Source organism: Chryseobacterium sp. CS3K3.1 (assembly GCF_059515165.1).
Window position 1 is genome coordinate 1 of the sequence record NZ_JCAKRV010000027.1, and the last position, 57671, is coordinate 57671.

Below are 57671 nucleotides of genomic sequence, written 5' to 3' on the forward strand. Positions count from 1 at the left end.
GATAATTGTATTCGTAGAAAAACTTATCCGGAGCGCTGCTGTTTGCATTTCCGTTCATATCAAGCGTCTGCCTGCTTTCTTCAGACGGATATCCTGCAGTGTTAAACGTTGTAGTATACTTATGAGAAGTAGTTCCGGTGGCTGTTCCTCCTCCGGCTGTAGTTTGGGTAAATTCTCCTTTATAAGTACTTAAGCTGTTCTTATTATTTGAGAATAACATGCTTATGCCATCGCTGCTCTCATTTCCATTAAAGATAATTTTGTCAAAACCTTTTACATTTTTGAAAGGATAATTTTTATCAGTATAGGTATAAGTTTCTTTTTCTGTATAGTTAATGGTATTTCCATTGACAATTCCGGTTCCTGAGCCTGCATTGCTTACCATATTTCCATTATTATAGGTAAATACACTGTTGATAATAGAAGAACCTGCCGCTCCTGAATTCGTTTGTCTTTTTACGCTGATTTCTGTAGTGCTGGTGTAGGTATAAGAAAACGTAACGGTGTTCTCTATGGTTCCGGTTGTAGAATATTCCTTCGTAACCGCTGTAGCCATACGTCCGTTAGTATATCCGTATTCAACAGCACTTTCAAGAACATTATTTTCGTAATGTTTAATACCCGTAATATAATCATCGGTATATGTGAACTCAATTCTTTGCCCGTGATTAATATTGTTAATCATGCTGATGATTTTAGTTCCGTTGTAATTGATTTTCATGACAATCCCATCCATTGTCATCTTTGTAGGAAGAATCACGGTTTGATTAGAAGGATCACTGTTATCAAAAGGGGTATCATCAGAACTGTAGCATGATATTGCAGATAAGGCTACAGATCCAAAAAGTAGAAGTTTTTTCATAGTTATAAGTTAAATCATCCAAATATAATTTAATTTATAATATGATTTTATTTTTTCGGATTGGTTCTTAAAAAGATGAGGCCGCCAATGATAATACCTGCTCCTATAAATTGCAAATAAGTCAGCTTTTCACCATCTATAATTCCCCAGATAATAGCCACAATGGGCATTACCAAAGTTACTGTTGAAGCAAAAAGAGGGCTGGAAACTTTAAGTAAACGATAATTCATCATCATCGCCAGACCTGTTCCGAAAACTGATAACAGGCTGACAAACATAAGCCCCATCAGATTATCTTTCGAAAAAGTGAATTCCGAAAAGAATCCTGTCCCTGTAAGCGCAAGAATGGAAGGCAGCAATAAAACAAAAGAGAATACAAAAGCAGATAAAACCGTAGAAGAGACCTCCATAAGCTTTGATTTTACAGTGGTTGTACTCAGCGCATAGCATAAAGTTGCCAATAACAGCAAGAGAATCGGGATCATTTTCAATTCTGCGCTGTCACCTCCTCCAAATGCCAGAATACAGACTCCTGTGAAGCTTATCAGCGTTCCTATAATCTGTTTTTTCGTGGTTTCGAACTTCCAGACCAAGGCGCCGACAATAATCACAAAAATAGGCATCATTGAGTTGATAATTCCGGCAATGCTGCTGCTTACTTCAGTTTCTGCAATCGGAAATAAAAACATAGGAATGAAATTTCCTGTAAAAGCAGCCAGAACTAGCCACTTCAGATGTTTTCTGGGAAAAAGTTTATAATTGGAAATCGCGACCGGAAGTAAAATAATTCCGGCAATAAGAACTCTTAAAGACCCTACCTGAAACGGATTGAAGTGTTCCAGTGATTTTTTGATCAAAATAAATGATGATCCCCAGATAATACTCAGGACAATCAGAAGAACCCACTTTTCTTTATCTGCGTTCATTATTTTCGTGTAAGATTTTTAGAAATTCTTTTTTGGGAATCATTTTTGCCCCTAAGCTTTCCAGGTGTTCTGTATGGGATTGACAATCAATTAACTCAAGGCTGTTTTTATTGCTTTCCACAAAGTTGATAAAGCCCGCTTTTGAAGCATTACTTACCTTGGCAAACATGCTTTCTCCGCAGAATACATTTCCAATCTGCAACCCGTAAAAACCTCCGACAAGTTCTTCATTCTGCCACACCTCAATGCTTTTGGCCAAACCGTATTGATGTAGCTGGATAAAAGACTCCATCAGTTCATCAGAAAGCCACGTTCCCGACTGCCCCTTTCTTGTAGCCTGCTGGCAATTTCTGATTACCTCCCTGAAGTTCTTATTCTCGGAGAAAGTAAAAACATTCCTGTTGAGTATCTTTCTCATAGATTTTGAAACTTTTAATTCTTCAGGAATAAGCACAAACCTTGGATCGGGACACCACCAAAGGATTTCCTCTCCGGGATTGTACCAGGGAAAAATACCGAGCTGATAGGCAAACCAGATACGCTCTACGGACAGGTCGCCACCAAAAGCAACCACTCCCTCATGGCCATCATACAGCTCCGGGTCGGGAAATGAAATCTCGTTTTCGTCTAATCGGACCATTTTTAGCAAAAAAATCCCACTTCAAAAAGCAGGATTTATAATTGATCTTTTATTCTTTAATTAGAAAGGTAAATCATCATCATCGTCTCCGGCAAAAGGATTCTCATTAGAAACCGGGGATGCAGACTGCTGAGGCATTGCCTGAGTAGGTTCTGAAGCATTATCAAAAACTTTCTCTACTCTCCACCCTGTAATAGAGTTGAAGTATTTAGTTTCACCCTGAGGAGAAACCCATTCTCTACCTCTGATGTTGATTCCTACCTTTACGTTTTCTCCTTCTTTAAGGTTATCTAATAAACTGATTTTATCAGATAAAAATTCTATGTTTATCGGCTGTGGATACTGTTCCTGGGTCAAAATAACCATTTCTCTTTTTTGAAACCCGCTCGCAAATGTTTGAGCATCAAAAAGTTTCTTTACCGTTCCTTGTAATTCCATATCGTAAATATTAACGATGTAAAAGTAAGAAAATGAAATGTAATAAAAGAAGCTGTGAAAAAAAAATGTGGAAATTTTATTTTTTTTTCCTGAAAAGTTTGGTAGTAAAGGAAATTGTCCTATATTTGCACTCACAAAAACGAAGCAAGCTCTTTAAAACTTACAATATAAAAAACCAGCGGATGTGGTGTAATTGGTAGCCACGCCAGACTTAGGATCTGGTGCCGTGAGGCGTGGGGGTTCGAGTCCCTTCATCCGCACTATGCGAAAATAGCTCAGCTGGTAGAGCACAACCTTGCCAAGGTTGGGGTCGCGGGTTCGAATCCCGTTTTTCGCTCCACACCATGCCCTGGTGGTGGAACTGGTAGACACGCAGGACTTAAAATCCTGTGTCCGCAAGGACGTACGGGTTCAAGTCCCGTCTGGGGTACAAGACCCTCTGTAATATCTTACGGAGGGTTTTTTGTTTTAATAGAGAGTGTTCTTTAAATAAAAGTCTTATATTTGTAAGAAATCAGGTTGAATCTGAGTATTCAGATCAGCGAATCAGCGGATGTGGTGTAATTGGTAGCCACGCCAGACTTAGGATCTGGTGCCGTGAGGCGTGGGGGTTCGAGTCCCTTCATCCGCACAATTCGAAAAGGCTCTTTTTAGAGTCGTTAAGAAGGTTGGAACCTCTGGTTCGAATCTTTTTTTTTGCCCACACCATGCCCTGGTGGTGGAACTGGTAGACACGCAGGACTTAAAATCCTGTGTCCGCAAGGACGTACGGGTTCAAGTCCCGTCTGGGGTACAAAGCCCTCTGTAATGTATTACGGAGGGCTTTTTTATTTTTGTAACCTTTAGAGTATCTGACTGTTTTCCGTTTTCTTTTCCAGTCTTTCCAGTCTTTCAAAAATACCAGTGAAGATATTCTTGTTTCCTGTCGAAATGTATCCTACAATCTTATAATATTCCTGATGATTTTTATTTGTACGTTGATTTTCAATTGCATATTGAAGATTTCCACTGATATGAACCAGTAGATTGCTAATGGGATCTGTTGCCAGATTTGTTTTATTCAGAAATAAAATATCACCGGATTGGTACTGGGGAAGCAGTGTTTTTTCAGGAGAAAATTCATAGACCAGATCAACTGATGCTAATATTTTTTGCAATATTGCTGAGTTGCCATTATTTACGGATTGTGTTTTCTGCATTTCCAAATTAATCTCCCCTGTTGATTCAGGGAAAAGTACGGGCTGACTGGCACCAGGAGTACTTGTCAGCTGGTTTGCCTGCACAGGCTCGGTCAGTAATTTGTCAAGACTAAGGTTAAAGTGATTTGCAACTTTCAGTATGGTTTCAATTTTTGGCTCAGCACGTCCTTCCTCATATGAGCTTATTACGCCTCTGTTGAGATCAAACAGATCTGCAAAAGCTTTTTGACTCAATCCTTTCACCTGTCTTATTTTTTTAATATTAGTTCCAAATAAGCTCATCCTGTCCAATATTTTTTGCAAATATAGAAAATGCAAGTAAGTTGTGCTAAATATATTTGCATGAATACTATTCCGGATAGCCCCAGTTTTTAACAAAAGTTGATAAAGCCCATTATATAAAAATCTGTACCCATAATATTCTATAGTTCTGTATCTGTATCCAAAATTAAATACTCCATAATTTTGTTTAGCTAAAGAAGAAAATATGGAAACAATCACTCAACAACAGAAACAGTTTCAATATGCTGAGGCTTATATATCAGATATGTGGATGCTGAAAAATATCTTTCTGGAAACACAGAATCTGAAAATAGCAGATCAGAGTTTCGGACTTCCTTTTCTTTTGGCTAAAAATGGGAAGCAGATTGTTGCTTTTGCCAGTCTTATTGTGAATGAAAAGGATGAAATATCTTTCAGGATCTATGATAAAAATAAGATGTCAGATACCGAAAAGAGAAATTTTTTTTCCCGTGCTGAAAGATATTTTAAAAATACTCACACCCCCAATTTTAAGGATCCGGAACAGTTAAAAAGCAGTATCAGCAGTATGATCAGCTGGCTGAATCCCGAATAAAGACAGGATAAAATTGTACATTTACTTAAAACCCCGGATTCTATGCATAAAGATGTTCTGTACCTTAAAATAGCCAATTCTGTCACAGAGCAGATTAAAAGTGAAACCCTGCAGTTTGGAGACAGGCTTCCTTCATTGCGAAGTGCCCAAAAACTCTATAATGTAAGCCTGAATACCGTAAAGCAGGCTTATATGGAATTGGAAAGCCGTTCTCTCGTAGAATCGCGTCCGAAATATGGCTACTATGTAAGCCAGACTTCCCAGCGAAAACTGGCACTGCCTTCCGTGGCACCAATGAAAGATTCAGAGAAAAAGAATACACCACAGGATCTTATTGATAAAGTATTTGGCGTCATCGGGGGAACAGATATCACCCAGTTTGGATTGGGCATTCCGGGGAAAAGCTTTCTTCCGGTGGCCAAGATGAAGAAATGTATGATTGATGTGATCAAAAGAAAGAGCGACAGCGGAACCAACTATGAACCTGTACAGGGAAGTGAGGTGCTTCGACGGGAAATTGCCAAATGGTCGATGGTAATGGAAGGGAAAATCACAGAAGATGATCTTGTGATTACTTCCGGAGCTATGAACGCCGTTTATAATTGCTTAATGGCTGTTACTCAGCCGGGAGATTCCGTGGCGGTGGAAAGTCCTGTATACTTCGGAATTCTCCAGGCTATCCAGTTATTAGGACTTAAGGCTGTGGAAATTCCTACACATCCCATTACAGGGGTAGATCTGGATGAGTTAAAAAAGGTGATGCCAAAGCTTTCTGCGTGCTGTTTTGTGGTGAATTATAATAATCCGTTGGGATTTCAGATGCCTGATGATAACAAGAAAGAACTGGTAAGGATGCTTACTGAATATAATGTTCCTTTGGTGGAGGATGATGTCTATGGTAACATTTATTTCGGGGCGGGAAGACCCAAGCCGTGTAAATTTTATGATGAAGCAGGAATTGTGATGTGGGTAGGCTCGGTTTCCAAAACATTGGCACCAGGTTTCAGGGTTGGATGGGTAGCTCCCGGAAAATTTAAAGAAAAAATTATCCGTCAGAAACTGGTTCAGACGGTGAGCGGACCTTCTTTGTTTTCAGATGTAATTACAGATTTTCTCGCACACGGGCGTTATGATCACCACCTCAGAATGTTCAGGAAAAAGCTGTATGCAAATTACCTTCAGATTCAAAAGGCGGTGACTGAATATTTTCCGGATAATACCAAAATTTCAGAACCCAAAGGAGGCTTTATGCTTTGGCTGGAGCTGGATAAAAGAATTTGTACGGAAGATCTCTACGATGCGGCTTTTGAGCAGAAAATCAATTTTGCTCCCGGAAGAATGTTTTCACAGCACAATCAGTATCAGAACTGCATGCGTTTGAACTATGCACTGGAATGGACAGACAGGGTGGAAAATGATCTGGAAAAGCTTGGAAAAATGATAAAAAACAGAATTAAATAAACCTTATAGCGATGAATGATAAAAGTAATGAAGTAAAAATCGTAGCCTACGAACCTCAGTATAAAGAAGCTTTCAAAGCTTTGAATGAAGAATGGATCAAAACATACTTTGTCATGGAAGCCGGCGATTATAAACTGCTGGATAATCCTGAAGAGCATATCTTACATAAAGGAGGGCACATTGTTTTTGCTTTGCTGGATGGAGAAGCAGTAGGAACCTGTGCATTAGTAAAAACAGAAGACAGTCCTCTCACTTTTGAATTGTCAAAAATGGCAGTAAGTCCCAAAGCGCAAGGGAAAAAACTAGGCTACCTTTTGGGAAAAACTTTAGTGGAAAAAGCAAAGGAATTAAAAGCTGAAAAAGTATTTTTGGTTACCAATTCTATACTGGTTCCGGCCATCACACTTTATGAAAAGCTGGGCTTTATCCATACTCCCATCAGCAATGCTGAGTATGACCGTGCCGATGTGCAGATGGAGCTGATTTTTAATAAGTAGGCAAAAAAAAATATTAGAACTCGGATAGGAATATCCTTGTTCTAATATCAAAATTTAAATCTAATTGCTTTACTCTTTTATTTCTTGATAAAAGTCCTGGTCAGTGACTTTCTGCTGCCATTGATTTTTATGAAATACACTCCTGAAGGAAGGTTTTCAATATTAATTTTTTCATCATAATATCCTCTTGATGACTGCAAATGCGAAGTTGAAACAACCGATCCTTTATTGTCAATGATTTCTGCTTTAATTTCCTTATCTTCAGATTGATACTGGATTCCAATGAAGGTAGAAACGGGATTCGGATATATTTTAAGATCATCAGCGGTTACCTTTGTCTCTTTTGCTGTCAATACTTCTTTGGAACATGCCGGAATTCTGTTTACTCCGTCAATTCCCCATGAAGACTGCACGGGAATACAAAGCCAGTTCAATACAGTTGGAAAATGATCTGTTTCTCTTGTTGTAGAGGTATAATCATACACTTTAAAATTATTAACAGTATTGGCATTATAGGTTGGAGAACCTGTAACAGTCATATGATTAGCGTTCGGACTTGAATCAGTCAATGTATTTCCTGAAGTCCCATTACACTTCCAGTTGGCCAGTAATTGAGAATAATAAGGGTGCGAAGAGGTAATATCCTGATTGGCCCAATTCACAATAACATCATTGGGAAGAGCAGATTTCCAGATTCTTATGTCTTTATAAGAAGCCGCCAGATTGATTCCATAAACATTGGTTCCATCCTGGTTTAATGTAAGAGGAAGCCCGGAATCAATATTTCCGATGGTATTCATTTTAGCAAAAGTTACCGGAACGCCATCTTCATACAACGTTACAAGACCATCTCTGTCAAAACTTGCAGCAATATGTTTCCATTTGTTGGTTTCCACTTTTCCGCCAACAAGGTCAATCCTGCTAGTGCCATCGCCAATATTCATTTTGAAAGTCTGCCCTGAATAGCCTGAAAAAACAAATCCTTTATTTTTCCCATTAGCCCAGTTTTTATTACTGATCATTACCGGATCACTTGAATAAGAAGCATTAGGTTTTACCCAAAATTCAATGGTAAAATCCTGATTAGCTCCAAAATTAAAAGGAGTCTGATTGGCTGGTTTTGCATAAGTTCCTGCCGGGAAATTCAACTGATTAAAGGTTTTATTGGATTCCAGAATGGTTTTGCTGATCTGTTGTGGAGTAAATCCCGGGTTGGAATATACTGTAAAAATGTTTCTTTCAGAAAGGTTTCCGCCTCCGTGTGAAGAGTCTACAGCTCCATGATCTGTTGTCAATACCACCAACCAATCTTCATTGTTGTATGATGGCCTGTTTTTCATCGCTGCAACAATTTCTCCGATATAAGAATCTGTTGTTTTAATGGAATTTACATACTGTGAAACTGTTGATGAGAATCCATAAGAATGGCCTGCATGGTCTACATCATCAAAATCTATAAAGAGAATATCAGGATTGTCATTCTGTAAAGCCGTAACAGCAGCATTTTTTACGGCAAGATCCGTTGCCAGATTGGTTTTTACATCTGCGGTTTGAATGATTTTGTCGTTGATGGGTGACCAATGAGCGAGAGAAATAGTTCTTAGAGCTGGATTATAAGTCTCTGCTCTTGTTAAAAAATCCGGGTAATTGACATAGTTCGGGCTTGTGAAATTATTGTCCTGAACATTATGCTTGGTGTGCCATACTCCGGTCAGCATGGTGCTCCATCCGTTTCCGCTCCAGGTTGTAGCAGCACAAAGCCCGTCGGTAGAATAGATCGATTGGCTGATAAGATTTTGAATGTTGGGAGTAGGTGTAGACATCATGACATCTGCACGGCATCCGTCAATACCAATAAAAAGGACTTTTTTAGTCTGAGCTCCAAGGAAACAGCTCATTACAACAGCCATTGAGAATAGTTTTGTTTTCATGGGGAAAAAGGGTTTTTAGAATTGTGAAAGTTTACAAATAGTAATTTATTTTTAACTATTGTAAAATTAGTTTACTATTTGTAAACATTTATGAACTGAAAGTTAATTAATTGATAATTAAAAAGTTCACTCGAAAAGTTTAGATTTTAACCACAAAAGTCATAAAAGAAAAATGACTTTGTTTACTTTAAATTTCAGGCTTTGCGAATAGAAGATCAAAAAAGATTGCCGGAAATGTAGGTTATAACAAATACCCTAATGATCCGTACTACATTCCCCTCCTCCGGAGGAGGTGTCAAATTGGAAATTTGACGGGGTGGTAAAAACACAAACATTTCCAATAGAAGAACCATGAAAACGTTTGTGTCAAGAAGTATTTAAAAATAATCTGAAAAGTGTTTAAAGAATACCTTCAGCCTCAGAAATGATATTCAGAATATAATCGGGAGCTGCCTTTTCAAGTTCTGATTTACTTTGAGCTCCGGAAAGTACAGCTACTGTTAATCCACAGCCTGCATTTTTACCCTCTTCAATATCAATAACAGAATCCCCTGCCTTTAAAACTTTATGAGCTTCAGTAATATTGAATTTCTTCATCGCAAGATGAATCATTTCAGGACTTGGACGGCTTTCTGAAACATCATCAGCGGTAATTAAAGCATCAAAATGAATGTTTTCTTTCCAGTTGAGTTTATCTAAAAGCTGATGAGCGATTTCTGAAGTATAGCCTGTATTTAAAACGATTTTCTTGTTTTGAGCTTTCATATTCAATAAAAAATCTTCCGTTCCGTTGATGGGTTTTACATCCAGATTTCGATAAGATTCTTTCAGTCGGTCAGAAAAATTCTCAAAAATAGCAGGAGCATCTTCTTCGTTCCCATTGATTTCTTTTAAAAGACTTGTGATGGCTTCCAGTTTTTCCATTCCGGCACAGCTGGATAATACTTTTTCCAGGCTTACTGCGTAGCCATAATCATTCACGGCACTGGTAAGTGTTTTGTAAACTACATTATCCTCATCAATTGTTGTTCCGGCCATATCCAGAACCAGTAATTCTATATTTTTCATGTAAAAGTTATGCGTAAATTTTTTCAATATTAAACTTAGAGAAGCCACCGCTTCCCGTCATTCCCTTTCCTCCGATACCCGTTACAATATGAATGTTAGCGGATGGGCTGTGCTCAAAAATATCTTTTGTTTTGCACTGGGAATAGATTCCGAACCATCTCCTCTGAATTTCATACGTAGGAAGATCAATAATTTTCTTAGCCTCATGAATCATGAATTCATCAATCTCCATATTAAGATCGTATCCGAGATCATCGGTATTTTTAGCATCAGCATATTCGTGAGAATCTCCGATGATGACAGAACCGTCAAGTGCCTGTTTGAATAAAATATGAATTCCATACCTCTTTTCAAACGAATTAGGATCTTCTAAAGTCTTGATTTTCTGAAAAGAAGGACATTCGCTGAATGATTCATATCTTCTCACAGAAAGCCCTGTAAGGATATTTCCTTGAAGCGAATAAATTCCTTGTGGTTTGGTCTGAAGCATCTGCAGTTTACTCACTTCCAGATCGCTGTCATTGAATACTTTAGGATATAAAGTTTTGAACTCGTGTCCACCGCAGATGATGATTTTAGAAGCACTAAATTCTGTTCCTTCTGCAGTTACCGCTGTACATTTCTGATCATCTTCATGGGTTTCAAGAACCGTTGTATTGTAGAAAATCTGTAATCCCATTTTTTCCTGAAGCAGCTTGTGAAGTTTTACAATCATATCTGCAGAATCTACAGAAAGTTCCTGCGGGAAAAACAAACCTCCTTTGCAATAGTCGGAACGAAGACCGTCAAATTTCTTGATGCAGTCGTTTTTAGATAATAAAACAGATTTATAATCATTATTTCTGTTGATTTCATAAAGTTCTTCAATCAGCTGAAGTTCTTCGTCATTGGAAGCAATATAGATGGAACCGTTTTGTCTGATGGTAAGGTCTGCCTGATCATGAAGTTCATTGTAGATGGCCAGACTTTCCCTCCCGAAGTTCTGCCATTTAAGATCCATTCCGGAGGGTACTACCTGTCCGAAATTTCTTACCGTGGCACCCTGAGGAACAGAATTCCTTTCCAGTAAAGCTACCTTAAGATTTTTCTTCAGCGCATGATAAGCATGGAATGTTCCTAAAATTCCACCTCCTACAACGAGTAAATCAAATTTTGTTGTCATTGTCGTATAGTTTATAAAATTTTCGACGTATCGAAATTGATGAATTGATTAGATTTAGATTTTGGTTTTGACTTTTTTCTGAAAGCCAGAAAAGCAATCACCGAAAGAATGAAAACCGTTATGGTGATGATATAATTTAAGTTAATATAAAAATGTAACCACGAAGTCTGGGCCGAGCCAAAGTTTTTATACAAAAGAATCAGAACACTTCCCAGGTAACCAAAAGAATCTACAATATAAATCAGAAAACCTACATTTCCTTTGATTTCAAAAGCGGCGATCATCCGGTCAAAATAAATTCCATTGAAAGGAATATAGCAGATATACATTCCGAAGCCGGAAATTGTCATCCATAAAAAGGGCGACAGAGAGCCCCGCTGAAACAGATATGTAGAAAGTCCTACCGTAAGAATTCCTACAAAAAGAATGTAATGATAATAGGCAAATGCTTTTTTATTGTTTTTGACTTTTACCATAAAGCTTAAAATCACCAGAACCATTACGGCGATAGGAATTTCCGTTAAAGTGAAAATAGAACTGTCGAAAATAAAGTTCAGTCCGTCCCAGATTTCACGGTTGAAATTATCTCTGAAATCCCTTAGAACCGTTAAGCTGATATATAAAAAGATGATACATACGATGGGAACAAAAAATTGTTGGATCAGGGCTCTTCTTTCTTTACCATTCAACGGCTGTCTCTTGTTTTTAAGCAAAATATCCTCTTCCGAAGGTTTGGGAATTCTTTCAAGAAGCAGCCCGAAAAGAACTAATGGAATTATGAAAACAAGGCCGGCTGAAAATGGCATCCAGAATTCGGAAATGGAAAAATTGTCCATGAGAAATTTTCCTACTGATTTTGTAAACCCTGAAGAAACCACAAAGCTCGAACATAAAAACAATCCGATGATTTCAGTGGCTTTCCGTCCTTCAATATAAGAGAAAACAATTCCCCAGATCATTCCCAGTGGAATACCGTTGATAAACATAAACAGAATATTGTAAGGAGCAGGAACGGCTGCAAATCCTAACAATGCAAGCTCTGCAACAGTAATAAAAATAAAAAGATAAGTAAGTCTTTTCTGGGGTTTCAGCTCAGAAATAAATTTGATCCCGATGAATTTGGAAACAAAGTAGCCTACGGCCTGTGCAATGATAATCAGAATCTTATAATCTACCCCAAAATAAGAAAGTCCTTCGAAGGATGCTACGGTAAAAGGTTTCCTGAAACCGTACATGCAGAAGTAAACGCCGAAAGCAGCAAAAGCAGCCTTCAGTGTTACCAGTGTTTTTTGATTGATGGTTCTGGCCATGGTTCTGGTTTAGAAATTCAGTTTTACTCCAAGATTGAATCGGACTCCATAATATTCCACCTGTTCCGGACGGTCTTCGCTTTTTCCGAAGTGATAGATCAGTGGTTTGTTCAGGATATTGTTCACATCCGCATATAAAGTCAGGTATTTGGTAAACTGATAAGAACCTCCGAAGTCCAGATTACTATACTTGCCATAGTAAGAATCATTGATATCTTCCTCGGCATATTCTACAGCATATTTTCCTTTATAATTGTAAGCCAGCCTTGCATTGAATCCTTTTTTCTCAAAGAAAAGCTGCGCGTTGTACAACTCCTTTGCCTGATAGGGAAGGGCTACTGTTCTTCCACTTGGCTTTTCCATTTCGGAAGTCATGAAGGTCGCATTTAATTGTACCCCGAAGTACTGTAACAATCCCGGGAGGAAATCAAATCTCTTATTAATTCCAAGCTCAATACCTCCCAGCCATGCAGCTTTTCCGTTATTGGGAGCGGTAAACTGTACTCCGTTGTTTCCGTTATAGTTTCCGATAAAAGAGTCCTGGAAAATAGGATCCGTAATGGATTTATAAAAAACGCCACCGCTGAGAATCCCTACGTTGGAAAAATAATATTCACCCATCAGGTCAAAATTCAAAGAATAGGTAGGGTTAAGGTTGGGATTTCCGCCTTTGAACTCGTTATCTGCTTCAATATAAGTTCCTCCCGGAGTCAGATCGCCAAAATTTGGTCTTGAAAAAGTTCTTGTCGCTGCAAAACGAAGATTAGCTTTATCATTTAAAGTATATTTTAAATGAATCATCGGAAGAACAGCCAGATAGTTTTTAGTATTTTCTACCGGAGTCAGTACATCATCATTCACGCTGTATCCTTTTACTTTCGTACTGGTATTTGATAATCTTATTCCTCCCAAAATGACGATTTTATCATTCAGTTTGTACGTTGCCATTCCATAGGCGTCTGCATGTTTTTCAAACACATCAAAGTTTCTTCCTAGTGCCTTATTGTATTCCAGGGCTTCAGAATCTGCAGTATTGATCTTCAGATTACCCTGATGGTCATACCAGAACTGGTTCATTCCTGTGGTAGAAAGTACTGGCCCAAAAGTATTACCGATGTGTGCATTCATTTCACTTAAATATTTTGGTCCGTTGGGCTGTGTTGTGATGTATTGTGAGAAATCAGACAGAAGAGGCGCTGTTCCGCTGCTCCAGTTGTAGAAAATATCAGAGAATCTTGCATTACGTTCTTTATCTCTGTATTTAAAACCATATTTTAAAGTCAGTTTATCAGAAGCATTGATTTCATGGTTGAATGCTGCTACGATTTTATCCTTTTCCTCTACAAAAACCTTATAGAATTCGAGATCTGTAAATTTCATCTGTGAAGCGTCCATTTTAAAGTTCGGATCACTGTAGAAGCCAAACAATGCATCCGGATTTTTATAATCTAATTTTCCACCATCAGCTTTCCAATAAGCTCTGGGGCCATTTCCATGATTGGAAATATAATCAGGATTGATGCCTACACCAGATTGAGTGTACTTGATGACATAATATGAGTTGTTCTGTTTGTCAGGGATATTCCCATACTTGAATTGGTTGTTGTAGTAAGATAAATCCCAGTCGATTTTTCCTCTATTGAATTGATGAACCGCTCCCAAAGAAACAGAAGTAAGCTCCGTTATCAGTAAATTGTGGATATTCTGAAGCTCCACTCTTGCTGTATTATTAGCACTGCTGAACTTATCAAACCGGATCCTGTGTTTATAGTGGGTCTCGTCATCCGATAGGGTACCATACATTCCTTTTAAATAGAAAGTCGTTTTTGGAGACAATACATATTCAAAAGCGGTATTGATTCCGGTTGTCTTTCGAACTCCGTTATAATCGCGAAGTTCCAGCCTGAAAACCCCTTCGTCACCACTTCTTCGTGCTTCAAAATTATCTGTAGACCAGTTTCTTATGAAATGGGCAAAATTGATTAAATACCCGAATTTTTTATCCTTTGTTCTTCCTCCATATAAAAATCCAAGGTTGTAGACACCTTTATCAGATTTTGCGTTATAACCGCTTCCCACAGTGGCTTTGAATTCTGTTTTCATCGGTGGGGTTTTGGTAATAAAATTGACACCGCCGCCAATTCCGTCAGCTTCCATATCTGGGGTAAAAGACTTGTTTACATGTACATAGGAGATCAGTTCTGTAGGAAAGAAATCAAATGCTGTTGCTCTGGAAGTCGTTTCTTCCTCTGCAGTGGGAAGCCGGTTTCCATTGATGGTTGTGGATGCCCAGAATGGCGGAAGTCCTCTCAGGGAAACAAATCTTCCTTCTCCCTGGTCTCTTTCAATAGAAACTCCCTGCACACGCTGCACGGTTTCTGCTGCATTTCTGTCCGGTAGCTTTCCGATTCCGTCTGAGGCAATCACATTGGTAATATTAATGGCATTTTTTTGAAGGTTTAAAGCTCTCGCTTCCGTATTTTTTAACGTTCCTGTAACGACAATTTCATCAATGTTTTTTCTAGGTTGTGAAAGTTTGATAATTCCTAAGTCAACCGTTTGTTCCGGTTTCAGGTCTATATTGATATCTGTAGATTCATAACCGATGTAGCTGATTTGTAAGATGTATTGGCCTTCTTTAATATCGTTGATGGTAAATTTTCCTTCAATATCAGTTGTTATATTTTTAGATAAGCCTTTTATTTTGACTGTGGCCCCGGGGAGAGGCTGGCTGTCGTCAAGCACAGTTCCTATAATTAACTGTTTTTGCGCTGAAACAAAGACAATCAAACAGACAAAAACAAGGGTAAGTATTTTCTCTAATTTTGTTTTCATTTTTACATATATTAAATTTTTTATGCAAATCACGCTAATAATTTTAATATATATAAATATTTTGTATTAAGTATTGTTTAACAAATAATCCAGATTTGTTACGTGTCTTTTACTTTAAACCAATAGAAATTAGCCTTTGAAAATTCAAGAAAACTAGCTTTGAAGTAACTGTTTCAACGTTTTTAGTAAATATTTCCTAACAATAAAAGGAACTGAAATCGGTTGAAAATTGGTCTGTTTTAGTTCATATTTCGTTCATCTTGGAAGAAAACGAAAAAACAAAAGTTGCATATTTGTAAACTTTTATGTGTTTTGGAAATTCAAAATTGAAGAATGATATAAAAATTGGAATATGATGTAAACGCAAAGTTTAATAAATCAAAGGATATATTTTAAGGATGCAAAGATTTCGACGTTGTCGTTGATGAAGCGTCAGTATTATGCATACGCTTAGAAAGAGGCTGTCTCAAAAGTACCCCCTCTCTCGGACTCCTGCCTGACAACTTTTGTCATTTAGGAAATTCTCAGAGCGTTAATTTACCTTTTGAGACAGCCTCCATTCTTTGCTCCCTAGAAATATGAGGTTTAGTAATAAAAGCTTTGCGTTAGAAAAATGCAGTTAAGCCGTATAAAAATAAAGAACAAGCATCACACAGCTTTCATCACTGATGCTTACCGGAACGTGAGGAAATTTCCCGTTGAAATAAAGCGAATCCCCTTCTTTAAGGATGATTTCCTCGTTATCAATTACGTATTTCACTTCTCCCTTCAGAATATATTTGAATTCCCAGGCATCCGTAATGACCTTTTCCCTTTTAGAATTGGGTTCGAGAGTTAGTAGTACAGCTTCAAACCCTAAAGAATGAAGACTCTTGCTGAAGATATGCATATACTTGAATCCTTCAGCTTCCACTTCCTTTTCAATGACTTGCTGGCTTTCCTTCGGAACATAGATGAATTTGGCGTTGGACTTTTTCTCCACCCCTTCAAAAAAATAACTGGCATCAATCTCCAGCGACTGAATCAGATCCAATAACACAGGCAGCGAAGGAATGGTTCTTCCGTTTTCAATTCTGGAAACAAGTCCGTTGCTTACATTCGCTTTGAAGGCCAGCTCATTAATGGTTAAATTATTCTTTTTCCTAATATCCTTTAATCTCTTGCCGATACCTATTAAAAAGTCATTCATACTGTGTGTAATTTAACCTGAATTATTTTTTCATCATTCTATTAAAGCAAAGGTAATATTATTCTATAGAGTTTAGGTACAGGAGGGAATCAATTCATTGAAAATTATTATTTGCTACTTGACTCTCTGGTATTCCTCGCTTTTTCTCCCCCGGAAAATTTCCCTATTTTTGTAAAACTCCTTATTTCATCTATGAAAAAAATTATTCTTATCGAAGACGAAACCAGTGTAGTATCTTTTATAAAAAAGGGACTTCAGGAAAACGGATATGAAATTTCTGTAGCTTTTGACGGCCGTACAGGAGTTCAGCTGGTGCAGGCTAACGATTTTGATCTGGTAATTTTAGACATTATGCTTCCGGAAATGAACGGTCTGGATGTGTGCAAAGAGATAAGAAAAACCAATCAGAGCGTTCCTATTTTATTTCTGACTGCTTTGGGAACTTCTGAAAATATTGTTCTCGGATTGGAAAGCGGAGGAGACGATTATCTGGTGAAGCCTTTTAAATTCATTGAGTTGGTTGCACGTGTAAAATCCCTACTAAGAAGAAGCAATAACAACGGTCCGCAGGAAATTGCTGAACCGGAGCCGGATAATGAACATGTATTCCAGTTTTCGGATCTGATGGTGAATGACTACACCAAAAAAGTAACCCGAGCCGGAGAAGAGATTTCTCTTACCTCCACAGAATATAAACTGCTGCTGTACTTTCTGAATAATCCGGAAAAAGTAATTTCAAGAGCAGAAATTCTCGATGCGGTCTGGGGAGTAAACTACGAACTGGGAACCAACGTGGTAGATGTTTATGTCAATTATTTAAGGAAAAAACTGGACAGCCAGGATGATAATAAACTGATTCATACCGTGATAGGAATGGGTTATGTGTTGAAAAAGACATAATGAATGTTTAACAGAGTCATTACAAATCAAACCAAAACGATGGTACTTTTGATGTTGGTTTTTACCGCCATCATTTTGCTGTTCAGTGGTTTGGTGTACTTTTCAATTGTTAATTTTTCACATCAGAGGTTTTATGAGCTGCTGAAGATAAGGACGGCAACTATTGTTCAGATCGAAAAAAGTAAAGATCATCTCGACCTTCCTGAAAACTATATTCTCAGCAACCTGAATGATGAGGAACTTCCGATGGAAAGAGACTATGTTTTTGCGGTTCCTGCCGATTCCAATTTCAAAAAAATATCTCAGGAAGTTCATATCCCCGATTATTTCTTTAAAAATATTATTAAAGAAGGAGAATCCAATTATAATGATGAAGAATTCTATTATATAGGACAAAGCTTCAGATATGATGATAAAGATTATATTGCCATTGCTTCTGCCAAAAACCATTATGTGGTTTATTATCTGGGCTTTTTAAAAAGAACACTGCTTACCTGTATCGTACTGTCTCTGTTTTTCAGTATGATTTTTTCTTTTTATCTGTCCAAAACCTTATTCAGGCCGATCTTAAAAATTACAGGAAAAGTAAAAGAAATCAGTTCTGAAAACCTTCACTTAAGATTGGAATCACATCCTGATAATAAAGAACTTAATGAGCTGGTAGATACCTTTAATGATATGCTCAACCGCATCGAAACGTCTTTTGAAACCCAGAACCACCTGATCGGCAATGTTTCCCACGAATTAAGGACACCTCTTACATCCATTATGGGGGAAGCCGATGTTGCGCTTTCCATCAGCAGAACGGCTGATGAATACAAGGAAACGCTCGGTATCATTCTGGATGAAGCTGAAAAGCTGGATAAAAAGATTAAAGCCCTCTTAATGATTGCCCAAACCGGATTTGACGGGAAAATCCAGAAAATGGATAAGGTGAGAATTGATCAGCTTCTTTGGGACGTTATTGAAACTTTAAGGCGGATTGATTCCCGGAATAATATCTATCTGGATATCAGCATGCTTCCCGATAATCCCAAGAAATTAAAAGTTCAGGGGAATGAGCAGTTACTGCATCTTGCAGTGGCCAACATCATCAGTAATGGCTGTAAATATTCTAATTTTCAGCAGGTTAAAGTCTCTCTGGGAGCCACCAATACAGATGTCTACATCATTATAAAAGACAACGGGATCGGAATTCCTGAAGTGGAAATGAACAAAATCTACGATCCGTTTTTCAGAGCTTCCAATACCAATAATTATGAAGGCTACGGAATCGGACTTCCATTGGCCAGAAATATTGTCAGAATGCACCACGGTGAACTGATTGTAAGCTCTCACGAAAACCAGGGAACAACGGTACAGATGCGTTTTCCTAATTTCTACAGCACGCAGAAGGGTGAACAAGCCAAAGTGTAAACCAGAATAACAATAGGCAAAATCGCAAATTGACGAAAAAGCGAAATGGCAAAATGCAAAAGAGCTTTTCGTCATATTAACTCCCGTTAACAATTTTCTAATCTCATTTTAATCTCATTAATCACATTTTAATTCCATTCCAAAGATCTTCTAATATGGTCGTTCTAGTTTTGTATCATCAAAAAAGATAACACAATACAAAATAATAAGAACATGACTAAAACAATTTTAATTGCAACAGATTACTCTCTTGAGTCATTGAATATATTGAAAAAAGTACTTAAAGAGAAAGAAGCAGCAGAAGATCAGAATCAGTACAATATCCTTCTTACTTCCGGTTATGATTCCGGAGATTCTATCAGGGATCTTTTGTTCAGTACCAAAACATCGGTATTCAATAAAATAAGACCTGCAGAATTCTGTGATGCTTTGGGAATTATCAGCAATAAATATCCCCATCTGGTCAATAAAATCATCTGCGACATTTTTACAGGAAGTTTTCAGAGAACATTCAACCAATATGTAAAGGCGGAAAATATTGAGGAAGCTTATTATTCTTCATCCATCAAAAGCAGAGGAAACGGAAAATTCGATCTGACTCCTTATATCAGGAAATGCAAAGAACTCAAATCTCATGAAATTACGGTCGAAGTAAGAGAAAAACTTCCGGAAAGAGGAAGGCTGGCAGAGATTTTTGTAGAGGTCTGAAAGTTAAACACAATTTAAAAAAATAAAAAATGTTAAGAAATTATAGTAACAGCAGAACATTGGGAGACAACATCAGGTTGGGAACGCTGACTGCCTTCACAGCAGGTACTATAAACATTGCTTCCCTGTTGATATTCCTCTCTTTTACGTCAAACGTAACAGGACATTACGCTATTTTAGCGGCAGAAATCAGTAAAGGAAACTGGACGCAGGTAGGAGTTGTAGGCGGATGGATCTTTTTGTTCTTCTTCGGAAGCTTCCTGTCCAACTTTATTGTTATCAATTTTAATAAGAAAAGTAAATATTTTGCCCATGCCATGCCGATTGTGCTGGAAATCATATGTTTGCTTTTTGTAGGAATATACGGACAGTTTTATTACCAGAAAACATTGGAAGAAACAGAATATTTAGTGGCATTGATGCTTTTTGCTACCGGACTTCAGAACGGTCTTACCGCAAGTATTTCCAACTTCTCTGTGAAAACAACCCACCTTACCGGAACCACTACCGACCTGGGAATTCTGGTATCCATGTTTACCCAGAAAAAATACAGAAAAAACGGAGAGCTGATTGGCAGGGCAAAACTTCTCATGAGTATTATGCTTGCTTATGTAATGGGCGCTGTATTCTCGGGGTTAACATATTATTATCTGGAATTCAGAGTATTCTATGTAATCAGCATTTGTCTTCTGATTGTCATCGGATATGATGCTTATAAAATTCATATTCGTCATTTCAACACGAAATACAGATACAGCAGGATTTATAAAAAACCGAATCTTTTTGCTTATCTGTATGATAAAATCCATGGAATTCCTAAAAGAGAAAAGAAAAGAAAGCTTGTCTTTGAGGATTAAAATATAAAACACACTATTAATTTTTTGTATAAACTAGCTGTAAGTGCCCTTATTTTATCATAGAATAGGGGCATTTTTCTTAAAAATTAATTTAATTATGTACAAATGACTTGTTTTTGTCCTGTTTTTCACGGTTGTTGAAATAAAGATTTCCGAATTGGAGCAATAAACTTGCTAACGCCCTTCATTACAAACATTAAAAAAACCGGTTGGGGATAAATAGGCAAAAATGTTGATAATTAAATATTAAATCACGATTTTAGTATTTTAATTCCCGTTTTCATTGACTATTTTTGTAAGTTGATTTACGTTTTTATGTCAGATATTATTCAGCTTTTACCGGATCATGTAGCCAACCAAATTGCAGCAGGAGAGGTGGTGCAGAGGCCTGCATCCATCGTGAAAGAACTTTTGGAAAATGCTATTGATGCAGATGCAACGAAAATTGAACTGATCATCAGAGATGCCGGGAAAAACCTTATCCAGGTGGTGGATGACGGAAAAGGAATGTCTGAAACAGATGCCCGTATGGCGTTTGAAAGGCATGCTACCTCCAAAATCAAAGGAACTGAAGATATCTTTAAGATAGCCACTAAAGGATTTCGTGGTGAAGCGCTGGCTTCTATAGCGGCAGTTTCCCAGGTGGAGCTCAGAACAAAACAGAAAGATACTTCCATCGGGACTAATATTTATATTGAAGGAGGGGTTTTCCAGTTTCAGGATCCGGTTCAGACAGCAGACGGATCAAACTTTTTAGTAAAAAACCTTTTCTACAATGTTCCTGCAAGAAGGAAATTTTTGAAAAATAATAATATTGAATTCAGACACGTAATTGATGAATTTCAGCGTGTTGCGCTGGCTCATGAGAATCTGGAGTTTTCCCTTTTTCATGATGATGAAGCTGTTTTCAGACTGAGAAAAGGAAGCCAGATGCAGCGTATTGTGGATGTTTTCGGAAGAAAGCTTCAGCCGCTTCTGATTCCTATTAAAGAAGACATTATCTGGTGTAAACTTCATGGTTTTGTTGCTAAACCTGAAGGGGCCAAGAAAGCAAGAGGGGAGCAGTTCCTTTTTGTTAACGGAAGGTATTTCAGAAGTCCATACTTTAATAAAGCAGTACAGGAAGCTTTTGAAGGCTTGCTTCAGCCTGGATATGTGCCATCCTTTTTCCTTTTTCTGGAACTTGATCCTGAGAAAATAGATGTCAACATCCATCCACAGAAAACAGAAGTGAAATTTGAGGACGAGCATCTTATTTTTGCTTTGCTTCGTTCAACTATAAAAAGATCTTTAGGAATTTATAATGTTTCTCCAAGCCTGGATTTCGACAGAGATCCCGAACTGGATGAAATGATGAATAAACCTATTCCGAGCAAAGGAAATGGAGGAGGTTCCGGCGGAGGTGTTTTTAAAATGCCGGAAATCATTGTAGACAAAGATTATAATCCGTTTCTGGAAGAGAAAAATGTAGTACATCCTGAGGAAATTCAGAACCTTACGGAAATGTACCATCAGAATATTACAGCAGAGCCTTCAAAGATTAATCTGTTTGAAGATGAGGATTTTGATGAAGATCTGATGAGGCTTCCCAATGGATACTGGCTTTTTAACAAAGGAGATGTCACTTTAATGCTGGATCTGGGAAGAATGCACAGACTGTTGGTTTCTGAAGGAAACAAATCCACCAGAAAATCAAGCACAAACAGCCATGCTCTTCTTTTCTCCCTGGAGTATCATATGAATGAAATCGAAAAGGCAAAATACAATTCGATCAAAAAATATCTGCCGGAATTAGGGTTTGACATGAAAATTGCTCATGAAAGTGTACTTCGAATAGATTCACTTCCGGAAGGACTGAAAGAAACCCAGGCCATGAAGTTCCTGGAGAATCTTTTTGAGATCCTGGATTACAAGACGGAAGACGAATTCATGCAGTATTACCATAACCAATGGAATAAAATGCAGTCGAAATCCAGATTTGACTTTATTTATAAAAAAGATGCGGAACAGCTTATCAAAGACTTTACAGCATTAGGCTTCCCGGAATTTTTACCGGATGGCAAAAGATGCTTTTATGAAGTTCCGTTTAATGAATTTAAAAACAAATTTTAAAAAATATGTTTAACAATATACCGCCCATCACAAGGAACATAATTATCATCAATGTTATAGTATTTATTGTTACTTACTTCATGGGAAACCAGATGATTGGCTACCTTGCGGGCTTTTATCCGTTCTCTCCATTTTTCCATTCATGGCAGGTTATTACTCATATGTTCATGCATGGAAGTATCATGCATATTTTATTTAATATGATGACACTCTTTAGTTTTGGTCCAATTCTGGAGCAGACATTAGGAGACAAAAAGTATTTGATTTTATACTTTGCAAGTGGTTTAGGAGCATTTTTCCTTTTTAATGCCTGGAATTTTGTTGAAGTTCAACAACTTTCACGTGAATTAGAACAGCTTGGATTTAACGTAAATGCTTATTTGTCAGGAGCAAGTGTTGAATTTGCAGGAAATACGGGTGCTGTTCTTAAACAGAAAGAATTACTGGAAAGTTTAAAAGCGATTGTTGCTACTCCAATGGTAGGAGCCTCTGGGGCTATTTTCGGAGTAGTAGCTGCTTTTGCCACACTATATCCTGATGCTAAAATCGGAATTATGTTTATTCCTGTTCCTATAAAAGTAAAATATCTTTTACCAATTATTGTTGTAATTTCAATATATCTTGGGGTGTCAGGAAATGGAGGAGGCATTGCCCATCTTGCTCACGTAGGAGGAGCTTTGGTTGGATGGCTTTTGGCAAGAATTTGGAAAAAGCATTTATACAGATTCAACTAAAGTAACATTGTGAAGGTTTTCCGACTCATAGTATTGATTATCCACCTGGGGATTTTGTTCCTGCTGCTGGGGACTTTACTGAACGCTTACGTACCGCCCAAGATTTTTCCATGGTTTAATCTGTTGTCATTAGGATTCCCGGTTCTCATGATTCTATATATAATCCTGACCATATTCTGGGTATTAAGCTGGAAAAAAAGGGCTTTTGTATTTATGTTGGCTGGTTTGGCATTTATGAATCCTGTAAAAAGATGGGTTAACTATTCTGATCAGAAAGGAAATGCTGAAATAAAAGTGATTTCTTTTAATACAAGGGCTGGCAGAATAGGAAACAAAGAGGTCGGACCGTACCTGAAATCTCAGGATGCGGATGTTATTCTTTTACAGGAGGATGCAGGTATTAAATATCAGTTTGATGGCTATCAGAAAGCAAATCCAGGAGGAGGTTTAACGATTTTAACCAAGCACAAAATCATTAACCAGCAGATTATTGATCCTCAAGATGAAGAAGTAAGAATTCCCGGTGTGCTGGCTGATATAGAAATTAAAGGCAGAACTTACAGGTTCATTGATGTTTATCTCAATCCTTTTCGCTTTCAGAAAGATATGATGAGACTTAATGGAAATACTGATACCGACGAACAAAAAATAAAAGATGTTGTTAAAAGGCTGATTCCCACCTTTAAAAAACACCAGGATCAGGTGGCACTCATTCGTGAAGTAATTGACAATTCGCCTTACCCTGTTATCCTTACCGGTGATTTCAATTCTGTACCCAATTCTTACGAATATTATCATTTATCAGAGGGTCTGGAAGATGCATTTCTGACTGCAGGAAAAGGAAGTGCAACCAGTTTTCACGACTATAAGTTCCCCATCAGAATCGACTATATTTTTTCTTCAAAGTCATTAAAGGCAATATCTTACGAAATTGACCGTTCTGTAAGTATTTCAGATCATTATCCTGTCACAGTAACATTTTCTACGGAGAATAAATAATCATAAAAAGAGTTAAAATTGTTTGCTTGGTAGGATTTTTGTTGAAGAAAATCGTACCAAGACCGTTTTTTCATGAAGTCGAACCAGATATTACTATTTATACATATCGTTGTTGCCGTATTGCTGTTATGCACATTGGGGAATGCATGGATTCCACCCAACATTTTAGGCAACCTGAATCTTCTGTCTCTCGGTTTTCCTTATCTGATACTGGCACATGTAATTTTAACGCTGATCTGGATTTTCAAAAAAGAAAAAATTGCGATTGCTTTTGTCTTAGGTACATTTATTTTCTATAATCCGATCAGACGATGGATCAACTTTTCCCCAAAAACAGAAAATTTAAAAACAATACGGGATATTAAAGTATTAACTTTTAATGTGAAATACGGAGAATATGGATGGGATAAAGTGAAAGATTATATCAAAGCACAGGATGCAGACATTATTCTTGTACAGGAAAAAGATACAAACCGTGCTATACAGCGTGATCTTATAAAATACCCGTCGGTTATTCTTAAAACCAAGCATAAAATTGTAAGACAAGCAGAGCTTATTGACGAAAAAGCCCGCGGAAATTCATTCTACGCAGATATAGACATTAATGGAAAAGTAATCAGAATTATTAATGTGTATCTTGAACCCTTCAGACTTCATAAATCGATGTTTACAAAACTTGATAAGTTAGGTTTGGGAAATGTTTCAACGTTACTTTCTCACATGACTCCCACCTTTCAGGCACATGAAGACCAGGTTAAAAGAATCAGAAAAATGATTGATTTATCTCCTTATCCTGTTATTCTGGCCGGAGATTTTAATTCTGTTCCCAATTCATATGAGTATTATAACCTTGGAAAAGACCTTCAGGACGCATTCCTGGTAGCCGGAAAGGGCAGCGCCAGCAGTTTCCATGATTATAAAGTGCCTTTGAGAATTGATTATATTTTCACTTCAAAATCAATCATTCCACTAAGCTATAAGGTAGATCAATCTGTGAAATTATCGGATCATTATCCTGTAATTGCGGAATTTCTATTAAATTAGTTCCATGAAAAATTTACTGGCTGCGATTTTTATTTTTATCATTCTTTTTACTGCTTGTTCGAAGAAAGAATCACCGGGATTCGGGGCTGAGCAGGAAGTTAAAATAAGTTATGATACTACTGCTGTCGATTCCTTTTCTACAGGAGCTGTTTCAGTGGATATTGCACGCAAAATACGAATGTCTTCTCCCCAGTATATTGATTCGGTTAAACAGGCAAAAAAGCTTCAGGACGAAGAAAATAAAATTAAAGCCGAGCTCGAAAAAGAAAATAAAGCAAAACAGGAAGAAGAAAAGAAAAAAGCAGAGGCTGAAAAGAAGCTTAAGACAGCTGAAAAGACAGCTGCGCAGGAAACCAAATCAGAATAACTCCAGATTCCATTAAAAAATAAACAATATGAAAAAACAAATTTTAGCTGCACTGATGATCTCAGTATTCACGGTAGCATGTACAAAATCAACAACAAAAACAGAACAGGTAGAAAATCCTGACGGATCAGTTACTACTACAACCACTACTACTACAGAAACACCGAACGTTGTGGATACTGCAAAAATCAACAATGCAAAAGAAGACGTTAAGGCTAAAGTAGATGAAGCCGGCAATAAGATTGATGCCGCTGCTCAGAAGGCAAAAGATAAGATTGATGCCACTGCAGATAAGACAAAACAAGATCTTAACAAAGCAGGACAGGATATCAAAACTGAAGCCAATAAAGTAGGGCAGGACGCCAAAGAAGCGGCGAAAAAAGGAGCTTCGAAAGTTGAAGAAGCTGCCAAAAAAGTGCAGGAAGATCTAAGTAAATAAAATGAAAAGCCGTAGTTCAACAGAATTACGGCTTTTTATTTATGATTTGTGAATAGAGTTTCTTAACGCAGAGTTTCTATTTTGATACCGTAATAATTCGAGGGAGCAAAGCTTGAATCAATAGATTGGTTCTAAGGAAGCGTACGCATAGCCATTACGCTTCATAAGCGGCGAAGCTGACGTATTCTTAGCCTCCTTAAATAAAACATTCGAATTGCTAATTCTTTGCGCTTCAAAATAAACTTTATTTATTCATTTCCAGCAACGGATCAATGTATTCTCTGTCATTGCTTAGTCTTGGTACCTTATTCTGTCCGCCTAGCTTTCCCTTAGCTTCCAGCCAGTGATAGAACAGATTTTCTTTGGCGATATGTACAATCGGCCTTTTCAAAGTCATATTATTGTATCTTTTCGCTTCATAGTCGGAATTAATGGTCTTTAAATGCTTGTCAAAAGCATCAATAAAGTGTTCCAGATCATCCGGATGCTGGCTGAATTCAAAAATCCACTCATGGGCGCCGCCTTCATTTCCTTTCATGAAAACCGGTGCTCCTGTGAAATCTGTTATTTGTGCTCCCGTTGCTTCGCAGGCTTTTGCAAGAGCAGATTCTACATTGGTAATCATCAGTTCTTCCCCAAAAGCATTGATATAGTGCTTTGTCCTTCCAGTTATTTTTATTCTGAACGGATTGATTGAAGTAAAGACAACGGTATCACCAATCAGGTATCTCCAAAGGCCCCCATTGGTGGTGATCACCATTGCGTAGTTTTTCCCAACTTCCACGTCTTCCAGACTTACGACTTTCGGATTTGAAAAATGAAACTGATCCATAGGGATAAACTCATAAAATATTCCATAATCCAGCATCAGCAGCATCTCATCACTGTCTGATCTGTCCTGAATACCGAAGAAGCCTTCTGAAGCATTGTAAATTTCGTAGTAATTGATGTTTTTTCCGATGATCTGTCTGTATTGTTCCCTGTAGGGCTTAAAACTGATTCCACCGTGAAAAAACACCTCTAAATTAGGCCACAGCTCCGAAATACTTCCTACATTGGTTTCCTTTAATACTCTTTGCAGCAGAACCATCATCCAACTTGGTACTCCAAGGATGCTTCCCACGTCTTCATTTTTTACTTCGGAAGTAATTGCTTTAAGCTTGCTTTCCCATTCTCCCATCAAAGAAACTTTCTTACTCGGAGTAGTGGTAATTTCTACCCAAAAGGGAAGGTTATCAATAAGGATGGCAGATAAATCTCCAAATTTTGTATTAAAATCCGCATAAAGCTCGGAGCTTCCGCCTAAGCGTAAGTTTTTATAGTTAAAAAGCTGGTTTTCGGGATGGTTGTTGGCGTAAATCGAAACCATGTCTTTTCCGGCTTTCATGTGGCAGTATTCAAGGCTTTCGGCAGAGATCGGGATGAATTTGCTTTTAGCATTGGTGGTACCCGATGATTTGGCAAAATGTTTAATAAGTCCCGGCCAGCTTACGTCTTTATGTCCCTGTCTTGCTTTTTCAATAAAAGGCTCCATTTCTTCATAGGTAACAATAGGAACTTTGTTTTTAAAATCCTGATAACTTGAGATAGAATTGAATCCGTATAATTTACCATATTCCGTATCCTCCGCATGAAACAACTGAGAAAACAGTATACCTTTCTGAGTTTCAATCGGATGGTCTATAAAATTCTGTATCTGATCAATCCTTTGACGGATAAACCAGTTAACTACGGTATTGAAAAGTGCTTTGGTTGCCATTTCAACAAATATAATGATATTTGAATTTTCAGAAAATTTTTTACGGTATTAAATAAAAAAACCGTTACAAAATTTGTAACGGTTTGTTATTTAGTTGATTGCTTATTAGCAATATTCGTCGTATGCTGCCTGAAGGTTAGCTGCGATAGCTCCTGCAGGGTTCCCTTCAATGTGATGTCTTTCCAGCATGTGAACCAATTCACCATCTTTGAAAAGTGCTACACATGGAGAACTTGGAGGGAATGGAGCAAGGTGTTTTCTTGCTTCTACTACCGCTTCAGTATCAAATCCTGCAAATACAGTCGTTAAATGATCTGGTTTTTTATCTCCTGTCAAAGAGTATACTACTCCTGGTCTTGCAGCACCTGCCGCACAACCACATACAGAGTTGATAACCAATAATGTGGTTCCGGACTGCTTCAAAGCTTCTTCTACCTGAGCCGGAGTTGTTAAATCCTGAAAACCTTTATCTGTAAGCTCTGCCTTCATAGGCATTACTAAATCTGTTGGATACATATATTTTGTTTTTTATCCCTACAAAGTTAAGCATTTCTTTGCGTTTGTTCAATATATAAAAACTATCAATTGATTAGTCATATAAAATTAATCAAGTATTAATATTGTAATAATATTCTAAAAAACGTGAATTAACTATAGGAATATTAAAATATTATTATTAAATTTGAAATGATTCTGAAAAACAAACGACCGTGAAAAAAACATTTAAAGCTTTCCCTCAAGCAATCAACCACTTAATTACTCTCTGAAATATGGTAGTAGCTTAATTCTTTTTCAGTTTAGAATTAAAAACTGATTAACAAACTTTAATATCCAAAGAAAGTGAAGCCCGGAACTGAACAGTTCCGGGCTTCTTAATCAAATCGATATGCAAAGGTTGTATATCCCTAGTTATGGAATGAGATTCGTATTTGCGGGATTAAGATCAACTCAAAATCCCGAAACCGGATCACATTAAGAAAGGAGCTTTTTAGCCATCTCGGAAATGCTTTTTCCGTCTGATTTTCCGGCTAATGCTTTTGATGCAACTCCCATTACCTTCCCTAAATCTTTAACAGATTCAGCTCCGGTTTCAGAAATAATATTTTTAATTTCTGTTTCCAATTCTTCAGCAGAAAGCTGTTTTGGCAGAAACTGCTCGATCACTTTCATCTGAGCATCTTCTACTTCTGCAAGATCATTTCTTCCCTGTGCAGTAAATTGATCATAAGAATCCTTACGTTGTTTTACCATTCTCTGAAGAATAGCAATTTCCTGTTCTGCTGTTACTTCGGCACCGATAGCCTCTGTTTTAAGCAGTAATATCTGAGATTTCACAGCACGAAGAGAATCCAAAGCCACTTTGTCTTTAGCTCTCATTGCTGTTTTTATAGCTTCGTTTATGGTATTTTCTAAACTCATGGTTTCAAATTTAACAATGTATCAATGTAACAGTTTACCAATAAATGTCTGGTAATTGTTACATTGGTACATTTCTACATTGTTATATTATTTTAGTCTACATCTTTATTTAAAAATCTGTTTTCTCTGATCTGCATGGATCCGTTGTTATCAGACAGATAAGTATTGATGTTCTGGTCTGAAGCATTGTTTCCGTCAATAGAGATGTTTTTTCTTTTAAAAGCCGGAATAGATTCGAATTCACTTGTGCTGTCAAAATTCTGGTAGCGGGAGTTGAATTCTTTTAATTTATTTCTTCTTTCAATAACTCTGTCCTGATCAATCGTTTTATTCACGAAAGTGAATTCTGATTCTTCAGTTTTTGGAGTTTCAATTTCTGTTTTGTTTTCAAAAGCTGGCCTTGTTTCAACTTTTGGCTCTTCCTGTTTCTGGTAGAAAGTTTCAATCTTTTGAGCTGGTTCAGCTACAGCGGCATTTGTAGGGGTATTAAACTCTGCCTTTGGCTGTCCGAAATCCGTATTTGGTTCATTTCTGGTAGGCTCATTTACAAAGAAACTGAATTCAACAGGCTTTTCATTTGAAAACGAGTTGTTAAAAGGAGTCCCGGATTGTGGTTCTTCTTTTTTATTTTCAAAATCAAATGAGAAAGACTGGATCTCAAGATCATTAGGATCTTCATTCTCCTCATCAATAGAGAATAAGCTGTATTCTTCTTCTGCTTCCTCCTCATTTCTCCAGTTCTGTTCCGGAGCATTTACCGTACCTTCCTCTTTATCAAATAATTTTATTTCAGTTCTTGGCTGCTCTTCTTCAATAATCATTTTTTTTTCAGTAGACGTCACATTGAAAGGAGTGTCATGCTCTTCGTCATCAAGTCTGAAAAGGTTTTTCCCACCAAAATCATGCGTTGCTTCGGGAGCTGATTCTCTTTCTTCTCTTGTTTTGAAAGGAGAATTTTTAGGAGCCTCAAAACTATCGTTAAGACTGATTCTGATTTTCTCTGTAGGTCCTGCAAACTTTTTATTGTCATTAGAGAATCCAGTAGCGATCACAAGAACGCTTACCGCATCTCCTAATTCTTCATCTGCACCTACCCCGAAAATGATATCCGCTGTGTTTCCAGCTTCTTTCTGAATGTGGTCCATGATAATACCGATCTCATCCATGGTCACTTCTTCAGCACCACTTCTGATCAATAACAATACGTTTTTAGCACCTGTAATCTTATTATCATTCAATAATGGGGAATCAAGGGCTTTTCTTACCGCTTCTTCAGCTTTATTTTCACCTGAAGCTGTTCCTGTAGACATCAATGCAGTACCTGAATTCTGAAGTACAGATTTAGCATCTCTAAAGTCGATGTTTACATCAAAATAACCGGTAATAACCTCTGCCATACCTTTGGCAGCATTGGTTAACACTTCATCGGCTTTTGAGAATCCCTGCTTGAATCCAAGGTTTCCGAATTGCTGTCTTAGTTTATCATTGTTGATGACAATAAGTGAGTCAACATTGTTTCTTAATTTATCAAGACCGTTTTCTGCCTGTTCCAGTCTTCTTTTCCCTTCAAAGCTGAAAGGAACGGTAACAATACCTACAGTAAGAATTCCCATGTCTTTCGCTACTTTAGCAATGACAGGAGCGGCTCCGGTACCTGTACCACCACCCATTCCGGCAGTGATGAATACCATTTTGGTATTTTGGCCCATAGCAGCCTTGATATCTTCAATACTTTCGATGGCTGATTTCTCACCAACTTCAGGATCGGCACCAGCTCCAAGACCTTCTGTGATAGAAGTTCCCAACTGAACTTTATTGGCTACCGGGTTATTATCTAAAGTCTGAGCATCCGTATTACAAATCACGAAATCTACTCCGTGGATTCCTTTCTCGTACATGTGCTTCAGAGCATTATTTCCACCGCCCCCTACACCGATTACTTTTATAATGGATGAATTTCCTTTTGGTAAATCAAATGAAAATCCTTGTGTACCTATATTTTCCATAACTATACTTTTAATAATTGATAAGTGATATATGATAATTGATGAATGATATTCGTCTTTAATTTAATAAATATTAATCTATTTCAGGTATCATTGATCATTAATCTTTTATCATTTATATTTATTTACTCTACTTCTTCAAAGAATTTTTTTACTTTTTCCATCAGCGACTGCCCGAAGGTCAATTTCGCTTTTCTGTTCTCTTGCTTTTCATTTTCGAAAGACTGCTGCTCCTGAACCGGGGCTGCCTGCTGAACAGGTTGAGCCGTTTCAGTCTGGGCTGCAGTAACTTCCGGTTTTGGCTGCTCTGTAACAACTTCTACAACTTCATCAATATTCTGCTTTTTGTCTCTGATCTTCAAACTCTCCATCAGTAATCCGATAGAGGTAGCAAATTCAGGGCCTTTCAGGTATTGATTTTTATCATTGGCGATATATTCATTCGCAAAACCGATTCTGCTGTCAAAACCTGTCGTATAATTGGCCAGCTGACGAAGGTGTTTCAGGTTTGAACCACCACCCGTAAGAACAATTCCGGCAATCAGTTTTTTCTTTTGTTCGAAAGCACCGTAAGCTTTCAGCTCTGTATTCACCATTTCCAAAACTTCTTCTACTCTCGCATTGATGATCTGAGCCAGAGTTTTTAAAGAAATCTCTTTGTCCGGTCTTCCGTGAAGCCCGGGAATGGTTACAAAAGTACTGTCTTTTTCCAATTCGGGAACAGCCGAACCAAACTTTACTTTCAGTTGTTCTGCATGTTTCTCTATGATGGAACAGCCTTCTTTGATATCTTCGGTAATAATTCCGCCTCCGTATGGAATCACACAGGTATGACGGATGATATTATCTTTAAAGATCGCAATATCTGTTGTACCACCACCAATGTCAACAATGGCTACACCGGCTTCTTTTTCTTCTTTTGTAAGGACAGCTTCTGAAGATGCCAATGGCTCTAAAGTAAGGGCTTCCATTTCTAATCCGGCTTCACGAACACATCTTGCAATATTTCTGATGCTGCCCATTTGCCCAACTACAACGTGGAAGTTGGCTTCTAAACGTTTTCCGTGCATTCCGACAGGTTCCTGAATTTCCCCCTCGGAATCCACTTTATATTCTTGAGGAAGTACGTGGATAATTTCTTCTCCGGGAAGCATAACCAGTTTTTTTACCTGATCTTTTAATGCTTCGATGTCGTCGTCTGTAATAAATTTGTCAGGATGTTCACGCATAATATAATCGGAGTGCTGCAGAGAACGGATGTGTTTTCCTGCAATACCTACCGTAACTTTGCGGATAGGAACTCCGGCACTGGATTGTGCTTCGGAGACTGCAGCCTTGATTGAATTAATGGTTTGTGAAATATTATTCACAATACCTTTATGAACACCAAGACTCTTAGCTTTTCCTACACCGAGAACTTCTATCTTCCCGTGTGCATTCCTTCTTCCGACAATCGCGACTATCTTCGTTGTCCCGATGTCCAGACCTACTGAATACTCTTGATTTTCCATTTTATATCGATTTGATTTTTTCTACTTTTTTATCTATAAGGATAGTTTCCTATTTGTGTATTAAATGCCCTGAAGGACTTATTCTATTTTTACTTTTGCCTTAGGCTTGGACTGCGCCTTGACGGGTGGCTTTTTCTCCGCTTTTTTGGTTTCTTTTGCTTGTCCTTTCGGTTTGGTAATCTCTTTCGGTTTTACCGAGCTGCTTTTTTTTACCGCAGCTATTTTGGGGGTTGCTTCCGTCTTTTTAGCGGCTGTTGGGGAAGGAACTTTTGCCAGTTCCATTTTCCCTGCCTTTAAAATACTGTCATTTTCTTTAAAATAAGGGTTTAAAGTAGTGACAATCTGATTCTGATATTTTACAGAAACCATGCTGTATTTCTGAGGGTCCTGATACACAAGGTATTTTTCCACAAATGTTTTAAATCCTCTTACTTTAAAATCAATATTATCAAGGTCTCCGATCTCAACTCTGTAATTTCCTTCGCTGGTCAAAAGACTGTAACTGTCTTTACTTTTAGAGATGCCGATAAAGTATTTTTTACTGAAATCATCTTTATCTATCTTTTCTACCAGTTCTGCCAGCTTTTCATATTCATCCGGCTGTACGTTTCCGGTTACCAGCATACATGGGTGCGAATAGGTTCTTGAAATTGGGAATTCAATTCCTTTTTCGTCCACATAAAAGTCTTTTCCGTCTTTGTTTAATCTGAAGACCGGAACTCTCTGTTTGATATCCAGGTTCAGTTTTCCGTTCAGGTTCAGATAAACATTGGCGCTGTCTACTGCCGGTAAGGAATTGATCTTTTTTTCTAAAGCAGGAATATTAAGATCGCCTACTTTCCCTGATGGGTTTTCTTTTTTTACAATCTCCCTGATGTCTTTTTCATCCACAAAATACACCGGTGTTTTCTCGCTCATTTTTACAGAAATCTTATTGTCCGTAATCTGCTCACGGCTGAATCTCCTCAATGAGAAGCTCAGTAACAATCCCAGGATAATTACAGTGACAACAATTTTTAATATTCTGTATTTATTTTTCATATTTTTATTTTAACGCAACGCTTGCAAAGAGTTTACTTTGTTTTTATTATTTCGTTCGCAAGGGCGTTTTACTTAGCAAGTGTTTAAATTTTATAATTTATTTACAACTCGTTTTACTCCATTTTTGAATAACACTGAATGAAAGTTCAAAATCATTCCTAGTTTTATATTTGTTATTCTTAAATAATTTAAAAGCTGAAAAAAATGATAATCATTAATTTCCTGAACTGCTTTTATTTCAATTATTACTTTGTTTTCAATTAATAAATCTACTCTGAACGCCTTAAAAATTTTTAATTCCTCATAGTTTATGTCAATGTTTTTTTGACGTTCTACATTCAATCCTCTATTTTTCAGTTCATAAACTAAGCATTCTTCATATACATTCTCATAAAGTCCAATTCCAAGGGTACGATGTATTTTCATTCCAGCATCGAAAACAATCTCTGAAATTTCATTTTCTATCATACATTTTGTGTTTTTTGTTTTAACGCTATGATCGCAAAGCAATCTTTTTATTTTTCCGTTCGCGAGGGCGTTTCACTCAGCTACGGCTATCATTTGAATAATTTATTTTTAATAAGTAAATTATTTTTTTAACATAAATCAGTTATTTTTCTCATTTGCTGAGTGAAACGCCTTTGCGAACGATTTTATATTTTTCTTCGCGAGCATTGCGTTTATACTCAAATTTTTTCAATCCACTCACAGATAGGGTCATACAGGGTATCTATATTTCCCGCACCTACAGTAAGGAGAATATCAAAATCTTTCTCTTTTATTTTTTCAAAAGCATCGGATAAAGCCGATACCTCTTTTTTATCTAATGTTACTTTCTCCAGCAGCCAGTTTGAAGTAATTCCCTCAAAATTTTCCTGCAGCTCTCTTGCAGGATAAATATCAAGAAGAATGAGTTCATCTGCCTTACTTAAGCTTTCCGCAAATCCATCTGCGAAATCTCTTGTTCTGCTGAAAAGGTGAGGCTGGAAGGTTACCAGAAGTTTTTTATCTGGATAAAACGTTCTGATTGAGCTCATTACAGCGTTGATTTCTGTAGGATGGTGAGCATAATCGTCAATATAAATTTTACCGTTTTGATAAATATGTTTGGTATATCTTCTTTTAATTCCCTTAAAATTGGCAATGGCCTTTTTCAGCGTATCAAAATCTGCGCCTAAATTATGTAGAATAGCCAGTGCTGCAGTGGCATTTTCCACATTATGGATTCCCGGAATTTCCCAGACAAAATCATTTATTGTCTCAGTTGGAGTATGGAAGTCAAAATAAATTTTATCATGTTCCATACGCAGGTTGTCTGAATAATAATCTGCGGGCTCATTGACTGCATAAGTCTGATGTCCTCTGCCAATCTCCAGACCTTTTCTTACAAAAAGTTGTTTGTCTTGAGGAACTAAAGCAGCAAACTGTCTGAAACCTTCTTCAATATGGCTCTTATCTCCGTAAATATCAAGATGGTCCGCATCTGTAGAGGTCACCACTGCCCAGTCCGGAGACAGGTTCAGGAAGCTTCTGTCATATTCATCTGCTTCTACTACGGAATAGGTGGAACCGTTGTACAGGAAGTTGGATTTAAAATTTTCAGAAATTCCTCCCAGAAAACATGAGAAAGGAAGGTTTGCTTCTTTACACAAGTGAGCCACAAGGGTAGATGTGGTGGTCTTCCCATGAGTTCCTGCAATGGCAATACAGTCTGTATTTTCAGTAATTAATCCTAAAACTTTAGCACGTTTTAAAACTTCAAACTGATTTTGATTGAAATAATCCAATATTTCAAGCGTTTTGATCGCCGGAGTATAAATTACCAACGTGTCTTCTTTCTGAAGGGATGTGATCCTTTCATCAATAAGGTCTTCAAAAACAATATCAATGCCTTCATTCATCAGATTCTGAGTAAGTTTTGTATTGGTTTTGTCGTAACCCAATACTTTTTTTCCGGACGCATTGAAATAGCGTGCCAATGCACTCATTCCGATACCTCCGATTCCGACGAAGTAAAAAGTCTGATATGTTTGTAAAATGTTCATTTATATTTTAATCTTTAACCACTCTTGAATAATCTCAGAGTTGTATTACTATATTTTGTATTATAAGGCTTTAATCGACTTGTCGAAGCCTTTCCTAATTATTTTATTATGTTAAAAATCTCGTCTACAATCTCTTTTGCAGCATTTGGCTTGGCAAAATATTTCAGATTGTCGGACATTTCTTTTCTTACATTTTCATTTTCGCAGATCTCTGACAATGTATTCCAGAATTTACCCTGCATTTCAGAGTCTTTCACCATTCTGGCTGCGTTTTTTTCAACCAGGTTCATGGCATTTTTGGTTTGATGGTCTTCCGCTGCAAATGGGAAAGGAACCAAAAGGACCGGCTTTTGTGCTACAGCCAACTCTGAAATGGCAATAGCTCCGGCTCTGGAAACAATGATATCAGCAGCAGAGTAGGCCAGTTCCATGTCTTTGATGAATTCTTTCAAATGAACAGAAGATGGAAGCTGGAGGTTGGAAGACAATTCTTTGTAATCCAACTTTCCTGTTTGCCAAATTAATTGATACCCTTTTTCTTTCAGATTCTCAATATTTTCTTTCCAGGCATTATTCAATGTTCTGGATCCTAAAGAACCTCCTACAGAAAGGATTGTAAGTTTGTCTTTATCCAGTCCCATTTTTTCTTTTGCCTGAGCAGTATCCTGCATTCCTGAAACGATGTTCTCACGAATCGGATTTCCCAGAAACTTTATTTTCTCTGTAGGAAAGCCTTCTACTTTTGGGTAGGCTGTGAAAACGGCTTTGGCTTTCTTGCTTAAAATTTTATTGGTTACCCCAGCGTGAGCATTCTGTTCCTGGATGAAAATCGGAATTCCCATTTTGCTTGCTTCATAAAGAGCAGGTCCGCTGGCAAACCCTCCGGTTCCTACTGCAAAATCAGGAGCGAAGTTTTTGATAATCTTTTTAGATTTTGATAAACTTTTCAAAATCTTGAAAGGAAGTCCCAGATTGGAAAGAAGATTCCCTCTGTCGATTCCTGCGATATCAATTCCTTCAATTTTATAGCCTGCCTGAGGAACTTTTTCCATTTCCATTTTCCCGTTGGCACCAATGAACAAAAATTCTGCATCAGGAAATCTTTTTCTGATCTCATCTGCAATGGCAATGGCAGGGAAGATATGTCCTCCTGTTCCTCCGCCGGATAATAATATTCTTAATTTTTTGTCCATTTTAAGCGATATCGTTTATTTCTGCTATACTTTGTTTTTTGCCCATTCCTTCTTCATCATAAATCTGAATCCTTGAGCTTATATTTAAAATAATACCTAACTGTAAATAGGTCACCAGCATTGAGGTTCCTCCGTAACTTATCAAAGGAAGCGGCTGTCCTGTTACCGGAATCAGATTCACAGCAACGGCTATGTTGACCGAAAGCTGGATAAAGATCATTACCCCTAGACTGAGCACGAGCAACGATCCAAAGAATGCCGGCATTTTACTGGCGATCATCACAATCCTTATCATCATGATCAGGTATAAACTGATCAGGAAGGCGGCTCCTATCACCCCGTATTCTTCTACGATAACCGCAAAAATAAAGTCGGAGGCAGATTGCGGAAGCATTTGTTTCAATGCACTTTTTCCTGGTCCCATTCCGGTAATTCCGCCGTGTACAATGGCTGCTTTGGCCTGCATTACCTGATAATTTTTTGCTTTTACGCTTTCATCATCTACATCTGCTGTTTTGGCTTTGCTTGATGTAAAGGTTTCGATACGGCTCATCCATGTGTGAACACGGTTTCCACCTATCATATTGGTATTTAAAGCAATCAATAAAAAGAACACAATGGCTACAAATGATGCGGAGATAAATCCTGCAATGTATTTCCAGTGAAGCTGTCCTATGATAAGAACCACCACGGAAACCATTAAAATCATCAATGCTGTTGAACCGTTATCTTTGGCTACCAATACAAAAACAAGCAGGATAGGCCCAAAAATATACATGATATTCTCTATCGGAAGCCTTTCCCTGGTGATCTTTTTGGTCAGATACCTGCACAAATAGATGATCAGCATTAAAAAAGCAAATGATGAAGGCTGGAAAGAGATCGGTGTTCCCGGAATTTTCAGCCATCTGGAAGCACTGGCTCCATCAATGGTTTGTCCGGTAAACATGGTGACAATCAACAGAATAATCATCAGGCCGAGCAGGATACTGCTGAGTTTTCCGATGTATTCATATTTTATAGTTCCTACCAGTCTCATAATGGCTAGTCCCAGAACTACAAAGAACATATGTTTGATAACGTGGCCTGTTGTGGTCCCGTTATTGACAATGTATTCGAGATTTGAACTTGCAGAGTATACCGGGAAAATAGAGAAAATGGAGATCACAAGGATGACCATCCAAAGTACTTTATCGCCCTTTAGAAATTCAAATCTGTTTTCTGTGTTCTGTTCGTCCATATTCAATGCTATTGGCTAATGGCTAATGGCCATTGGCATTTAATACCTGTTCTTTAAACTGGCGTCCTCTGTCTTCATAGCTTTTAAACAAGTCAAAGCTTGCGCAGCATGGAGATAATAAGACGGTATCGCCTTTTTTAGCCAGTGATTTTGAAATTCTCACGGCTTCTTCCATGCTTGAAGTATCATAAATAAGCTCTTTTTTATCTTTAAAGAAATCGATGATCTTCTTGTTATCGATTCCAAGACAAACAATTGCCTTTACTTTTCTTTTGACTAAATCTTCAATTTCGGTATAGTCATTTCCTTTATCTAATCCACCAACAATCCATACGGTTGGCGTTTTCATACTTTCTAAAGCATAGTAAGTTGCATTTACATTGGTTGCTTTACTGTCGTTGATGTATTTTACACTATCAATTTCAGTTACAAATTCCAATCTGTGTTCTACGGCCTGGAATGTCATCAATGAATGTCTGATGCTTTCATTGTTGATTTTTAAAATCTTACCGGCAATAGACGCTGCGAGGCTGTTGGCTACATTATGATTTCCCAATAGAGACAATTCTTCAACTTTCATTGCGAATTCGTCTTTTATTTTTACCACAATTTCATCATCATTCACAAAACCTCCTTCCGTTAATTTCTCTTTGGTTGAGAAAGGAATCATTTTCGCCTTTATTTCAAGCTTTTCAAGAAGATTTTTACTCATTTCATCATCCTTGTTGTAGATGAAGAAGTTATCATTCTCCTGATTTTCTGTGATTCGGAATTTGGCCAATGCATATTCTTCATAATTGTAGTTGTACTGATCCAGGTGATCCTGAGACAGATTCAACAATAAAGAAATATAAGGTCTGAAATTCTGAATATCATCCAGCTGGAAAGAGCTTACCTCCAGTACATAATATTCGTGGTTTTCATCTGCCACCTGCTTGGCAAAGCTGTATCCGATGTTTCCTCCTAAACCTACATTCAATCCGTCATTTTTCAGGATATAGTAGATCAGGGAAGTTGTGGTTGTTTTTCCGTTGCTTCCGGTAATGGCGATGATTTTGGCATCTGTAAATTCAGAAGCAAATTCAATTTCAGAGGAAAGTCTGATTCCTTTTTCATGAATTTTATTGATGATGTCTGCCTTTTTCGGAATTCCCGGGCTTTTTACGATCCAGTCAGCATTTAAAATCCTTTCTTCATCGTGGTTTCCTTCTTCAAATTCAATTTCATTTTCGGTAAGAAACTGCTTATAGTTATCCTTAATGGCTCCTTTATCTGAAAGAAATACTTCCAGACCTTTCTTTTTGGCCAAATAAGCAGCTCCGCATCCGCTTTCTCCACCTCCTAAAACAACTATTTTCATATTATAAAAGCTTTATGCTATAGGCTTTAAGCTTTATGCTTATTGCTTACAGCTTTTAATTTTTATCTCATTTTTAGTGTGATCAGACATACAATAGCCAATATTACCCCGATGATGATCATTCGGTTCACGATTTTACTTTCGTGGAATCCTTCCTTTTGATAGTGATGGTGTAATGGTGACATTTTGAAGAGTCTGTTGTTTTGGGCATATTCCAGCCCATATTTTCTTTTTCTGTATTTGAAAACAACTACCTGAAGCATTACAGACAGGTTTTCAATTAAGAAGATTCCGCATAATACAGGAATCAGCAATTCTTTTCTTAAAATGATGGCCAAAACGGCAATTACTCCTCCCAGCATCAAACTTCCAGTATCTCCCATGAAAACCTGTGCAGGATAGGTATTGTACCAGAAGAATCCAATTACGGCACCTACCATTGCCACTGCAAAAATGGTGGTTTCTCCCATATTCGGAAGGAACATGATATTCAGATAATCTGCAAAGATGATGTTCCCGGATAGATAAGCAAAAAGGGCCAGCGTGAGCAGTATAATAGCACTGGTTCCTGCTGCAAGACCATCAATTCCGTCGGTGATGTTGGCTCCATTGGAAACGGCTGTTACAATGAAGATTACAATGGGGATAAAGACAATCCATGCCCACTCATGGGCATCTTTATCATTCATCCAGAATAAAATTCCACTATAATCGAATTCATTATTTTTGGCAAAAGGAACAGTGGAAACGGTAATTTTTTCTGTAGGCATAAAGTTTTGCTCTACATTGTTCCTGTTTACCACTTTAGCATCTGCATATTTTCTTTTAACCGTAATGTCCGGGTGGAAATACATTGTAATTCCGACAATTAGTCCTAAACCAACCTGACCTACAATTTTGAATTTACCACTTAAACCGTCTTTATTTTTTTTAATTTTCTTTAAGTAATCATCAAGGAAACCAATAGCACCCATCCAGAACATAGAAACCAACAACAGCACAATGTACACATTGGTAATTCTTGTAAACAGCAATACCGGAATGATGGTTGCCAGAATAATGATAAGCCCTCCCATGGTAGGAGTTCCTTCTTTTTGTTTCTGCCCATCCAATCCCAGATCACGCACCAATTCTCCCATTTGTTTTGTTCTCAGGTAATTGATTACTCTTTTTCCGTAGACAAGAGCAATAATCAATGAGAATAGTACAGCCATTCCGGCACGGAAGGAAATGTATTTCAACATTCCTAATCCCGGAACGTGGATTCCATGGTTGGTTAGATATTCGTATAGATAGTATAGCATAGTTTCAATTGTTAATAAATGATCATTGATAATTGATGAATGATGAATGATTGAACAATTATTCTTTCAGTTATCACTTGTAATTTATTTGCTCATTAATTTCCAGAGCTCATTAATTACTTCTTTGTCGTCAAAATGATGTTTTACACCATTGATCTCCTGATAGTTTTCGTGGCCTTTTCCGGCAACTAAAACGATATCTTTAGGTTCTGCAAACTTGATGGCCATTTTTATGGCTTCTTTTCTGTCCGGAATTGAAGTGTATTTGCTGAAGTTCTGTGGTTCAACGCCTGCTTCAATTTCTTTGATGATCTGTGCAGGATCTTCTGTTCTCGGATTGTCTGAAGTGATGATTGCCAAGGTTGACTTTTTAGTGGCAATATTTCCCATTTCAGGTCTTTTGGAGTGATCTCTGTCTCCTCCGCAGCCGAATACGGTGATTAATCTTTCGTTTTTGGTTCTGATATCGTTGATGCTGTCCAGAATGTTTTCCAAAGCATCCGGAGTGTGTGCATAATCTACGATAAAGAAAATTCCACCATCGGATTTGAAGGTTTCAAATCTTCCGGAAACTCTTTTTAATTTGCTGATAGCCTGAAGAATTTCGTCCTGCTCAAATCCGAGTTCAGCAGCAATTCCGAAGACAAGCAGTAAATTATATACATTGAATTTCCCGGTTAATGTCGTCCAGAATTCTTTTCCGTTGAAGTTCAACAGCATTCCGTTGAAATCCACTTCCAATAATTTTCCGTGATAGTCTGCCATGGTTTTCAAAGCGTAAGACTTCTTTTTAGCCTTGGTGTTCTGAAGCATGACATTCCCGTTTTTGTCATCCACATTGGTGATGGCAATGGCTGTATCTTCTAACTGGTCGAAGAATCTTTTCTTTGTTTTTAAATATTCTTCGAACGTTTTATGATAATCTAAATGATCATGAGTAAGGTTGGTGAAACCTGCTATTTTGAAGTGTAATCCTTCAATTCTGTTTTGGGCGATTCCGTGTGAGCTTACTTCCATGAAAGCAAATTCACATCCTTTTTCTACAGCTTCCGCTAAAATCCTGTTGATGGTAATCACATCAGGAGTGGTGTGGGTAGACGGAATAACCTCTTCACCAATTCTGATTTCAACAGTAGAAAGTAAAGCGGCCGGATATCCAAGGTTTTTAAAAACATCAAAAAGAAGGGTCGAAACGGATGTTTTTCCGTTAGTTCCTGTAACTCCTATCAGTTTTAATTTCTGAGAAGGATTTCCATAAAAGTTTGAAGCAAGATGACCAAGGGCTTTAGAAGAATCTTTTACCTGAACATAGGTTACATTTTCCACCAATGTTTCAGGGAATTCTTCGCAAACAATTGCGGCAGCTCCTTTTTCAATAGCAGAGGCAATGAATGAATGTCCATCCACTACTGTTCCTCTCATGGCAATATAAAGAGAGTTTTCTGTAACCTTTCTGCTGTCGATCACCAATTCGGTTACCTCACGGTTGCTATCGCCGTGGATTTCCAGTACTGGGATTCTGTTTACTAATTCTGTTATAATCATCTTTATCAATAAGGTCTTGCCTTATTTTGGTTTAAATGGTTCTTCCGAAACCTTGTTTTAATTTTGCAGAGATAAATAAATTCTCTGGTTTTTACTTATCGTGGTGCCTTCCAGAGGGAATTGTTCTTTGATTCTTCCTACTCCTTTATAATCGACACGGTAGCCTAAGTTTTCCAACTGCGGGATTACATTTTTCCCGATTAATCCTACCACATTAGGCATTTGTTTATCATTGACTGCTACTTTGACATTAGGCTCTACCATTTTGCTAAGGTTTACCTTTTTGTCTACAAGCATTTCTTTTTCAATATTCTGAGGCGTTTTCAGGAATGTTTTTCCTGCAATTTCCTTAAACACCGGCGCTGAAACGGAACCTCCATAAAATCCTTTTGCGGTATTGGGTTCACTGATCATGACATAGCAAGTATATTTTGGGGCATCAGCCGGATAGAATCCTGCAAATGATGCACGGTACTTCATTGGGCCAGGCAGCCAGTATTCAAATCTTGCGGTACCTGTTTTTCCTGCCATTTTCAGGTTGGGAGTAAAGATGCTTCGTCCAGTTCCTTTTTCTACTGCTTTGGTTAATGCACTGGTCATCATTTTAATAGCTTTTTCAGAAGCCATTTTGTTTACCATTACTTCAGGTTTTGCACTGTACATCACTTTTCCGTCTTTCATGATTTTATCAATGAATAAGGGCTTAAGCATTTTTCCTCCATTGGCAACACCGTTGTAGAAGGTTGTCAGCTGCAGCAGGTTGATGTTGGAAGAATATCCGTAAGAAATAGAAGCCAGTGTTGCGGCATTCCATCTTTTATTTTGTGGTGTCACGATCTTCGGTTTTGTGATTCCCGGAAGCTCGATATCCATTTTATCGAATAATTTCCAACGTTTCAGGTGATCAAGGAAAATCTGTGGCTTTTCAGCATAATACTTTGTGATCAGTTTGGCTGTTCCTACGTTACTGGACTTCGCCAACACATCACTGATATCATATGTTCCTCCTCCGTGTCCGTCAGAGATTCTCTGTTTTGCATAGACCCAAACTCCGTTTCCTACATTTACTGTTGTATTTTCATCAATAAATCCGTCATCCATTGCTGCCAAAAGAGAAATGGTTTTAAAAGTAGATCCCGGTTCGATATTATCTTTCAGGGCATAATTGTAAGAGTCTTCATAATCTCCTGATTCTGTTCTTCTTAAATTAACAAGAGCACGTACTTTTCCGGTTTCCACTTCCATGACAATTACGGTGCCGTGTTTGGCCTCGAAATTAATCAGCTGTTTCTCAAGGGCAGAGTGTGCAATGTCCTGAATTCTAAGATCTAAAGTCGTATACACATCCTCACCGTCTACCGGTTCCTGAACCTTCCAGAAGTCGATAGGTTTCCACTGGGAAGAATTGATTCTTTGTTCCAGCCTTTTGCCATCTGTCCCGGTTAAATATTTTGAGAAAGCACCTTCCAGCCCGGATTTCAGCTCTCCGTTGTCCATACCGATGGTTCCGGCCCCGATTTCTGATGTTGCTAACTCTCTTTTATAGTTTCTGTCAACGATAAATCCTCCTTTATTTTTACCTTTTTTGAAGATCGGGAACTTTCGGATTCTGTCATATTGATCAAAATCAAGTCCTTTCACCAAAGTGTAATACTGGTTTTTCTTTTTCTTCTGCTCGTCAAACTTCTGTCTGAATTCACTTCTTGGTTTTCCGAACATTTTGCTCAGAGAATCAGTAAGCGCTCCGATGTTGTTGGAGTACACCGTATCTTTCATCGTCTTGAAGTCAAGATAGATGTCATATCTCATTACCGTGGTGGCAAGGATAGAGCCGTCAGAGGCAAAAAGGTTTCCGCGGGCCGCTTTTAAAGTAGCTTCACGATAGTTTTTATTAATGTAATCATCTTTTATTTCCTGGACATTGGTATTCTGAAGGATGACAATCCTCGCCAAGAACATGACAAACACGCACAAAGCTACCACTGCAAAGAGGTAGCCCCATCGTAACGTTTTCTTACGTTTATTGTCGTATTCATTTTGCTTTTGCATCTGTACTATCCAGTTTTATTAGCAATTTGTGAGGGTGGTTTTCCAGGGTCATCAATGAATCCCGTGCAACCTCTTTCCCCAGCTCTGATTCCATTTTTACTTTGATCAGCTTACTTTGGGCGTAAGCGTTTCGTGATTTGTATTCTTCCGTTTCTTCCTTTAAGGCGTTTACAATTTTTATTTTTTTATTGACGAGATGGTTGGTATAAATCATGGCCATCATCAGAACAAACAAGAGGAGAAAATACTTGTAATGTATTTTGATCTCATCACGATTCAGAAAGTTTCCTTTTATAATGTCTATAAAAGTGAGTCTTTTCTGAGGGCGATTTGTTGTTCTTTTTGCCAATTTATTATGTCAATTTGCTTCGCAGTGAATTTACTTCGTGTCAATAGTCAATTTTATTTTGCTAAATGATTCACGATTCACTCATTCACATTTATACTTTAATTCCCGTTCTCATCTTGGCACTTCTTGCTCTTGAGTTTTCTTCAATCTCCTTTTCATCAGGAATGATCGCTTTACTCTTGATCAGTTCAAATGCCTTTTTATAATTTCCGTAGATATCTCTTTCCGGTTCTCCTTCGAACATTCCGTTTTTCAAAAATCTCTTTACCAGACGGTCTTCCAGAGAGTGGTAAGAAATAACCACTAATCTTCCTTCCGGTTTCAACACATTAAAAGCCTGAACCAACATTTCTTTCAATACTTCAAGCTCCTGGTTGACTTCAATTCTTACTGCCTGGAAGAGCTGGGCATAGAACTTATTCACTTTGTGAGGCGGAATGTAGCTGAACAATTTTTTCAGATCTTCCGTGGTTTCTATACTTTTTGTTTTTCTGTGGTGAACAATCTCTCTCGCCAGCTTTCTTGCTTCTCTCAATTCTCCGTAGTGGTAAAAAATGTCTGCAAGTTCTTCTTCCTCATATTCATTAATCACTCTTTTGGCATCAAGATTCTGCATCACATTCATTCTCATATCCAAAGGAGCATTGCTTCTTGTGGAGAAACCCCTGTCTGCTTCATCAAACTGATGCGAAGACACGCCTAAGTCTGCCAAAACACCATCCACCTGTGAGATGCCATACATCAGCAAAGAGTTTTCCAGAAATCTGAAATTTTGATTCACTAATGTAAACCTTGGGTCATCAATTGTATTTTTAAGTGCATCCAGATCCTGATCAAAGCTGAACAATCTCCCTTTATCGGAAAGTCTGCTCAGGATTTCTCTTGAGTGGCCTCCGCCTCCAAAGGTGCAGTCCACATATATTCCGTCAGGATTCGTCACCAAATCATCAACACTCTGCTTCAACAAAACGGGGTTATGATACATGCTTAATTGTGTTTTTTATTTACTACTAATCAATTAATAACCTACTGCTATTATTCTTCATCGAAAGAGCCCATCACATCTTCGGCAAGGCTTGCAAAATCAGCTTCGTTGGTGGCAATTACCTTTTCATAGGCTTCTTTATCCCAAATCTCAAAGAGTTCTCCTGCACTGGTGATCACAATATCTTTCTGAAGATTTGCGAAAACCGTAAGGTCTTTCGAGATCTGTAATCGTCCTGCATTATCCAACTCTACTGTTTTTACTCCTGCCGTAAACATTCGTATGAAATCAGCATTCTTTTTTATGAATCTGTTCAGTTTATTAATTTTACCCATCAGTTTGTCCCATGCATTCATAGGATAAACTTCCAGACAAGGTTGGAACACAGATCTTTTGACTACAAACGCCTTATCGTCGAAGTTTTCCATCTGTTTGATTAAAGATGAAGGAACTTTTAAGCGGCCTTTGTCGTCAATTTTACACTCATATGTCCCAATGAAATTTTTCATTTGGGACAAATTTATATAATAATTTCCAAAATTTCCCACTTTTTCCCACTTTTTGACTCAATGTTAATAAGTTTTATTAAAGATTGAATTTCAATAATGTAAAATACTGATATGAAGAGACTTGTTGAAAGTGTTATTTAAGCCATAATAAAGAGGTTCTGAAAAAAAAAGTTAAAAAGGAGAATATTATATTATTTTTATCTTAAATTAGGATTATCAAAATTTTTTTGAGGTTTAATTTGTATTTTTGCAGGGCTTTATTAAGGCGTTTTATGATATTTAGTACAAAAAAAGAAAAGAAATATTCCTATGTAGAAGCGGGAGAAGGACATCCATTAGTGCTGTTGCACGGGTTAATGGGTGGTTTGAGTAATTTCGATAAAATGGTAGATTTTTTTTCGGATAGAGGCTTTAAAGTATATGTTCCTCAGCTGCCGATCTATGATCTGCCGGTACTCAATACGAATCTTACCACGATTGCAAAATATATTATCAAGTTTATAGAAAGTCATATTTCCGGTCCCGTAACTATTGTAGGAAACTCAATGGGTGGGCATGTAGGACTTATATTGACTTTGGCAAGACCTGATCTGGTTAAGAATCTTGTTCTTACTGGAAGCTCCGGTCTTTATGAAAGAACTTTCGGAGACAGCTTTCCAAGAAAAAATGACCGTTCTTATATCAGAAAGAAAACGGAAGAAGTTTTCTATAATCCAAAGGTGGCCACAGAAGATCTTGTAGATGAAGTTTTTGCAGTCGTTAATGACAGAATGAAGGGAATAAAGACAGTAATGCTGGCAAGAAGTGCCATCAAACACAATATGCTGAATGATCTTCCGAAGATTGTGACACCTACCTGTCTGATCTGGGGTAAACAGGATAATGTTACTCCACCTGAAGTGGCAGAAGATATGCACAAGTTTATTCCGAATTCCGATTTATTCTGGATTGACAAATGCGGCCATGCTGCCATGATGGAAAAACCGGATGAATTCAATGAAATCCTGTACAACTGGATAAAAGATAAAGTTTAAAACATATAATGACCATTAAGAGCTTTTCTTAATGGTTTATTTTTCTAAAATACATTCAAAAATGATTATCAAAACAGCAGAGTTTGTAAAGAGCAGTGGAAAATGGCAGGAATGCCCTGAACCTAATATTCCCGAATATGCTTTTATCGGAAGGTCGAACGTAGGAAAGTCATCACTGATCAATGCCATGATGAATCATAAAGATCTGGCCAAGACATCGCAGACTCCCGGGAAAACCCAGCTGATCAATCATTTTTTAGTGAACGAAAACTGGTATCTTACCGATTTACCCGGATATGGTTATGCAAAAGTTTCAAAAGTTCAGCGAAAGGATTTTGAAAAGCTGATCACCAATTATATTCTGAACAGGAGAAATCTGGTCAACCTTTTTGTATTGGTAGATGTAAGGCATACTCCGCAGAAAATTGATCTGGAATTTATCCAGTGGTGTGGTGAAAGCGGAATACCGTTTTCCATTGTCTTCACAAAGGCAGATAAACTGAAACCGAATGCTGTTATCAAAAATGTTGAAGACTATAAAGCTGAACTTCATAAAACGTGGGAAGATCTTCCCGAATTGTATATCACCTCAGCAGAAAAGAAAGAAGGAGGAGATAAAATTCTTGACTTTATCCGAAAGACCAATGAGTTTTTAACTAATAATAATATAAGTTTTGATGAGTAATATGATCTGGAAAATCAAAACATTTGAGGAGTTTACTGTTCCGGAATTATATGCAGTACTGAAAGCTCGTATTGATGTTTTCGTTATCGAGCAAAATTGTCCTTATCCTGATCTGGATAATTATGATCAGAAAGCCGTTCATATCTGGGCTGAAGAAGAGGGACAGATATTGGCCTACTGCCGGATTTTTGATAAAGGGATAAAATATGATGAAACTTCTATCGGAAGGGTTCTGACCACAGAGCTGGCGAGAGGTAAAAGTCTGGGTAAGCAGTTGATACAATATGCCGTAGAAACTATAGAAAACCGTTTTCACACTACTGAAATCAAAATATCCGCACAGGATTATCTTTTAAAATTTTACAGCGGGTTCGGATTTGTAGATACGGGGAAAAAATATCTGGAAGATGATATTCCGCATACGGAAATGATAAGAAAATAGAAAAGCGAAGAAATATATTCTTCGCTTTTTAATTAAATATATTGAGTGTGTTTTTATTTTCCTGCAATTGCTTTTAAAATAATAGGCTCCAAATTGGAAGGAAGATCAGCAGATTTGATCTGATAATTTTTAATTTTCATTTCTTTAAACCAATTTTCCCAATATTCTTTAATAACAGCTTCTTCGAAAGGATTTCCTTTTTCGGGATTGATTCCCAAAACAATGACTTCGAGATTACTCAGGTTTTCATTTGCTTTTACAAATCCATAGCCGTTTTTTTCAATAGCATCTTTAAAACCAGATGTTGTTAGGTTGTTGGCTTTTATAAGTTTGGTTGTTAAATAGGAAGTTTTATATGAATTTTCTTTTTTTTCTTCAAACTTGGTATTTTGATGATACATATAACCATCTGTCAGAATGAACAGAATGTTTCTTTTATCTTGTTTGATACAATAATCATTAACTTTGTTTTTAAAGAATTCCCAGATATCCGAACCGACATATTTGCCGTCTTTTATAGCTGACTGATAAATGTTTATAGGTAATTCTGAGTATTTTTTATCAACAGAATCAAAATAGCTCTTTGGAATATCTTTATTAAAAGAAATTTTCAACTCTTTTGTGAAATCATTTATTTTTGGGTCTGAAGGCTCAGGATTAAAGAAAACTTGCATCTGATCGTCATAAGTGATGATCTTTTTTGATTTAACATGATTTAAAAATCCTTTTTCAATGGCTTTAATATACTCTGTATCCCGTTGAAAATATTGCATTGTAGGATTAGGGTTGGTTGCAGGATCAATTCTGTCTGAAAGATCAATCAGGATACTGAGATTGATATTGTTTGAATCAACAACAATAGTATCTTTCTTTTCTATCTCTGTTCCGTCATCTTTACCTTTACAGCAAGAAGCCAAAGAAATAATGAATAATAAATAGAATATCTTTTTCATAATTTTCAGTTATAAAGATGATAAGTACACTAAATTCTGATTGTCGGAATTAGCACCTACGGTTTCTAAATTGGTATTGTAGGTGACAATACAGTCGTCAATCATTGTTTGTTTTTCCGTTCTTGAAACGGCTATTTTTTCACCGATAAAAGTGATCCAGCCCTGAACATATTCCGAAGCATACAGTTTGTAATCTTTGGTTGGAATGATGACTCCGTCGATAATATTCTGAAGCTCTTCGATTCTTCCTCGTGTCTTGATAACGGTTTCTTTTATCGTTCCGATACTGGCAAGGATTTCTTCAATTTCTTTTTTCAAAACATTAATCTTTTCCTGAAAGAATTCGACTTTTTTCTGTCTGATTTCCTGTTCGTTTTTAATCTTATCCTTTTCACGATGTTCTTTCATTACAAAATCAAAAACCAGCCCCCAAATAATGTAAACAATAAATCCGGCAAAAATAATTCCCCAAAACTGAATTTTGGTAAAAGCAATCTTAAGATCAAAAGATGGAGAATTAAAGGTTCTGTTTAATTCATATAATTTTGATTCAATTTCGTAGGCTAAAATGCAATCAAAAATAAATGTTACAATAAATAATAATCCAAGCTTGATATAGTTGGCTCTCGTTTTATTCTCCCAGAACATATGAATTAAATAACCTAATCCAAGAAATACAAACGGAATAAGAGTAACAAAAGCACCTTCAATAACTCCTTCGTTCCATGCCTTACTGAAAGCTTGGGCATCTAAAACACTTTGAATTATAGTACTTTTAGCATCGAAACTTTTAAAGAAAGCTGAATATGATGTTGATATATAAAATGTTGTTAAATATAGAGTAATGGGAATCAAAAGAATCAGGCCGATCCAGAATTTTGCAGATGCACCTCTTGTAGCTTTTACATTATATTTTTCCGGGTTTCTGGGAAGATCGAGGATCTCAGCTTTTAATGTTTCAATGGTATGCTGATGATTCTCAATTTCTGTGCTCTTGTTTTTTAATTGTTCCTCTTTGGTCTCCTGTGAAACGAATAAAGCTTTGATTTCAGTTTCCCGGTTTTTCTGTTCGTTTACATAGGATTCTTTCAGATTTTTCTGCTTTTCAACCATTTCTTTTTCTTCATTCTGAAATTTTGAATAAACGGCATCCAGACAAATGGATAGGGTAGAGTGGTTTCCATTGGTTCGCGAACTGTCTCTGTATCCTGCTTCATGATAGGTTCTTTTCCGGGTTTCTTCCATAGATTCATTGTCCGGGTTGTTATTGTTTTGAGGAAACGGTTCCGGTGTTGGTTCTATCGGAACGGATTTGAGTTTGAATAAATTTTTTATGCTGGTGGTATCCATGATGTGTTAGTTTTTTAATTCATATAAAATTTCGCTTTTATTCTTGCCAATTTTTATGGCTTCAATGAGGTAATCTACAATAGCTGTTGTATTTTCTTCAAGAAATCCAAACATCAGAACATATTTTTGCATGGCAGAATATTCATTCGGAGAAACGACTCCGTCGGCCCAGATCATGACGGTGAGGTCATACAGATAATCAACTTTTTCTTCGATCGTTTTGGGTATCAATGATTTTAAATTGATAGGATTTAAGAGTATGTCGTCTAAATTTTTTGATGAAATTCCTCTTTCTTCTGCACATTTATAAAGCATTTTCAGCTCTAATGCACTGAAATCGTCATCACAGATTGCCATTTGATAGAGTCTTAGAAAGTGAGCTTTGAGGCTTTCTGTTATTTGATTGTTTTCCATGATGGTTATTCTTGTCTTATTTTTTAGGATTAATAATTCTGTCTCTGGAAACAGTTCTTTGGTGTATGGGAGGTAAGTGCTCTGAGGTTTCTTCGATAATTTCTTTTTCTTCTTTTTTTTGTTCTTTTCTTTCTATGAAATTGATCAGCAGAAATAAAATTCCCGTTATAATATCAATCGGGATCCAAATGTTTTTCCGATACAGATAAATCGGGAAAACGGGATTGAAAAGAATGAGAATGATTAGAAATAGTATACTGAAATAATGTTGTTTAGAGCTCAGCGTATTGTATAAAACCCATAAAGCTCCAATGGAAATAATAATTCTAAGGAAAGTATAATATTCTATAGGAAGTTTGAAAATACCAGCGAAACAGCATAACGCACAGAAGGTGAGAAATGGTTTCATTTTTTTGATTATTTTAGATCGTTATTAAAAACATAACCTTCTTTTCCTCTTGATTTAACCTTTACTTTGTACCAAGATCCTTCTGTTGACAACTTTATCAGTTTAGTATCTTTAGGGACTATCGCTATTATTCTGGATTTAGATGTGGGCTTTTCAAAAATATTTATGGTTTTAATTTCTGCAATATTTCTATTATTGGAATTAATATTGACATTAACTTTGTCAATATATACCTTTGGGGGCTTACTTGATTTTGCTTTGGTGGATTTATAAGAATCAGAAGGTTTGTATTTTCCAGACTTACTTTTTTTACTGGAATTACCCGATGAAGAGCTTCTTCCGGAAGAACCTCCTCCACAAACGCCGCACGTTCCACCACCACTGCAGTGCCCGCATCTTGAGCAATTTGAACAGGCTGTACAATAGGAAGAACCTGTACATCTTCCACCATGTCCTACATTGTCATTGGCTTTAAAACAGGAATTTAAAATAAATATACTGAAGGTAAGTATGATGAACGAGATTAGTTTTTTCATGTCTAGAATATTAATAGTTAATTGATTTTATCTTCAGATGAAATTTTCATTCATAGAGATTTCTCTCATCGCCTGTATTTTTAGATAATCATTGGCATTTTTGTACTGTCGGAGAGAACTTGATAATGCAAGTGTGAATATTTCAGTTTCTTTATAATTTACACGCAGTGAATAGCTTTTATTTTGGATTACCAATTCAAGATTTCCTCCTCTTGCGTTGTGGGAAATCAATTTATAGAAAGGAATTTGGAAGCTTTTCCCTCCGGCATTGAAAATAATTCTTGAGTTGGTAAGATATAGAGTTCCAGGATGAGTCTCCCTTATATTTTCTTTTACGGGACGGTATCTTCCGCCGCCAATTCTGGCATTTACTCCTTTCATAACTCTGAAGGAAACACCGGTACTTGTGCGTGAATATCCTGCATGAACAAGCTTGTTTTCAATAAGAGTTGCATTAACGTTTAAATAGCATTGTTCATCTCTTGCTAACGTTATGGAAGGATTGTAAATAACTGGAAAAATACCATGGTCAAGATTCCATAATAACTTGGCATGCTGTAAACTTTTAATTTTTCGGTCAGAAAGATATACTTTAATGCTCTGATGGTCAATTTTCAGATTTCTTGTCGCCTGTTTCAGCTCTGTTTCTTTTATTGGAGAAAGGCGGTTATCAGATATCTTTTCTTCAAGTATTCTATTGAATAATGAAAAAGCGATTTTATTTTTGATCTCTCCTGCTTTATTTAACGGAAATTGAAGAAAGTTAGCCATGTTTGTAATTTGCTGTTCTTCTAAATCAGTCAGTACACGATCTTCATAACATTTCTGAACCAGATTTTTTACCGTTTTTTCTGAGATCCTATTTTTTTCTAACAGTACTTGCTGATCAGATAAGTTGAAATACACTTTAATCTCGTTCAGTTTAAGAATTTTGCTTTGGGTGAGATTAAAATCTGAAATAGCATTACAAAGGGTATTATAATAAATTTTTCTCCCAAACCTTAATTTTTGTTTTTCAGTTAATACTTTTTTGTGGTTTAATACATTTTGTTGATAGACGGGTAAAATAGTATGAAGATCAGAATAGTCTATGGTTTGTAAGATTTTATGAGTTCCATCAAGATTGATCATTCTTATTTTATTAGTAATAAAATTACCTGTTGGCGGGATTAAAAATATACCCAATATCAGCATTACAATTGATGCCTCAAAACTCTGTTCTATTAAAAGACCTAACGAAATAAGAAGAAATGAAACACCCAAAATCCACCGTAAAGCTTTCAGAATAATTATAAAAGTTTTCATGGCTATTAGTTTTATGAATAGTTTTCCAGCGTCAGATGAAGCTGATTTCTGTAATTATAGATTTCATCAAGGGTATTCAATAAAATCTTTTCTCCTGCTTCTTTTCCGTTGTGGAAAGTTTCCAGATATTTATTTGTTGTATTGAAGTGTAATCTGCAAAGTGGTTTTCTGTTATTGTCATCCAATAAAATCCCGAAATAGGATAAAGTATCCCGATAGGCAATTCTGGAAGAAGGAATTTTCTCTCTCAGAATGGCTTTTACAATCTGAAACCCTTCCAACTCTTCTTCTGTGGTGATAATTCTAGAATCGTTATTTTGATCAATAGGCTGTGATGTTTTCACATCGTCTTCCTTTTTTTCTATTTGTTCATTGATGCTCAATGCGGACTTTAACCGGAAACTGATCGATTCATTAATAGAAGTAGTTAATGCTTTTTTAGCATACTCTTTAAAAGAAATCATTCTATTAGCCGTTAAAGGCTTTTCAAAGAAACGGTTTACTAAAAGTTTTACCAATTCATCAGATGGATTTTCAATTTCTTTTTCGAATTCTTTTCTGATGGCTTTGATATACTTTAATGCTTCTGCAGAATCAAGAATGCTTTCCAGGTTATAATCTTTCTTGGTGAAATTTTCAAGAATTTTGATGGAACTGTCTTTCAGATCTTCAATATTAATGGTGAAAAACGGTTTTTCATCCATAATATTAGGTTTTTCCAGATCTGTATAAAAGTTATACACGATACCATTGGTCAAAACTCCGAATCTTGTTTTCGAAACATGATAATACCTGTGAAGCTGTGAATTATGGGCATCTGCACTTTCCTTCCAGTGTTTACATTCGATAATGAAGATAGGTTCATCATTATTTTTGATCACATAATCTACCTTTTCTCCTTTTTTTGTTCCGATATCACAAACGTGCTCGGGAACCACTTCTGTGGGATTAAAAATATCATATCCCAGAATTTGTATAAAAGGCATTACGAAGGCATTTTTTGTGGCTTCTTCAGTTCCGATCTGGTCTTTAAGCCCCATTACTTTCTGCTGCAATTGCTCCAGTTTAATTTTAAGATCCATAGTGTTTAGTTTTTTAAAGTTTCGTCAATGATTTCAGCTGTCGGGGCATTTAATTTTACAGAAGCTATCCCATTCTCCATTCCGGATTTTGTACTATACATCTGGCTGTTCCCGATAATTTCACCGTTTCTTGCTTTTAGAACGAAATAGTCTTTTCCATTTTTTGCAAGTCTTCTGTCGTACCTTGAAAGATCCTGAGAATTGACTTTTACAGATTCAATACCTTTATGGCAGGATGCTTTCTGAACATACCCTTCACTGGTTAGAATGATTTCGCCGTTTCCGGCTTTCAGATTAAACTGATACTCTTTGTTGACTCTTTGTGTGATTACGAATTTTCCCATGATTAATTTTTTATTTAACTTGTATGACATGCATTTGAGCAGTAATAGCATCCGTTGATGTTGGTTCTTTGAGCTGGAAATAATTTTTTCGCTTCATTTACCGCTTCCTGACAAGTATAAAAACTACCTAAATAAATTCTATTTTCAGAAGATGGTAAAAATCGACATGAACTTGCATGTACTTCATAGTCTCCATTAGACTGCTGCTTCTTATTAAGGTAATATTCCTTTTTCATAATAAAAATTGTTTATTGTTTAACAGTCCAAAAATATGAGCATTAGATTTCAATCTATTACGGAAAACCGTAAAACGGGCAAAAAATAAAAAAACCTTTCAAATTTTTTGAAAGGCTATATGTAAAATGAATTGTGTATTATATAATCCCAATGTCCTTACAGAAGGCTACCAGCTGCTCATTGCTGTTTATTTCAAGGTCTTCCTTCAAACTGTTTAATCTCTTCTCAACGCTGCTCAGGCTGGAGGGTTTAATATTTCTTTCTTCGAGGTGGGCAGGAATGTTTTTTTGCAAGATTCCCTTAGAAAGGAGAGAGACAAGGGTGATATCAAATGTAGAAAACTCATAGCTGTTGAACTTTCTCATATCCTGCTTCAGATCAAAAGATAAATAGTTTTCGCCGATATATACAGATGCAATGGCCTTTTTCAGTTCTTTTGAATCGTTTCTGGCTTTACGGATATATCCGTTGATTTTATAATCTGAAAAAAGATTTTCTATTACACCCGTTTTATGTTCTGCCGAAAATACAATGACTTTCAAATCAGGCTGTATCTCTTTTGCTTTTCTGATGAGTTCTTTTCCGTCTTTAAGGTTTTGCTCATGATGATCATCTTCATAATACAGATCTGTAATCAACAGGTCATAAGGATATTCTTCCCGTAATGCTTTCTGAATTTTTCCTATAGCATCATCACAGTAATATACATAATCTACTGTAGGAATATTCAGCTCCTCAAGAGTTTTCTGAACAGAAATATTGATGCTTTCATGATCTTCGGCAATTAAAATTTTTTTGAACATGGTTATACGGTTTAATTAAAAAATGGGTTAAGACCCCAAAAGTATATTCATTTAATTCTTAGTCATTACGGTTTCACGTAAAAGGGACAAAAAAATGATATTTCAGCAGACCTGATCAGATGAGACCGATATCTTTGCAGATGACGATCATTTCAATGTTATTTTTTGCGCCAAGACTGTCCCTGAGTTCGTTCAGTCTCCTTTCAATAGACCGGATGCCATATGGAATCATTCCGTACTGTTTCAGAGAAGTGCTTATTTCATTCTGTTTGTAGCCTTTGGCTAACAGCTCAAGCAATTTGATATCATACACATCAAACTCGGAAGAAATATGGCGCATTTTATTCAGAACATCCTGGGGAATTACGGTTTCTCCGTTAAAGATTTTGTGTATTGTGCTTTTCAGATCTTGTCCGTCACGCCTCGCCTTACTTACAAATCCATCAATCTGATATATTTTATAAAGATCGTCAATTGTTTTTGCTTTTTTTTCAACAGAAAAAACAATCACTTTTAAAGCTGGCTGAACTTTTTTTGCCTCAAGAATAAGCTCCTGTCCGGAATGAAGTTTCTGAGGAATATGGTCTTTGTCAAATGATAGATCAGCAATAAGCAGATCATACGGATTTTTTCTTTCAAAAGCTGTTTTGATTCTGCCTAATGCCTCATCACAATAGGTTACATAATCAAAATCCAGGATGTTTAACTCTTTTATTGTATTCAGGATTCCTAGGTTCATTATTTCCTGATCCTCAACGATTAAAACTTTTTTGAACATGGCTGCATAATTAGGAAACAGGGAATGAAAGATTGACCTTCAGCCCCTTTTCAATTTTTGTTTCAAAAGTAAGGGTTCCGTTGATTGTTTCAATACGGGATGCCGCATTACGTAAGCCGTTTTTATAAACAAGATCCCCCGGAATTCCTATTCCATTGTCTTTGTACTGAATTTCAACGACATTGTTTGTTTTTTCAAATTTAACCGCAACATGACTGGCCCGGCTGTGTTTTTTCATATTCACCATCAGCTCACGGATCATTTGGTAAACCTCCTCTTTTACTGTGGGAGAAACGGACTCCCAGATCGCAGGACTGTTTCCTGCGGTAAAGGTTTTTACGGAATCATTATTAAAAGAAGCAATAAGCTCTGAGATAACTTTGCTGAACTCTTTTTCTTCTCCAATTTTATCGTAGGAAATATCTCTTGATTTTTCATACACAAATTCCAGTTCATCAAGCGCTTTATCCCGGTCAAAATCTTCCTGGTTTTCAATTTTTGTCATCACCTGGTAAATACCATTGGCAACCACATCGTGCACTTTTTTAGACATCTTAAGCTGGGTGTTTTTTACCTCGATTTCTTTTTCTTGTTCAAGCTTTTTTTGTCTTTTTTTATATAAAATAATGATAATAATTAGTAGGGCAATAAGTAATCCCAAAAGAATATATTGCCATAATAGTTGAATTTCTTTTTCAGCCTTTTCAGCTTTTACTTTTGTATTTTCATACTTTATAAAAGCAAATTTATTAGTGTAATCATTACGACTGGCCTGTATGCTGTCGGATAGATTTTTATATATTCGGAAGTGATTATTTATATCTGCTGGCTTATCTACATAAATTATTTTTTCAAGAGCTTCAAGTCTATCTTCAGGGCTTTTGTTTATTTGAGCGATATCAAGCATTTTTTTAGCATAATAAAGTGATTTCTCTGGATTTGATTTCTTATTAATTTCTGCTAAATGAGCATAGCTTGAATTAGCTCCCCAAAGGTCATTATTTTCTAACTTAAGTTTTAGAATATTTTCTATG

Annotated in this window: 56 protein-coding genes and 5 tRNA genes (1 of these 61 running past the window's edge); 21 read left to right on the forward strand and 40 right to left on the reverse strand. The window is 36.9% G+C overall.

Translation table 11 applies throughout. From position 1 onward, the window contains the following. From AC5YGI_RS20290 to AC5YGI_RS20305, 4 genes are all read right to left on the reverse strand, one after another. Window positions 1-862: hypothetical protein (locus tag AC5YGI_RS20290; protein ID WP_496169523.1), on the reverse strand; the 862-nt coding region annotated here is incomplete at its 3' end. Between the two features lie 47 nt (window positions 863-909). Continuing rightward, on the reverse strand, window positions 910-1788 hold the full coding sequence (locus AC5YGI_RS20295; RefSeq protein ID WP_330744715.1) for a DMT family transporter: 879 nt from the start codon (window positions 1786-1788) through the stop codon (window positions 910-912). After that, window positions 1775-2428: a leucyl/phenylalanyl-tRNA--protein transferase gene (gene aat / locus AC5YGI_RS20300; RefSeq protein WP_330744714.1), complete on the reverse strand. Its 654-nt coding sequence runs from the start codon at window positions 2426-2428 to the stop codon at window positions 1775-1777. The genes AC5YGI_RS20295 and aat overlap by 14 nt, the downstream gene beginning before the upstream one ends. Before the next feature lie 60 nt (window positions 2429-2488). Then, window positions 2489-2866, reverse strand: a complete 378-nt coding sequence (locus AC5YGI_RS20305) for a DUF3127 domain-containing protein (protein WP_041461994.1) — start codon at window positions 2864-2866, stop codon at window positions 2489-2491. A gap of 178 nt (window positions 2867-3044) precedes the next feature. On the opposite strand from AC5YGI_RS20305, the gene AC5YGI_RS20310 reads away from it, so the two are divergent. The 5 genes from AC5YGI_RS20310 to AC5YGI_RS20330 all read left to right on the forward strand — a co-directional run bounded on the left by AC5YGI_RS20310 (window position 3045) and on the right by AC5YGI_RS20330 (window position 3659). Beyond that, a tRNA-Leu gene (locus AC5YGI_RS20310) sits at window positions 3045-3126 on the forward strand. A gap of 4 nt (window positions 3127-3130) precedes the next feature. Next, window positions 3131-3206 (forward strand) — tRNA-Gly (locus AC5YGI_RS20315). Between the two features lie 6 nt (window positions 3207-3212). Continuing rightward, a tRNA-Leu gene (locus AC5YGI_RS20320) sits at window positions 3213-3296 on the forward strand. Between the two features lie 119 nt (window positions 3297-3415). Continuing rightward, window positions 3416-3497, forward strand: a tRNA-Leu gene (locus AC5YGI_RS20325). 78 nt (window positions 3498-3575) lie between these two features. After that, window positions 3576-3659, forward strand: a tRNA-Leu gene (locus AC5YGI_RS20330). Between the two features lie 49 nt (window positions 3660-3708). On the opposite strand, the gene AC5YGI_RS20335 is transcribed toward AC5YGI_RS20330, so the two are convergent. Further along, window positions 3709-4347: a helix-turn-helix domain-containing protein gene (locus AC5YGI_RS20335; protein ID WP_330744713.1), complete on the reverse strand. Its 639-nt coding sequence runs from the start codon at window positions 4345-4347 to the stop codon at window positions 3709-3711. 205 nt (window positions 4348-4552) lie between these two features. Between AC5YGI_RS20335 and AC5YGI_RS20340 the strand changes: the two genes are divergently transcribed. From AC5YGI_RS20340 to AC5YGI_RS20350, 3 genes are read left to right on the forward strand one after another with little or no spacing between them, the layout of a single operon-like run. Further along, on the forward strand, window positions 4553-4921 hold the full coding sequence (locus AC5YGI_RS20340; protein WP_330744712.1) for a hypothetical protein: 369 nt from the start codon (window positions 4553-4555) through the stop codon (window positions 4919-4921). Between the two features lie 42 nt (window positions 4922-4963). Beyond that, on the forward strand, window positions 4964-6382 hold the full coding sequence (locus AC5YGI_RS20345) for an aminotransferase-like domain-containing protein (protein ID WP_330744711.1): 1419 nt from the start codon (window positions 4964-4966) through the stop codon (window positions 6380-6382). An 11-nt stretch (window positions 6383-6393) separates the two neighbouring features. Then, window positions 6394-6879 carry a GNAT family N-acetyltransferase gene (locus tag AC5YGI_RS20350; protein ID WP_330744710.1) on the forward strand — a complete coding sequence of 162 codons (486 nt, stop codon included), beginning with the start codon at window positions 6394-6396 and terminating at the stop codon, window positions 6877-6879. A gap of 77 nt (window positions 6880-6956) precedes the next feature. On the opposite strand, the gene AC5YGI_RS20355 is transcribed toward AC5YGI_RS20350, so the two are convergent. The 6 genes from AC5YGI_RS20355 to AC5YGI_RS20380 form a co-directional block, all read right to left on the reverse strand. Then, entirely contained in the window at window positions 6957-8810 is a 1854-nt protein-coding gene (locus AC5YGI_RS20355; RefSeq protein ID WP_496169533.1) for an alkaline phosphatase family protein, read from the reverse strand. 399 nt (window positions 8811-9209) lie between these two features. Beyond that, on the reverse strand, window positions 9210-9878 hold the full coding sequence (locus AC5YGI_RS20360; RefSeq protein ID WP_496169535.1) for an HAD-IA family hydrolase: 669 nt from the start codon (window positions 9876-9878) through the stop codon (window positions 9210-9212). 7 nt (window positions 9879-9885) lie between these two features. Beyond that, window positions 9886-11040 carry a TIGR03364 family FAD-dependent oxidoreductase gene (locus AC5YGI_RS20365; RefSeq protein ID WP_446107204.1) on the reverse strand — a complete coding sequence of 385 codons (1155 nt, stop codon included), beginning with the start codon at window positions 11038-11040 and terminating at the stop codon, window positions 9886-9888. Between the two features lie 11 nt (window positions 11041-11051). Next, window positions 11052-12350, reverse strand: coding sequence for a DUF5690 family protein (locus AC5YGI_RS20370; RefSeq protein ID WP_496169537.1), 1299 nt, complete (start codon window positions 12348-12350; stop codon window positions 11052-11054). A 9-nt stretch (window positions 12351-12359) separates the two neighbouring features. Continuing rightward, complete coding sequence (locus tag AC5YGI_RS20375) at window positions 12360-15185, reverse strand: TonB-dependent receptor (protein WP_496169540.1); 2826 nt, start codon at window positions 15183-15185, stop codon at window positions 12360-12362. A gap of 619 nt (window positions 15186-15804) precedes the next feature. Next, a complete protein-coding gene (locus AC5YGI_RS20380; RefSeq protein WP_079243618.1) occupies window positions 15805-16374 on the reverse strand; it encodes a helix-turn-helix domain-containing protein in 570 nt (189 codons plus the stop codon). A gap of 192 nt (window positions 16375-16566) precedes the next feature. Here AC5YGI_RS20380 and AC5YGI_RS20385 point away from each other — a divergent pair, with 192 nt between their 5' ends. The 10 genes from AC5YGI_RS20385 to AC5YGI_RS20430 all read left to right on the forward strand — a co-directional run bounded on the left by AC5YGI_RS20385 (window position 16567) and on the right by AC5YGI_RS20430 (window position 25950). Next, a complete protein-coding gene (locus AC5YGI_RS20385) occupies window positions 16567-17274 on the forward strand; it encodes a response regulator transcription factor (protein WP_062673733.1) in 708 nt (235 codons plus the stop codon). Between the two features lie 3 nt (window positions 17275-17277). Further along, window positions 17278-18690 carry a sensor histidine kinase gene (locus AC5YGI_RS20390; protein WP_330744704.1) on the forward strand — a complete coding sequence of 471 codons (1413 nt, stop codon included), beginning with the start codon at window positions 17278-17280 and terminating at the stop codon, window positions 18688-18690. Window positions 18691-18903: 213 nt separating this feature from the next. After that, window positions 18904-19398, forward strand: coding sequence for a hypothetical protein (locus AC5YGI_RS20395; RefSeq protein WP_446107207.1), 495 nt, complete (start codon window positions 18904-18906; stop codon window positions 19396-19398). A gap of 29 nt (window positions 19399-19427) precedes the next feature. After that, window positions 19428-20255, forward strand: coding sequence for a YoaK family protein (locus AC5YGI_RS20400; protein WP_137904592.1), 828 nt, complete (start codon window positions 19428-19430; stop codon window positions 20253-20255). 315 nt (window positions 20256-20570) lie between these two features. Continuing rightward, window positions 20571-22367, forward strand: coding sequence for a DNA mismatch repair endonuclease MutL (gene mutL, locus AC5YGI_RS20405; protein WP_330744702.1), 1797 nt, complete (start codon window positions 20571-20573; stop codon window positions 22365-22367). 5 nt (window positions 22368-22372) lie between these two features. Next, complete coding sequence (locus tag AC5YGI_RS20410) at window positions 22373-23101, forward strand: rhomboid family intramembrane serine protease (RefSeq protein WP_330744701.1); 729 nt, start codon at window positions 22373-22375, stop codon at window positions 23099-23101. A 9-nt stretch (window positions 23102-23110) separates the two neighbouring features. Further along, complete coding sequence (locus tag AC5YGI_RS20415; protein WP_330744700.1) at window positions 23111-24100, forward strand: endonuclease/exonuclease/phosphatase family protein; 990 nt, start codon at window positions 23111-23113, stop codon at window positions 24098-24100. 72 nt (window positions 24101-24172) lie between these two features. Beyond that, on the forward strand, window positions 24173-25144 hold the full coding sequence (locus AC5YGI_RS20420) for an endonuclease/exonuclease/phosphatase family protein (RefSeq protein WP_110011299.1): 972 nt from the start codon (window positions 24173-24175) through the stop codon (window positions 25142-25144). A gap of 4 nt (window positions 25145-25148) precedes the next feature. Beyond that, on the forward strand, window positions 25149-25511 hold the full coding sequence (locus AC5YGI_RS20425) for a hypothetical protein (protein ID WP_202842284.1): 363 nt from the start codon (window positions 25149-25151) through the stop codon (window positions 25509-25511). A 28-nt stretch (window positions 25512-25539) separates the two neighbouring features. Beyond that, window positions 25540-25950 (forward strand): hypothetical protein, encoded by a 411-nt coding sequence (locus AC5YGI_RS20430; protein ID WP_330744699.1) that lies wholly within the window; start codon window positions 25540-25542, stop codon window positions 25948-25950. 244 nt (window positions 25951-26194) lie between these two features. Here AC5YGI_RS20430 and AC5YGI_RS20435 read toward each other — a convergent pair whose 3' ends face one another. The 17 genes from AC5YGI_RS20435 to mraZ all read right to left on the reverse strand — a co-directional run bounded on the left by AC5YGI_RS20435 (window position 26195) and on the right by mraZ (window position 46265). After that, complete coding sequence (locus AC5YGI_RS20435; protein WP_330744698.1) at window positions 26195-27709, reverse strand: GH3 auxin-responsive promoter family protein; 1515 nt, start codon at window positions 27707-27709, stop codon at window positions 26195-26197. A gap of 105 nt (window positions 27710-27814) precedes the next feature. Next, on the reverse strand, window positions 27815-28225 hold the full coding sequence (locus AC5YGI_RS20440; RefSeq protein ID WP_047099553.1) for a BrxA/BrxB family bacilliredoxin: 411 nt from the start codon (window positions 28223-28225) through the stop codon (window positions 27815-27817). Window positions 28226-28681: 456 nt separating this feature from the next. Continuing rightward, window positions 28682-29128, reverse strand: a complete 447-nt coding sequence (locus tag AC5YGI_RS20445) for a GatB/YqeY domain-containing protein (RefSeq protein ID WP_062672649.1) — start codon at window positions 29126-29128, stop codon at window positions 28682-28684. 92 nt (window positions 29129-29220) lie between these two features. After that, window positions 29221-31134, reverse strand: coding sequence for a cell division protein FtsZ (ftsZ, locus tag AC5YGI_RS20450; protein WP_330744697.1), 1914 nt, complete (start codon window positions 31132-31134; stop codon window positions 29221-29223). A gap of 125 nt (window positions 31135-31259) precedes the next feature. Further along, a complete protein-coding gene (gene ftsA, locus AC5YGI_RS20455) occupies window positions 31260-32645 on the reverse strand; it encodes a cell division protein FtsA (RefSeq protein WP_110011294.1) in 1386 nt (461 codons plus the stop codon). Window positions 32646-32723: 78 nt separating this feature from the next. Continuing rightward, window positions 32724-33686 carry a cell division protein FtsQ/DivIB gene (locus AC5YGI_RS20460; RefSeq protein ID WP_330744696.1) on the reverse strand — a complete coding sequence of 321 codons (963 nt, stop codon included), beginning with the start codon at window positions 33684-33686 and terminating at the stop codon, window positions 32724-32726. Window positions 33687-33776: 90 nt separating this feature from the next. Beyond that, complete coding sequence (locus AC5YGI_RS20465) at window positions 33777-34154, reverse strand: GxxExxY protein (protein ID WP_330744695.1); 378 nt, start codon at window positions 34152-34154, stop codon at window positions 33777-33779. A gap of 218 nt (window positions 34155-34372) precedes the next feature. Next, entirely contained in the window at window positions 34373-35731 is a 1359-nt protein-coding gene (gene murC / locus AC5YGI_RS20470; RefSeq protein ID WP_330744694.1) for a UDP-N-acetylmuramate--L-alanine ligase, read from the reverse strand. Between the two features lie 98 nt (window positions 35732-35829). Further along, entirely contained in the window at window positions 35830-36924 is a 1095-nt protein-coding gene (gene murG, locus AC5YGI_RS20475; protein ID WP_330744693.1) for an undecaprenyldiphospho-muramoylpentapeptide beta-N-acetylglucosaminyltransferase, read from the reverse strand. Window position 36925: 1 nt separating this feature from the next. Continuing rightward, complete coding sequence (locus AC5YGI_RS20480) at window positions 36926-38164, reverse strand: FtsW/RodA/SpoVE family cell cycle protein (protein WP_202842300.1); 1239 nt, start codon at window positions 38162-38164, stop codon at window positions 36926-36928. Between the two features lie 22 nt (window positions 38165-38186). Next, window positions 38187-39524: a UDP-N-acetylmuramoyl-L-alanine--D-glutamate ligase gene (gene murD / locus AC5YGI_RS20485; protein ID WP_330744692.1), complete on the reverse strand. Its 1338-nt coding sequence runs from the start codon at window positions 39522-39524 to the stop codon at window positions 38187-38189. Between the two features lie 62 nt (window positions 39525-39586). Further along, window positions 39587-40828, reverse strand: a complete 1242-nt coding sequence (mraY, locus tag AC5YGI_RS20490; RefSeq protein ID WP_114819545.1) for a phospho-N-acetylmuramoyl-pentapeptide-transferase — start codon at window positions 40826-40828, stop codon at window positions 39587-39589. An 84-nt stretch (window positions 40829-40912) separates the two neighbouring features. Then, on the reverse strand, window positions 40913-42373 hold the full coding sequence (locus AC5YGI_RS20495; protein WP_330744691.1) for a UDP-N-acetylmuramoyl-L-alanyl-D-glutamate--2,6-diaminopimelate ligase: 1461 nt from the start codon (window positions 42371-42373) through the stop codon (window positions 40913-40915). A gap of 57 nt (window positions 42374-42430) precedes the next feature. Further along, window positions 42431-44422: a penicillin-binding transpeptidase domain-containing protein gene (locus AC5YGI_RS20500; RefSeq protein ID WP_330744690.1), complete on the reverse strand. Its 1992-nt coding sequence runs from the start codon at window positions 44420-44422 to the stop codon at window positions 42431-42433. Further along, the gene (locus AC5YGI_RS20505) at window positions 44406-44771 is read right to left on the reverse strand and encodes an FtsL-like putative cell division protein (protein ID WP_002981890.1); all 366 of its coding nucleotides are present in this window, start codon (window positions 44769-44771) and stop codon (window positions 44406-44408) included. The genes AC5YGI_RS20500 and AC5YGI_RS20505 overlap by 17 nt, the downstream gene beginning before the upstream one ends. Window positions 44772-44862: 91 nt before the next feature. Then, on the reverse strand, window positions 44863-45756 hold the full coding sequence (gene rsmH, locus AC5YGI_RS20510) for a 16S rRNA (cytosine(1402)-N(4))-methyltransferase RsmH (protein ID WP_202842308.1): 894 nt from the start codon (window positions 45754-45756) through the stop codon (window positions 44863-44865). A gap of 50 nt (window positions 45757-45806) precedes the next feature. Then, a complete protein-coding gene (mraZ, locus tag AC5YGI_RS20515; RefSeq protein WP_110011282.1) occupies window positions 45807-46265 on the reverse strand; it encodes a division/cell wall cluster transcriptional repressor MraZ in 459 nt (152 codons plus the stop codon). A 272-nt stretch (window positions 46266-46537) separates the two neighbouring features. Here mraZ and AC5YGI_RS20520 point away from each other — a divergent pair, with 272 nt between their 5' ends. The 3 genes from AC5YGI_RS20520 (at window position 46538) to AC5YGI_RS20530 (ending at window position 48426) form a co-directional block, all read left to right on the forward strand. After that, a complete protein-coding gene (locus AC5YGI_RS20520; RefSeq protein ID WP_496169557.1) occupies window positions 46538-47299 on the forward strand; it encodes an alpha/beta fold hydrolase in 762 nt (253 codons plus the stop codon). A gap of 61 nt (window positions 47300-47360) precedes the next feature. Further along, window positions 47361-47984 (forward strand): ribosome biogenesis GTP-binding protein YihA/YsxC, encoded by a 624-nt coding sequence (yihA, locus tag AC5YGI_RS20525; RefSeq protein WP_496169561.1) that lies wholly within the window; start codon window positions 47361-47363, stop codon window positions 47982-47984. Then, window positions 47977-48426 carry a GNAT family N-acetyltransferase gene (locus tag AC5YGI_RS20530; RefSeq protein ID WP_496169563.1) on the forward strand — a complete coding sequence of 150 codons (450 nt, stop codon included), beginning with the start codon at window positions 47977-47979 and terminating at the stop codon, window positions 48424-48426. The genes yihA and AC5YGI_RS20530 overlap by 8 nt, the downstream gene beginning before the upstream one ends. Window positions 48427-48479: 53 nt before the next feature. Here the strand turns inward: AC5YGI_RS20530 and AC5YGI_RS20535 are convergent, their stop codons facing one another. The 12 genes from AC5YGI_RS20535 to AC5YGI_RS20590 form a co-directional block, all read right to left on the reverse strand. Next, window positions 48480-49379 (reverse strand): hypothetical protein, encoded by a 900-nt coding sequence (locus AC5YGI_RS20535; protein WP_454510689.1) that lies wholly within the window; start codon window positions 49377-49379, stop codon window positions 48480-48482. A gap of 9 nt (window positions 49380-49388) precedes the next feature. Further along, window positions 49389-50729, reverse strand: coding sequence for a beta-carotene 15,15'-monooxygenase (locus AC5YGI_RS20540; protein WP_330744687.1), 1341 nt, complete (start codon window positions 50727-50729; stop codon window positions 49389-49391). Window positions 50730-50735: 6 nt separating this feature from the next. Then, window positions 50736-51143, reverse strand: coding sequence for a hypothetical protein (locus tag AC5YGI_RS20545; RefSeq protein WP_311228463.1), 408 nt, complete (start codon window positions 51141-51143; stop codon window positions 50736-50738). Window positions 51144-51159: 16 nt separating this feature from the next. Then, window positions 51160-51552 (reverse strand): DUF6804 family protein, encoded by a 393-nt coding sequence (locus AC5YGI_RS20550; protein ID WP_330744686.1) that lies wholly within the window; start codon window positions 51550-51552, stop codon window positions 51160-51162. Window positions 51553-51560: 8 nt separating this feature from the next. Further along, complete coding sequence (locus AC5YGI_RS20555) at window positions 51561-52088, reverse strand: SH3 domain-containing protein (protein ID WP_216443647.1); 528 nt, start codon at window positions 52086-52088, stop codon at window positions 51561-51563. A gap of 33 nt (window positions 52089-52121) precedes the next feature. After that, complete coding sequence (locus tag AC5YGI_RS20560; protein ID WP_330744685.1) at window positions 52122-53393, reverse strand: PH domain-containing protein; 1272 nt, start codon at window positions 53391-53393, stop codon at window positions 52122-52124. Between the two features lie 11 nt (window positions 53394-53404). Continuing rightward, window positions 53405-54475 (reverse strand): type I restriction endonuclease, encoded by a 1071-nt coding sequence (locus tag AC5YGI_RS20565; protein ID WP_330744684.1) that lies wholly within the window; start codon window positions 54473-54475, stop codon window positions 53405-53407. Between the two features lie 5 nt (window positions 54476-54480). Continuing rightward, window positions 54481-54819 (reverse strand): YegP family protein, encoded by a 339-nt coding sequence (locus AC5YGI_RS20570; protein ID WP_330744683.1) that lies wholly within the window; start codon window positions 54817-54819, stop codon window positions 54481-54483. Between the two features lie 14 nt (window positions 54820-54833). Then, the gene (locus AC5YGI_RS20575; RefSeq protein ID WP_330744682.1) at window positions 54834-55055 is read right to left on the reverse strand and encodes a hypothetical protein; all 222 of its coding nucleotides are present in this window, start codon (window positions 55053-55055) and stop codon (window positions 54834-54836) included. 138 nt (window positions 55056-55193) lie between these two features. Beyond that, a complete protein-coding gene (locus AC5YGI_RS20580) occupies window positions 55194-55859 on the reverse strand; it encodes a response regulator (RefSeq protein WP_330744681.1) in 666 nt (221 codons plus the stop codon). Between the two features lie 115 nt (window positions 55860-55974). Next, window positions 55975-56637, reverse strand: a complete 663-nt coding sequence (locus AC5YGI_RS20585) for a DUF5932 domain-containing protein (RefSeq protein ID WP_330744680.1) — start codon at window positions 56635-56637, stop codon at window positions 55975-55977. A gap of 10 nt (window positions 56638-56647) precedes the next feature. Further along, window positions 56648-57671 carry the 3' portion of a tetratricopeptide repeat-containing sensor histidine kinase gene (locus tag AC5YGI_RS20590; protein WP_454510684.1) on the reverse strand. Its footprint extends 617 nt past the window's final position, so the window shows 1024 of its 1641 coding nt (coding positions 618-1641); its start codon lies beyond the right edge, outside the window; it ends in the stop codon at window positions 56648-56650.

Coding starts and splice junctions, on each gene's coding strand:
- AC5YGI_RS20380 (WP_079243618.1), bottom strand. CDS start 16,374: ATGAATGACTTTTTAATAGGTATCGGCAAGAGATTAAAGGATATTAGG.
- murG (WP_330744693.1), bottom strand. CDS start 36,924: ATGGACAAAAAATTAAGAATATTATTATCCGGCGGAGGAACAGGAGGA.
- AC5YGI_RS20345 (WP_330744711.1), top strand. CDS start 4,964: ATGCATAAAGATGTTCTGTACCTTAAAATAGCCAATTCTGTCACAGAG.
- AC5YGI_RS20500 (WP_330744690.1), bottom strand. CDS start 44,422: ATGCAAAAGCAAAATGAATACGACAATAAACGTAAGAAAACGTTACGA.
- AC5YGI_RS20565 (WP_330744684.1), bottom strand. CDS start 54,475: ATGGATCTTAAAATTAAACTGGAGCAATTGCAGCAGAAAGTAATGGGG.
- AC5YGI_RS20465 (WP_330744695.1), bottom strand. CDS start 34,154: ATGATAGAAAATGAAATTTCAGAGATTGTTTTCGATGCTGGAATGAAA.
- AC5YGI_RS20395 (WP_446107207.1), top strand. CDS start 18,904: ATGACTAAAACAATTTTAATTGCAACAGATTACTCTCTTGAGTCATTG.
- AC5YGI_RS20585 (WP_330744680.1), bottom strand. CDS start 56,637: ATGTTCAAAAAAGTTTTAATCGTTGAGGATCAGGAAATAATGAACCTA.
- mraZ (WP_110011282.1), bottom strand. CDS start 46,265: ATGAAAAATTTCATTGGGACATATGAGTGTAAAATTGACGACAAAGGC.
- AC5YGI_RS20355 (WP_496169533.1), bottom strand. CDS start 8,810: ATGAAAACAAAACTATTCTCAATGGCTGTTGTAATGAGCTGTTTCCTT.
- mraY (WP_114819545.1), bottom strand. CDS start 40,828: ATGCTATACTATCTATACGAATATCTAACCAACCATGGAATCCACGTT.
- AC5YGI_RS20495 (WP_330744691.1), bottom strand. CDS start 42,373: ATGATTATAACAGAATTAGTAAACAGAATCCCAGTACTGGAAATCCAC.
- ftsZ (WP_330744697.1), bottom strand. CDS start 31,134: ATGGAAAATATAGGTACACAAGGATTTTCATTTGATTTACCAAAAGGA.
- AC5YGI_RS20580 (WP_330744681.1), bottom strand. CDS start 55,859: ATGTTCAAAAAAATTTTAATTGCCGAAGATCATGAAAGCATCAATATT.
- murD (WP_330744692.1), bottom strand. CDS start 39,524: ATGAAAATAGTTGTTTTAGGAGGTGGAGAAAGCGGATGCGGAGCTGCT.
- AC5YGI_RS20420 (WP_110011299.1), top strand. CDS start 24,173: ATGAAGTCGAACCAGATATTACTATTTATACATATCGTTGTTGCCGTA.
- AC5YGI_RS20550 (WP_330744686.1), bottom strand. CDS start 51,552: ATGAAACCATTTCTCACCTTCTGTGCGTTATGCTGTTTCGCTGGTATT.
- murC (WP_330744694.1), bottom strand. CDS start 35,731: ATGAACATTTTACAAACATATCAGACTTTTTACTTCGTCGGAATCGGA.
- AC5YGI_RS20430 (WP_330744699.1), top strand. CDS start 25,540: ATGAAAAAACAAATTTTAGCTGCACTGATGATCTCAGTATTCACGGTA.
- AC5YGI_RS20370 (WP_496169537.1), bottom strand. CDS start 12,350: ATGGCCAGAACCATCAATCAAAAAACACTGGTAACACTGAAGGCTGCT.
- AC5YGI_RS20350 (WP_330744710.1), top strand. CDS start 6,394: ATGAATGATAAAAGTAATGAAGTAAAAATCGTAGCCTACGAACCTCAG.
- AC5YGI_RS20335 (WP_330744713.1), bottom strand. CDS start 4,347: ATGAGCTTATTTGGAACTAATATTAAAAAAATAAGACAGGTGAAAGGA.
- ftsA (WP_110011294.1), bottom strand. CDS start 32,645: ATGGAAAATCAAGAGTATTCAGTAGGTCTGGACATCGGGACAACGAAG.
- AC5YGI_RS20445 (WP_062672649.1), bottom strand. CDS start 29,128: ATGAGTTTAGAAAATACCATAAACGAAGCTATAAAAACAGCAATGAGA.
- AC5YGI_RS20480 (WP_202842300.1), bottom strand. CDS start 38,164: ATGGACGAACAGAACACAGAAAACAGATTTGAATTTCTAAAGGGCGAT.
- AC5YGI_RS20530 (WP_496169563.1), top strand. CDS start 47,977: ATGAGTAATATGATCTGGAAAATCAAAACATTTGAGGAGTTTACTGTT.
- AC5YGI_RS20570 (WP_330744683.1), bottom strand. CDS start 54,819: ATGGGAAAATTCGTAATCACACAAAGAGTCAACAAAGAGTATCAGTTT.
- aat (WP_330744714.1), bottom strand. CDS start 2,428: ATGGTCCGATTAGACGAAAACGAGATTTCATTTCCCGACCCGGAGCTG.
- AC5YGI_RS20545 (WP_311228463.1), bottom strand. CDS start 51,143: ATGGAAAACAATCAAATAACAGAAAGCCTCAAAGCTCACTTTCTAAGA.
- AC5YGI_RS20440 (WP_047099553.1), bottom strand. CDS start 28,225: ATGTATCCAACAGATTTAGTAATGCCTATGAAGGCAGAGCTTACAGAT.
- AC5YGI_RS20295 (WP_330744715.1), bottom strand. CDS start 1,788: ATGAACGCAGATAAAGAAAAGTGGGTTCTTCTGATTGTCCTGAGTATT.
- AC5YGI_RS20375 (WP_496169540.1), bottom strand. CDS start 15,185: ATGAAAACAAAATTAGAGAAAATACTTACCCTTGTTTTTGTCTGTTTG.
- AC5YGI_RS20560 (WP_330744685.1), bottom strand. CDS start 53,393: ATGAAAACTTTTATAATTATTCTGAAAGCTTTACGGTGGATTTTGGGT.
- AC5YGI_RS20535 (WP_454510689.1), bottom strand. CDS start 49,379: ATGAAAAAGATATTCTATTTATTATTCATTATTTCTTTGGCTTCTTGC.
- AC5YGI_RS20305 (WP_041461994.1), bottom strand. CDS start 2,866: ATGGAATTACAAGGAACGGTAAAGAAACTTTTTGATGCTCAAACATTT.
- AC5YGI_RS20365 (WP_446107204.1), bottom strand. CDS start 11,040: ATGACAACAAAATTTGATTTACTCGTTGTAGGAGGTGGAATTTTAGGA.
- AC5YGI_RS20400 (WP_137904592.1), top strand. CDS start 19,428: ATGTTAAGAAATTATAGTAACAGCAGAACATTGGGAGACAACATCAGG.
- yihA (WP_496169561.1), top strand. CDS start 47,361: ATGATTATCAAAACAGCAGAGTTTGTAAAGAGCAGTGGAAAATGGCAG.
- AC5YGI_RS20390 (WP_330744704.1), top strand. CDS start 17,278: ATGTTTAACAGAGTCATTACAAATCAAACCAAAACGATGGTACTTTTG.
- AC5YGI_RS20520 (WP_496169557.1), top strand. CDS start 46,538: ATGATATTTAGTACAAAAAAAGAAAAGAAATATTCCTATGTAGAAGCG.
- AC5YGI_RS20385 (WP_062673733.1), top strand. CDS start 16,567: ATGAAAAAAATTATTCTTATCGAAGACGAAACCAGTGTAGTATCTTTT.
- AC5YGI_RS20555 (WP_216443647.1), bottom strand. CDS start 52,088: ATGAAAAAACTAATCTCGTTCATCATACTTACCTTCAGTATATTTATT.
- AC5YGI_RS20360 (WP_496169535.1), bottom strand. CDS start 9,878: ATGAAAAATATAGAATTACTGGTTCTGGATATGGCCGGAACAACAATT.
- AC5YGI_RS20340 (WP_330744712.1), top strand. CDS start 4,553: ATGGAAACAATCACTCAACAACAGAAACAGTTTCAATATGCTGAGGCT.
- AC5YGI_RS20575 (WP_330744682.1), bottom strand. CDS start 55,055: ATGAAAAAGGAATATTACCTTAATAAGAAGCAGCAGTCTAATGGAGAC.
- AC5YGI_RS20410 (WP_330744701.1), top strand. CDS start 22,373: ATGTTTAACAATATACCGCCCATCACAAGGAACATAATTATCATCAAT.
- AC5YGI_RS20425 (WP_202842284.1), top strand. CDS start 25,149: ATGAAAAATTTACTGGCTGCGATTTTTATTTTTATCATTCTTTTTACT.
- AC5YGI_RS20460 (WP_330744696.1), bottom strand. CDS start 33,686: ATGAAAAATAAATACAGAATATTAAAAATTGTTGTCACTGTAATTATC.
- AC5YGI_RS20435 (WP_330744698.1), bottom strand. CDS start 27,709: ATGGCAACCAAAGCACTTTTCAATACCGTAGTTAACTGGTTTATCCGT.
- mutL (WP_330744702.1), top strand. CDS start 20,571: ATGTCAGATATTATTCAGCTTTTACCGGATCATGTAGCCAACCAAATT.
- AC5YGI_RS20540 (WP_330744687.1), bottom strand. CDS start 50,729: ATGGATACCACCAGCATAAAAAATTTATTCAAACTCAAATCCGTTCCG.
- rsmH (WP_202842308.1), bottom strand. CDS start 45,756: ATGTATCATAACCCCGTTTTGTTGAAGCAGAGTGTTGATGATTTGGTG.